The organism is Kineococcus sp. G2, from assembly GCF_037154035.1.
In the GTDB taxonomy this organism is placed as follows: Bacteria; Actinomycetota; Actinomycetes; order Actinomycetales; family Kineococcaceae; genus Kineococcus.
The window spans coordinates 1-56,846 of the sequence record NZ_JBBBEM010000050.1; the positions used below are offsets into that span (position 1 = coordinate 1).

Annotated in this window: 55 protein-coding genes and 2 pseudogenes (1 of these 57 running past the window's edge); 36 read left to right on the forward strand and 21 right to left on the reverse strand. The window is 75.4% G+C overall.

The genetic code is table 11. The features are described from left to right. The first annotated feature begins 104 nt into the window (after positions 1-104). The 3 genes from V9U69_RS08825 to V9U69_RS08835 are packed head-to-tail and all read left to right on the forward strand — an operon-like array spanning position 105 to position 2,824. A complete protein-coding gene (locus V9U69_RS08825) occupies positions 105-2,273 on the forward strand; it encodes a carbon starvation CstA family protein (protein WP_337061256.1) in 2,169 nt (722 codons plus the stop codon). Next, positions 2,270-2,446 carry a CstA-like transporter-associated (seleno)protein gene (locus V9U69_RS08830; RefSeq protein WP_337061257.1) on the forward strand — a complete coding sequence of 59 codons (177 nt, stop codon included), beginning with the start codon at positions 2,270-2,272 and terminating at the stop codon, positions 2,444-2,446. The genes V9U69_RS08825 and V9U69_RS08830 overlap by 4 nt, the downstream gene beginning before the upstream one ends. A gap of 30 nt (positions 2,447-2,476) precedes the next feature. Beyond that, positions 2,477-2,824, forward strand: a complete 348-nt coding sequence (locus V9U69_RS08835; RefSeq protein WP_337061367.1) for a metallopeptidase family protein — start codon at positions 2,477-2,479, stop codon at positions 2,822-2,824. Between the two features lie 42 nt (positions 2,825-2,866). Here V9U69_RS08835 and V9U69_RS08840 read toward each other — a convergent pair whose 3' ends face one another. Then, positions 2,867-5,143 carry an EAL domain-containing protein gene (locus V9U69_RS08840; RefSeq protein WP_337061258.1) on the reverse strand — a complete coding sequence of 759 codons (2,277 nt, stop codon included), beginning with the start codon at positions 5,141-5,143 and terminating at the stop codon, positions 2,867-2,869. A 209-nt stretch (positions 5,144-5,352) separates the two neighbouring features. Here V9U69_RS08840 and V9U69_RS08845 point away from each other — a divergent pair, with 209 nt between their 5' ends. Continuing rightward, complete coding sequence (locus V9U69_RS08845; protein WP_337061259.1) at positions 5,353-5,670, forward strand: tetratricopeptide repeat protein; 318 nt, start codon at positions 5,353-5,355, stop codon at positions 5,668-5,670. A 19-nt stretch (positions 5,671-5,689) separates the two neighbouring features. On the opposite strand, the gene V9U69_RS08850 is transcribed toward V9U69_RS08845, so the two are convergent. The 3 genes from V9U69_RS08850 to V9U69_RS08860 form a co-directional block, all read right to left on the reverse strand. Next, complete coding sequence (locus tag V9U69_RS08850) at positions 5,690-6,430, reverse strand: HAD-IIA family hydrolase (protein ID WP_442907692.1); 741 nt, start codon at positions 6,428-6,430, stop codon at positions 5,690-5,692. Between the two features lie 95 nt (positions 6,431-6,525). Beyond that, positions 6,526-7,212, reverse strand: coding sequence for a deoxyribose-phosphate aldolase (deoC, locus tag V9U69_RS08855; RefSeq protein WP_337061262.1), 687 nt, complete (start codon positions 7,210-7,212; stop codon positions 6,526-6,528). Between the two features lie 27 nt (positions 7,213-7,239). After that, positions 7,240-8,721, reverse strand: a complete 1,482-nt coding sequence (locus V9U69_RS08860; RefSeq protein WP_337061264.1) for a GGDEF domain-containing protein — start codon at positions 8,719-8,721, stop codon at positions 7,240-7,242. Between the two features lie 212 nt (positions 8,722-8,933). On the opposite strand from V9U69_RS08860, the gene V9U69_RS08865 reads away from it, so the two are divergent. Next, complete coding sequence (locus V9U69_RS08865) at positions 8,934-10,325, forward strand: FAD-binding protein (protein WP_442907693.1); 1,392 nt, start codon at positions 8,934-8,936, stop codon at positions 10,323-10,325. Here V9U69_RS08865 and V9U69_RS08870 read toward each other — a convergent pair. Beyond that, complete coding sequence (locus V9U69_RS08870) at positions 10,315-10,440, reverse strand: hypothetical protein (protein ID WP_337061370.1); 126 nt, start codon at positions 10,438-10,440, stop codon at positions 10,315-10,317. The genes V9U69_RS08865 and V9U69_RS08870 overlap by 11 nt on opposite strands. Between V9U69_RS08870 and V9U69_RS08875 the strand changes: the two are divergent. After that, positions 10,394-10,905: pseudogene (locus V9U69_RS08875) on the forward strand (DUF1802 family protein). The gene V9U69_RS08870 and the pseudogene V9U69_RS08875 sit on opposite strands and share 47 nt — an antisense overlap. 1 nt (position 10,906) lies before the next feature. Here the strand turns inward: V9U69_RS08875 and V9U69_RS08880 are convergent. Then, positions 10,907-11,637, reverse strand: a pseudogene (locus V9U69_RS08880) (cation transporter); the annotation flags it as partial. Positions 11,638-11,838: 201 nt separating this feature from the next. Here V9U69_RS08880 and V9U69_RS08885 point away from each other — a divergent pair. Beyond that, positions 11,839-12,267: a nitroreductase family deazaflavin-dependent oxidoreductase gene (locus tag V9U69_RS08885; protein WP_337061267.1), complete on the forward strand. Its 429-nt coding sequence runs from the start codon at positions 11,839-11,841 to the stop codon at positions 12,265-12,267. Between the two features lie 54 nt (positions 12,268-12,321). Here the strand turns inward: V9U69_RS08885 and V9U69_RS08890 are convergent, their stop codons facing one another. The 3 genes from V9U69_RS08890 to V9U69_RS08900 are packed head-to-tail and all read right to left on the reverse strand — an operon-like array spanning position 12,322 to position 14,982. After that, positions 12,322-12,816 (reverse strand): dihydrofolate reductase, encoded by a 495-nt coding sequence (locus tag V9U69_RS08890; protein WP_337061368.1) that lies wholly within the window; start codon positions 12,814-12,816, stop codon positions 12,322-12,324. Between the two features lie 52 nt (positions 12,817-12,868). Continuing rightward, positions 12,869-13,972, reverse strand: a complete 1,104-nt coding sequence (locus V9U69_RS08895; RefSeq protein ID WP_337061268.1) for a Gfo/Idh/MocA family oxidoreductase — start codon at positions 13,970-13,972, stop codon at positions 12,869-12,871. Then, a complete protein-coding gene (locus tag V9U69_RS08900; RefSeq protein ID WP_337061269.1) occupies positions 13,969-14,982 on the reverse strand; it encodes a LacI family DNA-binding transcriptional regulator in 1,014 nt (337 codons plus the stop codon). Before V9U69_RS08900 ends, V9U69_RS08895 begins: the two co-directional genes overlap by 4 nt. A gap of 156 nt (positions 14,983-15,138) precedes the next feature. Here V9U69_RS08900 and V9U69_RS08905 point away from each other — a divergent pair, with 156 nt between their 5' ends. From V9U69_RS08905 to V9U69_RS08940, 8 genes are all read left to right on the forward strand, one after another. Continuing rightward, complete coding sequence (locus V9U69_RS08905; protein ID WP_337061271.1) at positions 15,139-17,091, forward strand: glycoside hydrolase family 127 protein; 1,953 nt, start codon at positions 15,139-15,141, stop codon at positions 17,089-17,091. A gap of 35 nt (positions 17,092-17,126) precedes the next feature. Continuing rightward, the gene (locus tag V9U69_RS08910; protein WP_337061273.1) at positions 17,127-18,440 is read left to right on the forward strand and encodes an ABC transporter substrate-binding protein; all 1,314 of its coding nucleotides are present in this window, start codon (positions 17,127-17,129) and stop codon (positions 18,438-18,440) included. Continuing rightward, positions 18,437-19,393, forward strand: a complete 957-nt coding sequence (locus V9U69_RS08915) for a carbohydrate ABC transporter permease (protein WP_337061275.1) — start codon at positions 18,437-18,439, stop codon at positions 19,391-19,393. Before V9U69_RS08910 ends, V9U69_RS08915 begins: the two co-directional genes overlap by 4 nt. A 10-nt stretch (positions 19,394-19,403) precedes the next feature. Continuing rightward, a complete protein-coding gene (locus V9U69_RS08920; protein ID WP_337061277.1) occupies positions 19,404-20,342 on the forward strand; it encodes a carbohydrate ABC transporter permease in 939 nt (312 codons plus the stop codon). Between the two features lie 156 nt (positions 20,343-20,498). After that, positions 20,499-20,999, forward strand: a complete 501-nt coding sequence (locus tag V9U69_RS08925; RefSeq protein WP_337061279.1) for a SigE family RNA polymerase sigma factor — start codon at positions 20,499-20,501, stop codon at positions 20,997-20,999. After that, on the forward strand, positions 20,996-21,676 hold the full coding sequence (locus V9U69_RS08930; RefSeq protein WP_337061281.1) for a hypothetical protein: 681 nt from the start codon (positions 20,996-20,998) through the stop codon (positions 21,674-21,676). Before V9U69_RS08925 ends, V9U69_RS08930 begins: the two co-directional genes overlap by 4 nt. Before the next feature lie 29 nt (positions 21,677-21,705). Then, a complete protein-coding gene (locus V9U69_RS08935; protein WP_337061282.1) occupies positions 21,706-22,761 on the forward strand; it encodes an amidoligase family protein in 1,056 nt (351 codons plus the stop codon). A gap of 39 nt (positions 22,762-22,800) precedes the next feature. Next, positions 22,801-23,079: a YciI family protein gene (locus tag V9U69_RS08940; RefSeq protein ID WP_337061283.1), complete on the forward strand. Its 279-nt coding sequence runs from the start codon at positions 22,801-22,803 to the stop codon at positions 23,077-23,079. A gap of 20 nt (positions 23,080-23,099) precedes the next feature. Here the strand turns inward: V9U69_RS08940 and V9U69_RS08945 are convergent, their stop codons facing one another. After that, positions 23,100-23,432 (reverse strand): hypothetical protein, encoded by a 333-nt coding sequence (locus V9U69_RS08945; RefSeq protein ID WP_337061284.1) that lies wholly within the window; start codon positions 23,430-23,432, stop codon positions 23,100-23,102. A gap of 729 nt (positions 23,433-24,161) precedes the next feature. Between V9U69_RS08945 and V9U69_RS08950 the strand changes: the two genes are divergently transcribed. Together V9U69_RS08950 and V9U69_RS08955 are read left to right on the forward strand one after the other, a co-directional pair. After that, positions 24,162-24,665, forward strand: a complete 504-nt coding sequence (locus V9U69_RS08950; RefSeq protein WP_337061286.1) for a DUF4383 domain-containing protein — start codon at positions 24,162-24,164, stop codon at positions 24,663-24,665. A 38-nt stretch (positions 24,666-24,703) separates the two neighbouring features. Next, positions 24,704-25,594: a nucleoside hydrolase gene (locus V9U69_RS08955; protein ID WP_337061287.1), complete on the forward strand. Its 891-nt coding sequence runs from the start codon at positions 24,704-24,706 to the stop codon at positions 25,592-25,594. Here V9U69_RS08955 and V9U69_RS08960 read toward each other — a convergent pair. Together V9U69_RS08960 and V9U69_RS08965 are read right to left on the reverse strand one after the other, a co-directional pair. Next, positions 25,581-26,516, reverse strand: coding sequence for a M23 family metallopeptidase (locus tag V9U69_RS08960; RefSeq protein ID WP_337061289.1), 936 nt, complete (start codon positions 26,514-26,516; stop codon positions 25,581-25,583). The genes V9U69_RS08955 and V9U69_RS08960 overlap by 14 nt on opposite strands. 33 nt (positions 26,517-26,549) lie before the next feature. Then, positions 26,550-27,059, reverse strand: a complete 510-nt coding sequence (locus V9U69_RS08965; protein ID WP_337061290.1) for an ArsR/SmtB family transcription factor — start codon at positions 27,057-27,059, stop codon at positions 26,550-26,552. A gap of 156 nt (positions 27,060-27,215) precedes the next feature. On the opposite strand from V9U69_RS08965, the gene V9U69_RS08970 reads away from it, so the two are divergent. Next, positions 27,216-30,131, forward strand: coding sequence for an FAD-binding and (Fe-S)-binding domain-containing protein (locus V9U69_RS08970; RefSeq protein WP_337061369.1), 2,916 nt, complete (start codon positions 27,216-27,218; stop codon positions 30,129-30,131). A gap of 6 nt (positions 30,132-30,137) precedes the next feature. On the opposite strand, the gene V9U69_RS08975 is transcribed toward V9U69_RS08970, so the two are convergent. Continuing rightward, the gene (locus V9U69_RS08975; RefSeq protein WP_337061292.1) at positions 30,138-30,575 is read right to left on the reverse strand and encodes a hypothetical protein; all 438 of its coding nucleotides are present in this window, start codon (positions 30,573-30,575) and stop codon (positions 30,138-30,140) included. A gap of 3 nt (positions 30,576-30,578) precedes the next feature. Here V9U69_RS08975 and V9U69_RS08980 point away from each other — a divergent pair, with 3 nt between their 5' ends. Beyond that, the gene (locus V9U69_RS08980; protein WP_337061294.1) at positions 30,579-31,178 is read left to right on the forward strand and encodes a PadR family transcriptional regulator; all 600 of its coding nucleotides are present in this window, start codon (positions 30,579-30,581) and stop codon (positions 31,176-31,178) included. Next, on the forward strand, positions 31,159-31,809 hold the full coding sequence (locus tag V9U69_RS08985; protein WP_337061295.1) for a response regulator transcription factor: 651 nt from the start codon (positions 31,159-31,161) through the stop codon (positions 31,807-31,809). Before V9U69_RS08980 ends, V9U69_RS08985 begins: the two co-directional genes overlap by 20 nt. Before the next feature lie 13 nt (positions 31,810-31,822). Here V9U69_RS08985 and V9U69_RS08990 read toward each other — a convergent pair whose 3' ends face one another. Both V9U69_RS08990 and V9U69_RS08995 read right to left on the reverse strand, forming a co-directional pair. Next, a complete protein-coding gene (locus V9U69_RS08990) occupies positions 31,823-33,028 on the reverse strand; it encodes a sensor histidine kinase (protein ID WP_337061297.1) in 1,206 nt (401 codons plus the stop codon). Positions 33,029-33,104: 76 nt separating this feature from the next. Then, positions 33,105-33,953, reverse strand: a complete 849-nt coding sequence (locus tag V9U69_RS08995) for an alpha/beta fold hydrolase (RefSeq protein WP_337061299.1) — start codon at positions 33,951-33,953, stop codon at positions 33,105-33,107. Positions 33,954-34,145: 192 nt separating this feature from the next. Between V9U69_RS08995 and V9U69_RS09000 the strand changes: the two genes are divergently transcribed. The 5 genes from V9U69_RS09000 (at position 34,146) to V9U69_RS09020 (ending at position 41,802) form a co-directional block, all read left to right on the forward strand. Then, on the forward strand, positions 34,146-35,396 hold the full coding sequence (locus V9U69_RS09000; RefSeq protein ID WP_337061300.1) for an ROK family transcriptional regulator: 1,251 nt from the start codon (positions 34,146-34,148) through the stop codon (positions 35,394-35,396). A 73-nt stretch (positions 35,397-35,469) separates the two neighbouring features. Then, positions 35,470-36,822, forward strand: a complete 1,353-nt coding sequence (locus tag V9U69_RS09005) for an extracellular solute-binding protein (RefSeq protein WP_337061301.1) — start codon at positions 35,470-35,472, stop codon at positions 36,820-36,822. Further along, complete coding sequence (locus V9U69_RS09010; RefSeq protein WP_432494753.1) at positions 36,819-37,751, forward strand: carbohydrate ABC transporter permease; 933 nt, start codon at positions 36,819-36,821, stop codon at positions 37,749-37,751. Before V9U69_RS09005 ends, V9U69_RS09010 begins: the two co-directional genes overlap by 4 nt. Beyond that, positions 37,751-38,662 carry a carbohydrate ABC transporter permease gene (locus V9U69_RS09015; protein ID WP_337061304.1) on the forward strand — a complete coding sequence of 304 codons (912 nt, stop codon included), beginning with the start codon at positions 37,751-37,753 and terminating at the stop codon, positions 38,660-38,662. The genes V9U69_RS09010 and V9U69_RS09015 overlap by 1 nt, the downstream gene beginning before the upstream one ends. A 107-nt stretch (positions 38,663-38,769) precedes the next feature. Next, a complete protein-coding gene (locus tag V9U69_RS09020) occupies positions 38,770-41,802 on the forward strand; it encodes an alpha-mannosidase (RefSeq protein ID WP_337061305.1) in 3,033 nt (1,010 codons plus the stop codon). A gap of 73 nt (positions 41,803-41,875) precedes the next feature. Here the strand turns inward: V9U69_RS09020 and V9U69_RS09025 are convergent, their stop codons facing one another. Both V9U69_RS09025 and V9U69_RS09030 read right to left on the reverse strand, forming a co-directional pair. Continuing rightward, on the reverse strand, positions 41,876-42,886 hold the full coding sequence (locus V9U69_RS09025; RefSeq protein ID WP_337061306.1) for a TIGR03557 family F420-dependent LLM class oxidoreductase: 1,011 nt from the start codon (positions 42,884-42,886) through the stop codon (positions 41,876-41,878). Further along, positions 42,883-43,449, reverse strand: coding sequence for a type 1 glutamine amidotransferase domain-containing protein (locus tag V9U69_RS09030; RefSeq protein ID WP_337061308.1), 567 nt, complete (start codon positions 43,447-43,449; stop codon positions 42,883-42,885). Before V9U69_RS09030 ends, V9U69_RS09025 begins: the two co-directional genes overlap by 4 nt. 166 nt (positions 43,450-43,615) lie before the next feature. Here V9U69_RS09030 and fbaA point away from each other — a divergent pair, with 166 nt between their 5' ends. After that, positions 43,616-44,638, forward strand: coding sequence for a class II fructose-bisphosphate aldolase (gene fbaA, locus V9U69_RS09035; RefSeq protein ID WP_337061310.1), 1,023 nt, complete (start codon positions 43,616-43,618; stop codon positions 44,636-44,638). A 79-nt stretch (positions 44,639-44,717) separates the two neighbouring features. On the opposite strand, the gene V9U69_RS09040 is transcribed toward fbaA, so the two are convergent. After that, a complete protein-coding gene (locus V9U69_RS09040; RefSeq protein WP_337061312.1) occupies positions 44,718-45,137 on the reverse strand; it encodes an STAS domain-containing protein in 420 nt (139 codons plus the stop codon). A 237-nt stretch (positions 45,138-45,374) separates the two neighbouring features. Between V9U69_RS09040 and V9U69_RS09045 the strand changes: the two genes are divergently transcribed. The 9 genes from V9U69_RS09045 to V9U69_RS09085 all read left to right on the forward strand — a co-directional run bounded on the left by V9U69_RS09045 (position 45,375) and on the right by V9U69_RS09085 (position 53,858). Further along, a complete protein-coding gene (locus tag V9U69_RS09045; RefSeq protein WP_337061314.1) occupies positions 45,375-47,789 on the forward strand; it encodes a SpoIIE family protein phosphatase in 2,415 nt (804 codons plus the stop codon). After that, positions 47,786-48,202, forward strand: a complete 417-nt coding sequence (locus V9U69_RS09050; RefSeq protein ID WP_337061315.1) for a DUF3151 domain-containing protein — start codon at positions 47,786-47,788, stop codon at positions 48,200-48,202. Before V9U69_RS09045 ends, V9U69_RS09050 begins: the two co-directional genes overlap by 4 nt. A 7-nt stretch (positions 48,203-48,209) precedes the next feature. Next, positions 48,210-49,265 carry an NAD(P)/FAD-dependent oxidoreductase gene (locus V9U69_RS09055; RefSeq protein WP_337061316.1) on the forward strand — a complete coding sequence of 352 codons (1,056 nt, stop codon included), beginning with the start codon at positions 48,210-48,212 and terminating at the stop codon, positions 49,263-49,265. A 156-nt stretch (positions 49,266-49,421) separates the two neighbouring features. Next, on the forward strand, positions 49,422-50,708 hold the full coding sequence (locus tag V9U69_RS09060; RefSeq protein ID WP_337061318.1) for an adenylosuccinate synthase: 1,287 nt from the start codon (positions 49,422-49,424) through the stop codon (positions 50,706-50,708). Then, on the forward strand, positions 50,705-51,163 hold the full coding sequence (locus tag V9U69_RS09065) for a GNAT family N-acetyltransferase (protein WP_337061320.1): 459 nt from the start codon (positions 50,705-50,707) through the stop codon (positions 51,161-51,163). Before V9U69_RS09060 ends, V9U69_RS09065 begins: the two co-directional genes overlap by 4 nt. Positions 51,164-51,255: 92 nt before the next feature. Beyond that, positions 51,256-52,452, forward strand: a complete 1,197-nt coding sequence (locus V9U69_RS09070) for an AI-2E family transporter (protein ID WP_337061322.1) — start codon at positions 51,256-51,258, stop codon at positions 52,450-52,452. 56 nt (positions 52,453-52,508) lie between these two features. Beyond that, positions 52,509-52,760: a hypothetical protein gene (locus tag V9U69_RS09075; RefSeq protein WP_337061324.1), complete on the forward strand. Its 252-nt coding sequence runs from the start codon at positions 52,509-52,511 to the stop codon at positions 52,758-52,760. Positions 52,761-52,824: 64 nt separating this feature from the next. Then, the gene (locus tag V9U69_RS09080; protein WP_337061326.1) at positions 52,825-53,217 is read left to right on the forward strand and encodes a hypothetical protein; all 393 of its coding nucleotides are present in this window, start codon (positions 52,825-52,827) and stop codon (positions 53,215-53,217) included. A 26-nt stretch (positions 53,218-53,243) separates the two neighbouring features. Then, complete coding sequence (locus tag V9U69_RS09085) at positions 53,244-53,858, forward strand: hypothetical protein (RefSeq protein WP_337061328.1); 615 nt, start codon at positions 53,244-53,246, stop codon at positions 53,856-53,858. Between the two features lie 3 nt (positions 53,859-53,861). Here V9U69_RS09085 and aroC read toward each other — a convergent pair whose 3' ends face one another. The 3 genes from aroC to V9U69_RS09100 form a co-directional block, all read right to left on the reverse strand. Next, entirely contained in the window at positions 53,862-55,103 is a 1,242-nt protein-coding gene (gene aroC / locus V9U69_RS09090) for a chorismate synthase (RefSeq protein WP_337061330.1), read from the reverse strand. A gap of 54 nt (positions 55,104-55,157) precedes the next feature. Next, positions 55,158-55,643, reverse strand: a complete 486-nt coding sequence (locus tag V9U69_RS09095) for an Lrp/AsnC family transcriptional regulator (protein ID WP_442907689.1) — start codon at positions 55,641-55,643, stop codon at positions 55,158-55,160. 65 nt (positions 55,644-55,708) lie between these two features. Beyond that, the gene (locus V9U69_RS09100) at positions 55,709-56,047 is read right to left on the reverse strand and encodes a bifunctional 3-phenylpropionate/cinnamic acid dioxygenase ferredoxin subunit (RefSeq protein WP_337061332.1); all 339 of its coding nucleotides are present in this window, start codon (positions 56,045-56,047) and stop codon (positions 55,709-55,711) included. Between the two features lie 132 nt (positions 56,048-56,179). Here V9U69_RS09100 and V9U69_RS09105 point away from each other — a divergent pair, with 132 nt between their 5' ends. After that, on the forward strand, positions 56,180-56,846 hold the 5' portion of the coding sequence (locus V9U69_RS09105) for a 3-methyladenine DNA glycosylase (RefSeq protein ID WP_442907690.1). Its footprint extends 230 nt past the window's final position; the window shows 667 of its 897 coding nt (coding positions 1-667); its start codon is at positions 56,180-56,182; its stop codon lies beyond the right edge, outside the window.

Below are 56,846 nucleotides of genomic sequence, written 5' to 3' on the forward strand. Positions count from 1 at the left end.
ACGGAGTGGGGGGTGCGGGGTGGTGGGCGCGCCGAGGTGACAGGACCTGCACCCGCGGTGATGATCGGTCGGCAACCACCCGCACGTCCCGCGAGGAGGCGGTCGTGTCCACCGCTGTGCCCACCCCGAACGGCCCCGGCACCCGCCGGCGCCCCAGCGCGCGCTCGATCGCCGTCTGGACCCTCGTCGCGATCGTCGGCGCCGTCTCCTGGACGGTGCTGGCCCTGGCGCGCGGGGAGTCCGTCAACGCGCTGTGGATCCTGTTCGCCGCGCTCGCCTCCTACGCGATCGCGTACCGGTTCTACGCCCGGTTCATCACCTACCGCGTGCTGCGCGCCGACGACGCGCGCGCCACCCCCGCCGAGCGCCTGCACAACGGCGTCGACTACGAGGTCACCGACCGGCGGGTGCTGTTCGGACACCACTTCGCCGCCATCGCCGGCGCCGGGCCCCTGGTCGGTCCGGTGCTCGCCGCCCAGATGGGCTACCTGCCCGGGACGATCTGGATCGTCGTCGGGGTCATCTTCGCCGGCGCCGTGCAGGACCTCACGGTGCTGTTCTTCTCGATGCGCCGCGACGGCAAGAGCCTGGGGCAGATGGTGCGCGAGGAGATCGGGCCGGTCGGCGGCGCGGCGGCGCTCGTCGCCGTGTTCGCCATCATGATCATCATCCTGGCGGTCCTCGCGCTCATCGTCGTCAACGCCCTCGCCGAGTCCCCGTGGGGCGTCTTCTCCATCGCCCTGACGATCCCCATCGCCCTGTTCATGGGCCTGTACCTGCGCTACCTGCGCCCGGGTCGCGTGCTGGAGGCCACCGGGATCGGCGTCGTGCTGCTGCTGGCCGCCATCGTCGGCGGCGGGTACGTGGAGCAGCTCGGCCTCGCCGACAGCCTGACCCTGAGCAAGGAGACGCTCGTCCTGGCGCTGGTGGCGTACGGGTTCGTCGCCTCGGTGCTGCCGGTGTGGCTGCTGCTGACCCCGCGGGACTACCTGTCGACGTTCATGAAGGTCGGCGTCATCGTGCTGCTGGCGGTCAGCCTGCTGGTGGCCCGCCCCGTCCTCGCCAACGACGCCGTCACGCAGTTCGCCCGCGAGGGCACCGGCCCGGTGTTCGCCGGATCGCTGTTCCCGTTCGTGTTCATCACCATCGCCTGCGGCGCCCTGTCCGGGTTCCACGCGCTCATCGCGTCCGGCACGACGCCGAAGATGGTCGCCAAGGAGCGGCAGGTGCGGCTCATCGGCTACGGCGGGATGCTCATGGAGAGCTTCGTGGCGATCAGCGCGCTCATCGCCGCCTCGGTCATCGACCAGGGCCTGTACTACGCGATGAACGCGCCCGCGGCGGCCACCGGCGGCACCCCCGGCACGGCGGCGCAGTTCGTCACCGCCCTCGGCTTCCCCACCTCGCCGGAGTTCCTGGCCTCGGCCGCGCAGGCGGTGGAGGAGGAGACGCTCGTCTCGCGCACCGGAGGAGCGCCCACCCTGGCGTTCGGCATCTCGCAGGTCTTCCACTCCGCGTTCGGCGGTGGGCTGCAGGCCTTCTGGTACCACTTCGCGATCATGTTCGAGGCGCTGTTCATCCTCACCGCCGTCGACGCCGGCACCCGCGTGGGCCGGTTCATGCTGCAGGACACGGTCGGCAACGTGTGGAAGCGGTTCGGCGACCTGTCGTGGCGCCCCGGGAACCTCATCGCCAGCGCCGTCGTCGTCGCCGCCTGGGGGTACTTCCTCTACGCGGGGGTCACCGACCCCCTGGGCGGCATCAACCAGCTGTTCCCGCTGTTCGGCATCGCCAACCAGCTGCTCGCCGCGATCGCGCTGACGCTGGCGACGACGCTGCTCGTCAAGCACGGCCGCGCCCGCTACGCCTGGGTGACGGCGGTGCCGCTCGCCTGGGACCTCGTGGTGACGATGACGGCGAGCTGGCAGAAGGTGTTCTCGGACAACCCTGCCATCGGCTACTTCGCCCAGGCCGGCGCCTACCGCGAGGCCCTGGACGCCGGTGAGCTGCTGGGGTCGGCGCAGGACGTCGGGCAGATGCAGCAGGTGGTGACGAACTCCACCGTCAACGGCGTCCTGCAGGCCGTGTTCGCGCTGCTGGTGGTCGTGGTGGCCGTCAACGCCGCCGTCGTGGTGGCGCGGGCGCTGCGCGCCGGGTCGCTGCCGACGACGGAGGTGCCGGCGGTGCCGTCCCGGCTGCGCGAGCCCGCGGGGCTGTTCGCCACCGCGGAGGAGAAGCGCGAGGCCGCCGGGCGCGAGGGGGTCCTGCGGTGAGGCGCCTGCTGCGGGGGGTGCGCTGGTACCTGCGGGAGGTGGACGGCCGCTCCCGCTGGGAGCGGTACCTCGCCGAGTGCGCCGCGCACGGGCACCCGCCGCTGACGCGGCGCGAGTTCGAGCGGCGCCGCACCGACGCCCGCGCCGGCGCGGTCTCCTCCCGCTGCTGCTGAGCGCGCTGCGAGACTGCCGGCGTGGTGGACATGGGGCGCGAGGAGTTCGAGGACGCCGTGGCCGACGCCCTCGACGAGATCCCCGCCGAACTGGCGCGGGCCATGGACAACGTCGTCGTCCTCGTCGAGGACGACCCGCCGGAGGGGTTCGAGCCCGACCTGCTGGGCCTGTACGAGGGCACCCCGCTCACCGAGCGCGGCACCTGGTGGGCGGCCGGTGCGCTGCCGGACCGCATCACGGTCTTCCGCCGGCCCACCCTGGCTCTGTGCCGCGACCGCGAGCACGTCGTGCGGGAGGTGCGGGTGACCGTGGTGCACGAGGTGGCCCACCACTTCGGCATCGACGACGCCCGCCTGCACGAGCTCGGCTGGGCCTGACCTCCTCGGCCGCCGGTCAGCCGGGGGTGCCGGCCAGGGACGTCAGGCGGGGGCGTCGGCCAGGGACGTCAGGCGGGCGCCGGCCGCGCGCGCCAGCCCGCGCAGCACGTCGCGCTGCGCGCTCGTCAGCGTGCGCGGGCGCCGGTCCAGCACGCACACCGTGCCCAGCGCCCGGCCCGCGGCGTCGGTGACGGACGCCCCGGCGTAGAAGCGCACCGGCTCGCCGGCGACCACGTACCCCAGGTCGCGGAAGCGGGCGTCCACCGACACGTCGGGCACCTCCACGACGTCACCGCCGACGGCGTGGTGGCACACGCCCTGCTCGCGCGGCAGCCGGTGCGGGTCCACGCCCACGGCCGCCGGCACGTGCTGCTCCTCGTGACCGACGAGCGTGACCATGGCCACGGGGGTGCCGGTGGCGCGCGCGGCCACCGCGGTGAGCTCCTGCAGCACCGGGTCGCCGGCGCCGGCGGCGAGCGCGTGGCGCTCCGCGGAGCGGGCCCGCAGGACCTCCACCTCCGGTGCGGCCGGTGCGTGCGCGGCCGGTGCGGGCGCGAAGTCCAGCGCCGCGACCTCCTCGGCCGGCACCGGGCGGCTGAAGTGGTACCCCTGCAGCAGGTCGTAGCCGAGCTCGGTGAGCAGCCGCCGCGTCGCCTCGTCCTCCACGCCCTCGCCGACGACCTCCAGGTCCAGGTGGTGCGCCAGTTCCAGCACGGCCCGCACGATGGCCTCGTCGCCGCCGCCGCGCAGGGCTCCGGCCACGAAGCGGCGGTCCACCTTCAGCTCGTCCAGCGGCAGGTCCTGCAGCATCGCCAGGCTGGTGTAGCCGGTGCCGAAGTCGTCCAGGGCGATGCGCACGCCCAGCGCCCGCAGCTCCGCCAGCGCCGCCGCGGCGCGCCTGGGCTGGGTGGTGACGGCGGACTCGGTGACCTCCAGCACCAGCAGGTCCGCGGGCACGCCGCTGCGCCGCAGGTGGGTGCGGACCTGCCCGACGAGGCCGTCGTGGGCGACGAGCCGGGCGGAGAGGTTCACCGACACCCGCAGCGGCCGGCCGGAGCGCCACCAGGCGGCGGCCTGGTCCAGGGCCTCGCCCAGCACCCAGTCCGTCAGGGCGACGATCACCGAGGTCCGCTCGGCCTCCGGCAGGAACGCGCCCGGCGGCAGCAGCCCGCGGGTGGGGTGCTGCCAGCGCACGAGCGCCTCCACGCCGCGCACCCGGCGGCTGTGCGCCTCCACCAGCGGCTGGTAGTGCAGCCGCAGCTGCCCCTCGGCGACCGCCGTGCGCAGCTGCGCGTGCAGCTGGACGCCGTCCGCGGTGCGCTCGTCCATCGCCGGCTCCCACGCCAGCGCGGGGCGGTCGGCGCGGCGGGCGGCGTGCAGGGCGGTGTCGGCGCGCTGCATCAGGGTGCCCAGGTCGGTGCCGTGCAGGGGGGCGACGACCACCCCCACGGTGACGTCCACGTCCACCCGGACGCCGGCCACCTCGAAGGGGCCGGTGTCGTGCGCGGCGACGGCGTCGGCGAGCCGCTCGGTCAGCTCCGCGACCGAGCAGCCGCGCAGGGTGGGCGGCAGCCGGGGCAGCCACAGCGCGAAGTCGTCGCCGCCCAGCCGCGCGACGTGCCCGTGCCGCCCCGCCGCGCGCCGGTACGCGTGGGCCACCTGCCGCAGCAGGTCGTCGCCGCCCTCGCGGCCCAGGGCCTGGTTCAGCTCGCCGAAGCGGTCCAGGTCCAGCAGCAGCAGCGCACCGGGGGAACCCTCGTCCACCCCGGCGAGGTCGCGGGCGGCGACCCGCGTCAGGCCGGCCTCGTTGAGCAGGCCGGTGAGGGCGTCGGTGGTGGCCGCCTCGCGGGCGCGGCGGGTCAGGGCGGCGACGATCGCCCCCGTGGAGGCGGCCGTGGTGGCGAGCAGGACGGTCTGCAGCAGCGCCGAGGCCGCCGGTCCCACGGACGCCAGCGCCGCGCCGGACGCGGCCAGCGCCGCCGCGGCGTGCAGGACGGCCCGCACGGGCGTCAGGAACAGCGCCGCGTACACCACGACCCACCCGGCGAAGGCGGCGACGGCGGTGCTGGCCGGGCCGCCGCCGACGGTGTGCACCGCCAGGGCGACGATGACGGTGCCGCCCAGGACGAGCAGCCGCTCGGGCAGCCCCCGCAGGCGGCGTGCACGGCTGACGAGCGCGGACACCACCAGGGCGATCGCGCCCAGCACCGCGGTCGCGGGCCGGTCCACGGCCGCCCACACCGGCCAGGCGGCCACGAGCAGCAGCAGGGCCCCGCCCAGGCCGTAGAACACGGCGAGCGCCACCCGGTTGCTGGTCAACGGCGGGGTCCCCTCGGACGGTGTCGGCGCCGGCGCGCACCGGTGCGCGGCGGCGGCTCCTCCACGGCTCGAAGGGTGCGCGAGGTGCATCGGCGCGCGGCCGGTGCCGCTTGAGCGGGTGGGCCCCGCGGAGTGCACCGGCGGGGGTCGGCGCACGGCGGTGCCGCGCCCGGCGGAATCACCCGGCCGCGCGCACCGTTGCGGAACGGGTGATCGTCGACCTCCTGAGCTTCGAACTGGCCCGCACGGCGTTCGACGAGCGCCGCTTCACCGACGCGGTCTCCTCGCTGGAGCCCCTGCTGGAGCGCAACCCGGACGACCGTTCCCTGCGCGAGCTCCTCGCCCGCTCCTACTTCGGGGCGGCCATGCTCGGCAAGGCGGAGGAGCAGGCGCGGGAGCTGGTGCGCCGCGCCCCCGCCGACGGGTACGCGCACCTGCTGCTGGCGCGCAGCCTGGAGCGGCAGAGCCGCACCGCCGAGGCGCGCGGGCACCGGGTGATGGCCCACGTCCTCGGCGCCGACGGCTGACCCCGCACCGCCGGGGCCCTCAGACCAGGGGCACCAGGTCGCGCACCGAGTCCACGACGCGGTGCGGGCGGAACGGGTAGCGCTCCACCTGCTCGGCGCGGGTGGAACCCGTCAGCACCAGGAAGGTGCGCAGGCCCGCCTCGATGCCGGCGACGACGTCGGTGTCCATGCGGTCGCCGACCATCGCCGTCGTCTCCGAGTGCGCGGAGATCCGGTTCATCGCGGAGCGGAACATCATCGGGTTCGGCTTGCCGACGAAGTAGGGCTCGGCACCGGTGGCGCGCGTGATGAGCGCGGCCACCGAGCCCGTCGCCGGCAGCGGTCCCTCCGCGGAGGGGCCGGTGGCGTCCGGGTTCGTGGCGATGAACCGCGCACCGCCCTCGATGAGCCGGATCGCGCGCGTGATCGCCTCGAAGGAGTACGTGCGGGTCTCGCCGAGCACGACGTAGTCCGGTGCGGTGTCGGTGAGGATGAACCCGGCCTCGTGCAGCGCGGTGGTCAGCCCCGACTCGCCGATGACGTACGCGGAGCCGCGCGGCATCTGCCGGGCGAGGAAGTCGGCGGTGGCCAGCGCCGAGGTCCAGATGGCCTCCTCGGGCACGGTGATGCCGCTGCGCGCCAGCCGGGCGGCCAGGTCGCGCGGGGTGAAGATGGAGTTGTTCGTCAGCACCAGGAACCGCCGGCCGGTGTCGGCCAGGCGCTGCAGGAACTCCGGCGCGCCGGGCAGGGCGCGCTCCTCGTGGACGAGCACCCCGTCCATGTCGGTCAGCCAGCACTCGATGCCCTCGTCGCCGCCGTTCCCGCCGGCGGTCACGTCCTCGCTCACGTCGCCACCCCTCCTCGGTCCGGACCGGTTCAGCCGTCCAGGCCGTCCAGCACGGCGGCCGTGCCGGACAGCCCCAGCCGCGTGGCGCCCGCGTCGAGCATCGCCAGCGCGGTCGTCGTGTCGCGGATGCCGCCGCTGGCCTTCACGCCCAGGCGCCCGCCGACGGTGGCGGCCATGACCTCCACGGCGTGCGCGGTGGCGCCGCCGGTGGCGTGGAAGCCGGTGGAGGTCTTCACGAAGTCGGCGCCGGCGGCCTCCGCGGCGCGGCACACCTCGACGAGGACGTCGTCGGGCAGCGCGGCGGACTCCACGATGACCTTCAGCACGCCGGGGGCGGGCACGGCGGCCCGCACGGCGGCGACGTCGGCGCGCACGGCGTCGAACTCCCCGGCGAGCGCGGCGCCCACGTCGATGACCATGTCGACCTCGTGGGCGCCGTCGCGCACGGCGGCCTCCGCCTCGGCGGCCTTGAGCGAGCTGAGGTGCTTGCCGGAGGGGAACCCGCACACGGTGGCGACCACGAGGCCCTCGACGGCCTCGCCGCGGGCGACGCTGAGCATCGAGGGGGAGACGCAGATCGCGAGCACGCCGAGCTCGCGGGCGTCGGCGCACAGCGCCAGGACGTCGGCGGCGGTGGCCTCGGGCTTGAGGAGCGTGTGGTCGACGAGGCGGGCGACGTCGTGCCGGGTGCGGCCGGCGGGGGTGCTGGTGGTCACGGTCGCGAGTCTGCCACCGGCGCGGTGTCAGTCCGCAGCGGTCCCGGCCCCGGTGGTCCGGGAGCGCAGCTCGGGTGCGACGGCGAGGCGGTCGCGCCCTCCGGTCTTGGCGGCGTACAGGGCCTCGTCGGCGCGGGCCAGCACCGCTGCCGGTTCCTCGGTGCCGTCCCAGCGGGCCACTCCGGCGGAGCAGGTCTGCCCGTGCGGGACGACGGCGCGCAGGGCGTCCAGGCGCCGCAGGGCGCCGTCCTCGTCGGCCGAGGTCAGCAGGACGGCGAACTCCTCCCCGCCCCAGCGGGCCAGGAACCCGTCCGCGCCCAGGGCGTCGCCCCAGGCGGCGGTGGCGGCCTTGAGCAGCTCGTCGCCGGCCTGGTGCCCGCGGGTGTCGTTGTAGGCCTTGAAGCGGTCCAGGTCCAGCAGCGCCACGTACAGCCCCTCGCCGGTGCGGGCGCTGAGGGCGCACGCGCGGGAGAGCTCGTGGTCCCAGGTGCGGCGGTTGGCGGCGCCGGTGAGCGGGTCGGTGCGCGCCAGCGCGGCCAGCTGCACCGCCTGGCTGCGCACCTGCTGCAGCAGGTCCCACACGCGGGCGATCACCAGGGCGATCAGCAGGACCGAGCCGGTCGCCAGCCACGCGGTGGGCGCCTCGCGCCCGGCCAGCGCCAGCCCCACCAGGACGGCGGAGGGCAGCACGGCCGCGACGGCCAGCAGCACCAGGCGCGGGACGGTGAGCCCGCCGCCCTCCAGGGGCTTCTTCTCCGCCAGTTCGGGTGCGGAGGCGCTGCACGCGGCCAGCGCGTAGAGCACGTAGAACGACTGCCACAGCAGGTTCATCCACACCGGGGTGGTGTCGCCGCCCTCGACGAGCTGCAGGACGTTCATGCCGACGTCTGCGGCCAGGGTCGCGGCGGTGCCGCCGGCCAGCAGCCAGAACGCGGTGGTGCGCGCACCGGGTCCGGTGACCATCCGGGCCAGCAGGAAGACCCACACCACGTCCGCCACCGGGTAGGCGGTGCTGACCACCCGCACGAGGGCGCTCTGCGTGCCGTCGGTGGCGATGGGCAGCACGACGAAGACGCCGAAGAGGGTGGCGGCGCTGAGCGTGACGATGCCGGCGTCCAGCAGGCTGCCGAGGTGACCGCTGCCGCCGCGCTGCCGGTTCAGGCCGAGCAACCCGATCGTCACCGGCAGGTACGCCAGCAGGTACAGGGCGTCGGCGGTGGTGGGCCACGCCTCGTTGCCCGTCAGGTCCAGCGCCGCGAACAGCACCTCGCCCACCAGGTACGCCGCCTGCGCCAGCAGCAGCCAGCACCACGGCCGGCGCCGCTGCGGCGGGATCCGCCGCACGGCCACGGCCGTGAGCGCGACGGCGCAGGCGACGGGCAGCAGGTAGACGACGGAGGCCGTGGGGGTGGCCTCGCCGACGAGCACGGTGCTCACCAGCGACAGCGGCAGCGTCGCCACCACGGCGGCGACGGCCAGGAGCGGCCCGCGGGCGGGCGGGCCCTCCACGACGCGCTCCCCGTGCCGTCCCGGGCCGCCCCGGGCCCCGGACCGCACCGGACTGCCCGGCTCCTCCTGGATCACCCCTCCTGGTTCGGCGCGCGCGGTGCCGTCCTGGAGCGCGGGCGGCCCCCGTCACACGAGTGGCGCACCGCCCGGTGGCGTGGGGGGCGGGGGTTAGGCTCGGCCCCGTGGTGAGCATCCCTGGCCTGAAGACCGTGCTGGACCGCCCGGCCGCGTCCGCGGAGGGCCCCTCGCGCGCGCCCGCCCGGCTGACCGGCTGGGGCCGCACCGCGCCGACCACCGCCACGGTGCTGCGCACGGCGGACCTCGACGTGCTGGCCGAGGCGGTGCGCACCGCCGGCCCGCGCGGCGTCATCGCCCGCGGCCTGGGCCGCAGCTACGGCGACCCCGCCCAGAACGCCGGCGGCCTGGTCGTCGACATGACCGCGCTGGACCGCATCCACGACATCGACGTGGACACCGCCGTCGCCGACGTCGACGCCGGGGTGTCGCTGGACAAGCTGCTGCGCGCGGTCGTGCCGCACGGGCTGTGGGTGCCGGTGCTGCCGGGCACCCGCCAGGTCACCGTGGGCGGCGCCATCGGCGCCGACATCCACGGCGGCAACCACCACACCCAGGGCACCTTCACCCGTCACGTGCTCTCCCTGGACCTGCTCACCGCCGACGGCGAGGTCCGCACCCTCACCCCGGACGGCCCGGACCGCGAGCTGTTCCTGGCCACCACCGGCGGCATGGGCCTGACCGGGATCGTGCTGCGCGCGAAGATCCGCCTGGACCGCGTGGAGACGTCGTACTTCATCGCCGACGTCGAGCAGACGCCCGACTTCGACGACATGCTCGAGCGGCTGACGAAGAACGACGAGAACTACACGTACTCCAAGACGTGGTTCGACTCGGTGACCAAGGGGCCCCACATGGGTCGCGGCTTCCTGCTGCGCGGCTCGTCCGCGAAGCTGGACGACCTGCCGGCGAAGCTGCGCAAGGACCCGCTGAAGTTCGACGCCCCGCAGCTGGCGACCTTCCCGGACCTGTTCCCGCCGGGGATGCTGAACCGGCTCACGGCCAAGGCGCTCAACGAGTTCTACTACCGCAAGTCCCACACCCAGCGGGGCGTGGTGCAGAACATCACGCAGTTCTACCACCTGCTCGACCTGTTCGCGGACTGGAACCGGGCCTACGGCCCGCGCGGTTTCCTGCAGTACCAGTTCGTCGTCCCGATGGACCGCACCGACCTGCTCAAGGCGAGCATGGAGGCCATCGTGGAGTCCGGGCACATCTCCGCCCTGAACGTCCTCAAGCGCTTCGGCGAGGGCAACGACGCGCCGTTGTCGTTCCCGCGCAAGGGGTGGACGCTCGCGGTGGACCTGCCGGTGAAGCCGGGCCTGGACGCGCTGTGCGACCGCCTCGACGAGATGGTGCTGGAGGCCGGCGGCCGGTTGTACCTGGCGAAGGACTCGCGCACCACCGCCGACCGGTTCGCGCAGATGTACCCGGAGCTGCCCGCGTGGCGGAAGGTGCGCGACGCGGTGGACCCGGAGCGGAAGTTCGCCTCCGACCAGTCCCGTCGCCTGCAGCTCGTCACCGGCTGATCCGCTCCGGCGTGACCACCACCGCGACCACCACCGCGACCACCCCGGCGCTGAAGGAGTGGGGCGCGGTGGTGCACGCCCTCCTGCGGGGCCGGCAGGCGCTGCTGCTGCGCAAGGGCGGCATCCACGAGAAGCGGTTCACCGTGGGGGCGCCGAGGTTCGTGCTGTTCCCGACGGTGGCGCACAGCCACGCCGAGTCGGTGCGCCCCGAGCACCGGGACCTGCTGCCCCCGGGAGCGACGGCGAGGAGCTGGTGGTGCGCGCCGGGGCGGAGGTCATCGCGGTGGTGCCGGTGGCCCGCCCGGAGCGGGTGGAGGAGCTGGAGGACCTGCACGTGTGGACGAGCGCGTCCGTGCGCTCCTCCCGCGTGGACTTCCGGCCCCGCCACCAGCTGACCGCCCTGGTGGTGCGCGCCGTGGAGCTGCCCGAGCCGGTGCGCCTGGTGCGCCGTCCCGAGCACCGCGGCTGCACCAGCTGGCTCGACCTGGAGGTGCCGTGGCCCGCCGGGACCGGCCGCGTCGTGCACGACGACGCCCACCTCGCCGCGGTGGAGGCGGCCGTGCGCAGCCGCGTCGGCTGAACCGGGCGCCGGGCCGGGTCAGCGACCGCAGCACCCGTCGGTGCAGCCGCCGCCCTCCTGCGGCCCGCTCGCCTCGTCGACGTGCAGAGCGGCACCCGGGGCGCAGCAGCCCTCCCCGCGCCAGGCCTCCAGGCCCTCCTTGACCGCGATGCCGGCGATGACCAGGCCGGCGACCGGGTCGGCCCACGAGAGGCCGAACAGCGCGTTCAGGCCCAGGCCGACCAGCAGCACGGCCGACAGGTACGTGCACAGCAGCGTCTGCTTGGAGTCGGCCACCGCGGTCGCCGATCCCAGTTCGCGCCCGGCGCGGCGCTGCGCGTGCGACAGCAGCGGCATGACCAGCAGGCTCACCGCGGCCAGCACCAGCCCGACGCCCGACGGCTCGGCCTCCCCGTCGCCGAGCAGGGCGCGCACCGACTCGACGCCCACGTAGGCGGCCAGGGCGAAGAAGGAGATCGCGATGACGCGCAGCGCCCGGTGCTCGCGGGCCTCGCGCGCGGCGTGGTCGGGGGCGGAGAACTGCCAGGCGACCGCGGCGGCGGAGGAGACCTCGATCACCGAGTCGAGCCCGAAGCCGATCAGGGCGCTGGACCCGGCTTCCGCGCCGGCGGCCAGGGCGATCACCGCCTCGACGGCGTTGTAGGTGATGGTCGCGGCCACGAGAGCGCGCACCCGGCGGGTCAGCGCGTCGCGGCGCGCGGCGTTCGGGGACGTGCGGGTGGTGGTGGCCATCAGCGGCGGTCCTCCCGGGCGCGGGTCGGGCGGGACGGGGCGTGGCCGGAGCGGGCCGGCACCTCGACGTGGGTGGGCGTCTGCACGATCCCGACGGTACACGTTTCGATGAACTCAACGGGTGCTGAACCACCGCCCCGCTCCCTCCCGGCCCCGCGACCCCGGCCCGCCCGGACGCCCGCGGCGGCGTACGGTCGGCTCGTGACCTCTGCCACTGACCTGCACGGTGACCCGCACGTCGAGCGCTACCTCGAGACGAACGGCGAGGACGGCTACCTCTGGCGCAACGGCACCACCATCCTGATCCTCTTCACGAAGGGCCGGAAGTCCGGCGAGCAGCGCTCGCACGCGCTGATCTTCCGCCAGCACGGCGACGCGTACCTCGTGGTCGCCTCCAAGGGCGGCAGCGACGCCCCGCCCGCCTGGTTCCTGAACCTTCAGGCCGACCCGGACGTGGAGGTGCAGGTGAAGGGCGAGCGCTTCCGCGCCCGTGCCCGCGTCGCCACGCCGGAGGAGAAGCCGCGGATGTGGGCGTCGATGGTGGAGGTCTGGCCGGACTACGAGGACTACCAGCGGCAGACGTCGCGGGAGATCCCCGTCGTCGTCCTCGAACGCACCGGCGACGCCTGACGCGGCGGTTCCGCGCGAGACGGCCCGGGCACCCGCGACGGGTGCCCGGGCCGCTCAGCGCCGCCAGTCGGCGATCGCGTAGCGCAGGCCCGTGCGGGAGGTGGACCAGCCCTCGGCGGGCGCGCGCTCCGCCAGGCGCCACCCGTCGCCGAACGCGGGGGCGCGGGTGTCGCCGTCCACCTCGACGTCCACGGTGGTGACGACCAGCCGCGCCGCGCGCGGCAGCGCCTCCCGGTACACCTGCCCACCGCCCCCGATCCACACGTCCGGGCCGTCGTCGCCGCTCGCACCCACCACGGCGAGCGCCTCCTCCAGGGAGGGCGCGACCTCCGCGCCGGGCAGGTCGAGGCCCGCCCGCCGGCTCAGGACGACGTTGCGCCGGTCCGGCAGCGGCCGGTAGCGCGGCGGCAGCGAGTCCCAGGTGGCCCGGCCCATGACGACGGCCGAACCCCGCGTCAGCGTCGAGAAGTGCGCCAGGTCCTCGGGCAGGTGCCAGGGCATCCCGCCGTCGCGGCCGATGACCCCGTCGCGCGACTGCGCCCACACCATCCCGATCACGCGTGCCCCCGGTGTGTCGTCCCCTGCTGCGGCCGCGACCACCCTAGGGGCGCGCGCCGCCCAGCTCCGCCGCCCACGCCTCGCGCGCCGTCGTCACCGCCCGGCCCGTGGCGGCGGCCTCGGTGATCGCCGCCGCGACGAGCTGGTCCTGCGCCGCCTCGGCCAGCGGGTAGGGGGGCGGGCCCTCGCCGCGCACCCACGCCGCCGTGCGCAGCAGCAGCGTCGCCACCGCGATCTCCTCGTCGGACAGGCGCTCGCCGGGGAAGGGGTTGCGGTGCAGCACCTCCCCGTCGAGGGAGAGGTGGTCCAGGGCGAAGCCCTGCACGTCCTGGTGGATCCCCGTCTGGCGGCGCACGATCGTCGACTCCACCACCGTGCGCTCGTCCACCAGCCGCACCACGCGGTCGTCGACGAGCTCGCCGGAGCTGCCGCGCACCACCAGGCGCCGGGTGCGCAGCGGGTTGCGCGTCTGCGTCTCGGTGAAGTCGTAGAGGCCCCCGCGGCCGTCCCCGGCGTCCAGCACCGCCACCGTCGAGGCCGTCGGGCGCGCGGCGGTGTCGCCGGTCCAGCCGCTGCGGGCCACCGGGTCCACCAGCGGTGCGGTGCGCGTCACCGCGCTCACCCGCAGCGGCTCGGCGCCCAGCCCGGTGAACGCGCGGATGAGGGCGACCGCGTGGTGCAGCTGCGTGGAGGACACCTGCGCGTCGGTGACGGCGCCGATCAGGCCGCGGCGCACCACCGCCAGCCGCGCGGCGTTGCCGGGGTTCAGCGGGTACTGCTCGGCGACCTGCACCCGCCCGCCGGGCCCCACCTCGTCCCACAGCCGCCGCAGCGCGGGCACGTCCGCGCCGGGCGGCGTCTCCGCCAGCACCGCCGCACCCGCCGCCACCAGGTGCGGCACCAGCGTCGCGCCCACCGACGGCGGGGCGGTGCTGACGACGAGCTCCGGCGACGTCGCCAGCAGCGCGGCCGCGTCCCCGACGACCGGCGGGCCGAAGCGGCGGGTCACCTCGCCCGCCGCGTCCGGGCGGCGGGTCAGCACGCCGGTGACGCGCAGGTGCTGCGGCAGCCGGGCCGCCACCCGCAGGAACATGCCTGCGCGGTAGCCGGTGCCGACCAGCGCGAACCGCGCCGGTCCGGCGCTCACACGCCCACCGTGGACTCGCGCACCACCAGCCGCGTCGGCAGCACGCTCGTGCCGGGGGAGGTGCGCCCGGCCACGGCGTCCAGCAGCAGCTCCCCGGCGCGCCGGCCCATCGCCTCCAGTCCCAGCGCGACCGTCGTCAGCGGCGGCCGCGAGGCCAGCGCGATGACGTCCCAGTCGTCGAACCCCACCACGGCCACGTCCTCCGGCACGCGCCGCCCCGCGTCGCGCAGCCCGTCGCACACCCCGCGGGCGATCTGGTCGCTGCCGCAGGTGATCGCGTCCACGTCCGGGTGCCGGCGCAGCAGCAGGTCGGCGGCCAGCCGCCCCCAGCGCTCGCTCCAGTCGCCGTGCATCGGCTCGGCGACGAGGTGCCCGCCGGCCTCGGCGGCGGCGGCCTCGCGGCGCACGACCGCGGCGTGGTGGTCGGCGGGGCCGGTGACGTGCGCGACGCGCTGCCGGCCCAGGTCCAGCACGTGCCGGACGGCGGCGGCGGCACCGCCGGCCTGGTCGACGACGAGGCTGGTGTCGGCCGGGTCCTGCGAGGGGGTGAAGGCGTACACGACCGGGACGTGGCCGGGGGCGGCGATCGGCGGGCGGGGCTCGGTGCGCCGTCCGGTGACGATGATGCCGTCGACGCGGCGGGCCAGCAGGGTGCGCAGGTGGTGCTGCTCGCGCAGGGGGTCGTCGCGGCTGTCGCACAGCAGCACGACCATCTCCCCGGCGCCCAGGGTGTTCTCCGCCCCCAGCATCACGGGGATGGAGAAGCGGCCGAAGCTGTCGGTGGTGATCAGCCCCACCGTGTAGCTGCGCCCGGAGGACAGCCCGCGGCCCAGCGAGTCGGGGGTGAAGCCGAGCTGCTCGGCGGCGCGCCGGACGCGCTCGCGCGTCTCCGCGCGCAGCTGGCCGGTGCCGTTGAGGGCCTTGGAGGCCGTGCCGGGGGAGACGCCCGCCAGGGCGGCGACGTCCACGATGCGCGGCGGCGCCCCCGCCGGAACGCTCGTTTCCGTCATGCCGCGCCTCCTCGTCCTCGACGGGCGACGTCCGTGGCCCGGGGACCCACGACTGTACCTCCCTTGACGGTGCTCACCGGGGGTCGTAGCGTGCGCGGCAGAAAACGTGTTCCGCAGTTTCCTCCGGAAGCTGCGGACCGACTCGACGGAGAGCTGATGACCACGACCGCGCCCGACCCCCGCACCACCACCCAGGCGCCCGTCGCCCCGGCCGCACCCACCGCGGACGCCGCGGTCGCGCTGCACCCGGTCCCCTCGGGCCGTGCCCGCATCACCGGCGGCTTCTGGCACGAGCGCCAGGACGCCAACCGCCGCCAGGCCATCCGCACCGGCTACGAGAAGCTCGAGACCGCCGGCAACCTGCAGAACCTGCGCATCGCCGCCGGCACCGCCACCGGCGAGGTGCGCGGGCCGATCTTCATGGACTCCGACGTCTACAAGTGGCTCGAGGCCGCCGGGTGGGAGTACGGGCGCGAGCCCGACGAGGAGGTCCTCGGCTGGATCCGCGAGATCACCGAGATCGTCGCCGCCGCTCAGGCCGAGGACGGCTACCTCGACTCCGTGCAGCAGGTCCGCGGGAACGGCGCGCGCTACGTCGACCTGCCCTGGAGCCACGAGCACTACTGCGCCGGGCACCTCTTCCAGGCCGCCGTCGCCGTCCACCGCACCACCGGCGAGACCGGCCTGCTCGACGTCGCCGTCAAGCTGGCCGACCACCTCGTCGCCACCTTCGGCCCGGGGAAGACCGAGGAGGTCGACGGGCACCCGGTCGTCGAGATGGGCCTGGTGGAGCTGTACCGGGAGACCGGGAACCGCGCCTACCTGGACCTCGCGCAGTGGTTCGTCGACGCCCGCGGCCACGGCATCATCGAGAAGCACGGCAAGGAACCCACCTACTTCTCCGACCGCGTGCCGGTGCGCGAGGCGACCAGTCCCGAGGGGCACGCCGTGCGCGCGGTGTACCTGACGGCCGGTGCCGCCGACGTGGCCGCCGAGACCGGCGACGCCGAACTGCTGACCGCGCTGGTGCGGCAGTGGGAGGGCATGCTCTCCTCCAAGACGTACGTCACCGGCGGCATCGGGGCGCGCTGGGACTTCGAGCAGTTCGGCGACCACTACGAGCTCTCGCCCGACCGCGCCTACGCCGAGAGCTGCGCCGCCATCGGCAGCGTGCAGTGGTCCTGGCGGATGCTGCTGGCCACCGGCGAGACCCGCTACGCCGACCTCGTCGAGCGCACCCTGTACAACGCGTTCCTGCCCGGCGTCTCGCTGGCCGGCACCGAGTACTTCTACGTCAACCCGCTGCAGATGCGCGCCGGCGCCCACACCGACGAGGAGCGCAGCGCCGCGCACGGGCGCCGCCCGTGGTTCGACTGCGCCTGCTGCCCGCCGAACATCATGCGCACCCTGTCCAGCCTGGACGCCTACCTGGCGACCACCTCCGCCGACGGCGTCCAGCTGCACCAGTTCGCCACCGGCACCGTGCGCGCCGACGCGGCCGGCGGCGTGGAGCTGGCCGTCAGCACCGACTACCCGTGGGACGGCACCGTCCGCGTGGAGGTCCGCGAACCCGGCGAGGGGGAGTGGGAGCTCGCGCTGCGCGTGCCCGGCTGGGCTGAGGGCGCCACCGCCACCGTCGCCGGTCAGGACGTCGAGGCCACCGCCGGCGAGCACCTGCGCGTGCGCCGCACCTGGTCCGCCGGGGACGTCGTCGAGCTGGTGCTGCCCATGGGCGTGCGCGTGGTGGAGGCCGACCCGCGCGTGGACGCCGTGCGCGGCGCCGTCGCCGTCGAGCGCGGCCCCCTCGTGTACTGCGTCGAGCAGCCCGACCTGCCCGCCGACCTCGTCGCCGACGACGTGCGGGTGCGCGTGGCCGAGCTGCGCGGGGCCCGCGCCGAGCACCGCCCCGACCTGCTCGGTGGCGTGTCCGTGCTGCAGCTGCCCGTGCACCGCGCGCTCGGCGCGGCCAGCGGGCCGCTGTACCGGCCGGCCGGCGACGAGGCGCCCGAGCAGGCCGCCCCCGGGACCGTGGAGGTCCCGGCGATCCCCTACTACGCCTGGGCCAACCGCGAGGTCGGGCCCATGCGCGTCTGGCTGCCGCGGGCCTGAACCGGCCTCGCCCACCCGAGAGACGGAGGACAGCGATGGTGCTTCCCCGCAGGAACGTCCTGGGCCTGGGAGGGCTGGCGGCGCTGAGCGCGCTGCTGCCCTCCTGCGCCTCCACCCTGCCCGAACCCGACGTCACCGCCGCCGGGTTCGGGCAGGACGCCACCGGCACCGTCCGGCTGTGGTGCCGGGCGGCCACCGTCGGCGGCGTCCGGCAGACGGTCGACGCCTTCAACGCCTCCCAGGACCGGGTGCGGGTGGAGGTGACACCCGTCCTGGACGGGCAGTACGTCACCAAGCTCGCCACCGCGATCCGCGGCGGCAACGTCCCGGACATCGTCGACATCGACGACATCAACTCGATGCTCTTCATCTACCGGGACACCTTCACCGACCTCACCCCCCTGGTGGAGCAGCTCGACTTCGCCGACGAGCTCAACCCCGGCCAGCTGGGGCTGGCCACCCGCGACGGCCGCCGCTACGGGGTCCCGTACATCGCCGACAACTCCATGCTCTTCTGCAACACGGAACTGCTGGAGCGCGCCGGCGTGGACGTCGAGACCGCCACCGCGGACCTGGACGGGATGCTCACCGCCGCCCGGGCGGTGGGGGAGCTGGGCGACGGCTCGTACGGGCTGTCCATCGACGGCAACGCCGCGGGCATCCTCGGCTTCGTCGTCCAGCCGAACGTGTGGGCCGCCGGGGAGCGGAACATCGTCGGCGAGGTCGGCGACCAGCGCGGGAACATCGCCGGCAACGACGCCGTCCGGCGCACCTTCGAGTTCTACCGGACGCTCTGGGAGGAGGGTCTGATGCCGCAGGCCAACTTCTCCGGGGACGGCGCCCGGTGGGGCGCCCCGTTCACCGAGGGGACGACGGCGCTGTTCCCCGCCAACTACGCCGTGGCGGTCCTGAACGCACCCCCGGAGCTGCAGGCCAAGACCGGGGTGAGGCTCCTGCCCGGACCCGACGGCGGGCGCGCCACCTTCGCCGGCGGCGACAACCTCTGCATCCCGCGCGGGGCGTCCAACGCCTCCGGGGCGTGGCAGTTCGCCCGGTTCGCGCTGGACCTGCCGCAGCAGACCAACCTGCCCGCCGGCGGCTACATCCCGGTGCGCTCGGACGCCGCGACGGAGGAGTACCGCGAGAAGTACCCCCTGGCCGTGGCACCCCTGGAGCAGATCGAGGAGGCGTACGCACCCGTGACCCTCGCCTACAACCTGCTGTTCAACCAGCAGGACTCACCCTGGATCGCCGCGTTCCGGCAGGCCGTCTTCGACGGTGACGTCGACGGCGCCCTGGTCACCGGCCAGGAGGGCTTCGACCGCATCCTCGAGCAGGCGCAGCTGTGAGCGCCGTCGCGGACCGCGCCGCGTCGCGGACCCCCCGGCTCACCCGGGGCGGACGCCCCGCCGCGAGGGCCGGCAGCAGCGGGAACTCCCTCACCCACCCCACCCGCACCGGGCTGCTGCTGGTGCTGCCGGCGCTGGCCTTCGTCGTCGTCTTCGTCCTGGTGCCGCTGGTCTTCGCGGTCTACATGTCGCTGACGAACTGGCCGCTCATCGGCTCCTACGACTTCATCGGCTTCGGCAACTACGCCGGGGTGGCCCAGGACCCGGTCTTCTGGAAGTCGGTCGGGTACACCGTCCTCTACACGGCGATCGTCACGCTGCCGATCCTCCTGATCGGCTACGTCCTGGCCGTGCTGGTGCGTTCCAACCGCCGCGGCTCCACCCTGTTCCGGACGGTCTTCTTCCTGCCCTACGTCATCGGCCTGACCACCCTGAGCTTCCTGCTCGTGCTGGAGGCCCAGCCCAGCTCGGGTGCGGTGAACATCGTGCTGGAGGGGCTCGGGATCACCGACGGCACGACCGCCTGGCTGGCCGACGGCCCGCTGGCCACCGGCCTGATCTGCGTGATGATCGTCTGGGCGGTGTCGGGGCTGACGATGGTGCTCCTCATGGGCGGCATGCAGGGCATCCCCCGCGAGGTCTACGAGTCCGCGGAGATGGACGGCGCGAGCTGGTGGCAGCGCGAGCGCAGCATCACCATCCCGATGCTCCGCAAGACGATCGCGATGAGCCTGGTCATCTCCGTCATCGGCTCGCTGCTGGCGTTCACCCAGTTCTACGTCCTCACCCGGGGCGGCCCGGGAACGGACACCCAGACGGTGGTCATGTACATCTACCAGCGCGGTTTCGTGCAGCTCCAGCTCGGTGCCGCCTCCGCCCTGTCGGTCGTGCTCGTGGTCGTCATCGGCCTCGTCACCGCCGCCCAGTTCCGCCTGCTGCGCGAGAAGGACTGAGGGAGCCGTCGTGTCCACCACCGCACCCACCACCGTCGCCACCGCCCCGGCGAGCGCCCCGCAGCGCCGCACCCGGAACCGCCCCGCCCAGGGGCCGGAGCGCACCCGGGCGGAGAGCCGCACCAAGGTCACCCTGTACGCCGTCGGCGGGGTCCTGGCGGCGCTGGTCTTCCTCGTCCCGCTGGTGTGGTCCGTGCTGCGGTCCTTCCAGCCCAACGACGCCATCGTCTCCACCACGCCCACCTGGGAGCAGCTGACCTCCTTCACCGGGGAGAACTTCCGGGCCCTGTTCAACGGCGACGCCGACATCCTGCGATCCGTCGGCAACAGCCTCGTGGTGTCGATCTCCACGGCCCTGCTGACGGCGGTGCTGGCCACGCTGGCCGGCTACGGGTTCGGGCGGTTCGGCTTCCGCGGCCGCAACGCCCTCTTCGGCCTGGTCGTGGTGACGATGATGGTGCCCTTCCAGGCGATCATCACGCCGCTGTACCTGCAGATGAACGCCATGGGCCTGACCGACTCCCGGCTCGGGCTGGTGCTGTTCTACTCCACCGTCAACCTGCCGTTCGGCGTGTTCGTCATGCGCAACGCGTTCGAGTCGATCCCCGCGGAGATCGAGGACTCCGCGCACGTGGACGGCGCCGGCACGATGCGCACGCTGACCTCGGTGCTGCGACCGATGCTCGTGCCGGGCATCGCCACCAGCGCCCTGTACGCCTTCCTGGCCTCGTGGACGGAGTTCCTGGGAGCCCTGACGTTCCTCACCGACGACCGCAAGTACACCCTGCCGCTGTCGCTGGTGAACCTGCAGTCCGGCGCCTACGGGGCGATCAACTTCGGTTACCTCGTGGCCGGTGCGGTCGTGGCGATGATCCCCTGCGTGATCCTCTACGTCGCCCTGCAGCGCTTCTACGTCGCGGGCCTCGCCTCCGGCGCCGTCAAGGGCTGACCCCGCCCCTCTCCCCACCTCCACCCCCCACCCCCGCGGTGATCAAGGAAGTTGCACCTTCCTTGATCACCGCGGGGGTGGGGGATTTCGTCGTGGGTGGGGCAACCTGGCGGGGGGCTGCGGCGTCTTGAAGGGCAGTCGTCGTGAGGAGGGGCCGTGGAGGGCTCGTTCGAGGAGTTCGTCGCCGCGGGCGGCGGCAGGCTCCTGCGCACCGCGCTGCTGCTCACCTGCGACCGGGCGGCGGCCGAGGACCTGGTGCAGGACGTCCTGGAGCGCGCGTACGTGCGCTGGCGCTCCATCGAGGACCCGCACGCGTACACCCGCACGGCGATGAGCCGTGCCGTCACCGACCGGTGGCGGCGGGTGGCCCGGCGCCCGCGGGAGGTGGAGCTGCAGGGCTGGCACGGGCGGGCCGTCCCCGATGGCGCGGCCGACCGCGCCGTGCGCGCGGACGTCGTGGACCACCTGCGCAAGCTGCCGCCGCGGCAGCGGGCCGTCATCGTGCTGCGCTACTTCGAGGACTGGTCCGAGGAGCGCATCGCGGAGGAGCTGGACGTCTCGCGCGGCACCGTCAAGAGCCAGGCCTCCAAGGGCCTGGCCAGGTTGCGCGAGCTCATGGGTGCAGACGAGGACGAGGAGGCGATGAGCCGGTGGTGAACGAGGTCGAGGAACGGCTGCGGCGCGAGATGGCGGCCGCGGTGCAGGGCGTGGAGGCGCCGGTGTGGCTGCCGGCCGCGGCGCGCAAGGGGGGCCGCCGGCGGGCGAACCGGCGTCGCGCGCTGCTGGCGGCCCCCGCCACGGCAGCGGCGGTGGGCGCCGTCGGGGTGGCCTCCTGGGGCGGCTGGCTCCGCACGGGGGAGACGTCGGTGGTCGCGCCCGCGTCCTCGGGGGCGCTGGCACCGCAGCCCGACGTGCGGACCGAGGCCGGTCCCACCGCCGGGCCCGGCGGGCAGGAGGACCTGCAGGAGGCGGCGCGCGCGGCGGTGGCGCAGGCCGAGGCCCTCGAGGCCTACTTCGCGGCCGGCTATGACTACGACGACGCCGTGGAGCTGGGGCGGCTGTGGAACGTCGAGCCCGGTGAGGCCAAGTCGACCGCGGGGGCGCACCTGCTGGCCGGTGAGGACCTGCCGTTCGAACCCGTCGAGCAGCCCGTCGAGCAGCCGCCCGCGCCGGCGGACGACCGCGCCCCGCAGCGCGAGGCGTTCTTCGCCGCCGGGTACACGTACGACGACGCCGTCGAGCTCGCCCGGGCGTGGAACGTGGATCCCTGGGAGGCGAAGGCGCTGGCCGGGGAGCGCCTGCTGGCCGGTGAGACGCTGCCGGTGCAGCCCTGACCCCGGGGAGCACCCCGCGCGGTGAGCCGGTGCTGCGCCGGCGCACCGGCGTGGAGGTGGAGCTGCTCGCCCCGCGCGGGTCCAGCCGCCGGCACCTCGCCGAGGAGCTGGCCCGCCGCTGCGGCGGCTCGGTGCGGGCGGTGTTCCACGCCGACAGCGAGACGTCGGCGACGGCGGGCGTCGAGAGGTTCTGGCACCTGACACCGGGGTTCGAGGTCCTCGGTGCCGACGGCGCGCTGCGGTGCCGCCTGGTGGACGACACCACGATCACGGCGGACCTGGACCCCTCCGCCGCGCCGCGGCCGGGCTGGTACCGGGTGCTCACCGACGACGCGCGCCTGCTGCGCCTCGTCGCCGCGCACACCGACCCGGCGGAGGGGATCGGGTCGGTGCTGGAGCCGGTGGCGCGGTTGTTCGGCACGCGGGTGGCCGCGGTGGGCGCGGTGTTCCGCGTCGACGACGGCGCGGGGGCGAGCGTGGCGATGGCGGCGCCCCTGCCGGGGGAGCGGGAACGCCCCTGCGAGGTGATCACGCCGCCGCTGGAGCGCGACCACCTGGCCGCGCTGGAGGCGCTGCTGGCGCCGGCGCGCGAGGCGGGGTTCACGGTGCCCGCCGAGGCGGCGGTCCACCTGCACCTGGACGCCGTCCCGTTCCGCGACGTCGAGGCGTTCCGGGGGGTGCTGCGGTTGTTCGGTCCGTGGCGCGAGGGCCTGCGTGCGCTACTGGGCACCAACCCGGCGTGCCGGCGGCTGGGGCCGCCGCCGGCAGCGCTGGTGGCGCTGGGTGAGCGCCGCTGGGACGGTTGGGGGGAGCTGCACGCGGCCGCGGCGGCCACCGCGCCCTCGAAGTTCTGCGACGTCAACCTCACCCACGTCCTGGGGACGCGCCCCGGGCCACCGACCCTGGAGGTGCGGGTGCTGCCGGGGTGCGCCGACGGCCGCGCGATCGTCGCGCGGGCCGCCCTGGTGGAGGCGCTGCTGGAGCGGTTCTGCTCCGGCGACCCCCTCCCGGCGGTCCCCGGTGACGCCGCGGCGGCCGCGGACGCGCTGCGGACCCTGGCCGGCCCGGTTCCGGCGCACGGGTAACGTCCTGGGCGACAGCCGCCGCCGCAGGAGGGGAACCCCGTGCCGTACTTCGTCGCCACCTACGCCTACACGCCCGACACCGCCCTGCGCGACGAGGTGCGCCCCGTGCACCGCGAGTGGCTCGCCGGGCTGGGCGAGCGCCTGGTGCTGTCCGGGCCCACCGACGCCGACGGCGCCGTCCTGGTGTTCGAGGCTCCCGACGCGGCCGCCGTGGAGGCGCTGCTGGAGCAGGACCCGTTCACCGTGCGCGGGATCGTCGCCGAGCGCCGTGTCGTCGGCTGGAACCCGATCCTGGGGCGCCTCGCCGGTTCCCTCTGACCGGGGGAGGGGACCCGGCGTCAGCGGCGCGCGGACGCGTGCAGCTGCCGCACCACGTCGGCGACGTCGGGTTCCTCCACGGACAGGTCGCGCACGTCCGCCAGCCGGGAGACGCCCGCCAGCACCTCGGCCGCGGTGGTGGCCGCCGGGCCGAACGCGAGGCGCTGGCGCAGGCCGTCGGCCTCGACGGCCACGAGGTCGGCGCCGGGCACCCGCAGCGGCGGGACCGGTTCGCGCAGGTCCACCACGAGGACGCGCCGGGTGCCGACCCGGCGGGCCCGGCCCGGCAGGTCGCCGTCGTGGGCCAGGCGCCCGGAGTCCACGACGAGGACCCGGTCGCACAGCCGCTGCACGTCGCCCGTGTCGTGGGTGGTGAGCAGCAGCGTGGTGCCGTGCGCGGCGCGCTCGGCGCGCAGGAACCTCCACAGCAGCAGCGCCGCCGCAGGTGAAGGAGTTCGCGGCCTCGCGGCCCTCCAGGAGCCAGGACTGCAGCGCCCCGGCGGTGACGAACAGCGCGCAGAACACCGCCGTGCCGCCCAGCACGGAACCGCCGAGCAGCACCAGCGCCGTCGCACCCGTCACGACGCCGGTGAGCACGTCCGCCGGTGCCTGCAGCACGGACGGGAACGGGGTGGCGGCGGCCAGCGCGGCCAGCCGCGGCGGGAACCACAGCCTGCGCGGCAGCGGCTGGAACGCGGCGCGCCCCAGGTCGTCGGCCCAGTCGGCCACCTGGGGGTCGACCGGGCGCGCCAGGTCGACGGCGACGTCGCCGGTGCGAACCCGCCGGGCCAGGCGGTCGTCGGCGAACACCGACACCGGCGCCGGCGGCGGTGGCGGTGGCGGCCCGGTAGGCGGAGTACCGGCGGAACCCCGCGACCACCGGGGCGGGGTAGGCGGTCACCGGCACGAGCGACGACCCCAACGCCGGCGCCGGGTCCGCGAGGGGGAGCGGCGGGCCGCGCGCGACGCGGTTCGCCTTGCCGCCCGGCCCGCAGTGCCTACCGTGGAGGGGGACGGGCCGTACCCGCGTGCCCGCCGAGCCCGCCGTGCGGGTCTCGTCCTCGTCCCAGGAGGGGTTCCCCGTGAGCAGCACCCGCGCCTCGACGTCCTCGCGCCTGTCCGTGCAGCGCTCCCCGGTCCAGCTGACGTCCCTCCTCGTCGGGATCGCGTTCCTCGTCGTCGGCGTCCTCGGGTTCGTCCCCGGGATCACCACCGACTACGGGCAGCTGAGCTGGGCGGGCCCGGACTCGCACGCCCACCTGCTGGGCGTCTTCCAGGTCTCCGTCCTGCACAACGTCCTGCACCTGCTGTTCGGCGTCGCCGGCGTGGTGCTGTCCCGCGGGGCGAACGCGGCGAAGGCGTACCTGCTCCTCGGTGGCGTCGCCTACCTGGGCCTGTGGGTGTACGGCCTCGTCGTCGCCCAGGACGTGCAGGCGAACTTCGTGCCGCTGAACACCGCCGACGACTGGCTGCACCTGGGCCTGGGGGCCGGGATGCTCCTGCTGGGCCTGCTCATGCCGCGCCGCAGCTCGACGGGCACGGCGGAGACGTACGCGCGGTCCACCGCCGGCGGCGACGTGCAGTGATCCGGCGCTGAGCCGGCACCGGACCTGAGGAGTTCCGCGTGGCCAGGACACCGCGGACCGTCCGCCTCGTCGTGGACACCGACGCCGCGAACGAGGCCGACGACCAGTACGCCGTCGTCCACGCGCTGCTGTCCGAGACGCTCGACGTGCGCGGGATCGTGCCGGCCCACTTCGGGGACGCGCGCTCGGCGACGAGCATGGCCGACAGCCGTGCCGAGGTGGACCTGCTGCTGGAGCTGCTCGGCCGCACCGGGTCCGTGCCGGTGGCCGACGGGGCACCGCGCGCGCTGCCGGACGAGCGCACCCCCGTGGACAGTCCCGGCGCGCGGCTCATCGTCTCCGAGGCCCTGGCCGACGACGAGCGCCCGCTGTTCGTCACCTCGCTCGGGCCGCTGACCGACATGGCCTCGGCGCTGCTGCTGGAACCGCGGATCGCGGAACGGGACCTCACGGTCGTCTGGATCGGCGGTCCGTCCTACGGCGGGATCTGGGACGGGCCGAAGCCGGAGTTCAACCTGAGCAACGACGTGCACGCCGCGAACGTCGTGTTCGGCAGCGGGGTCGAGCTGTGGCAGGTGCCGCGGTCGGTGTACACGCGCGTCGGCGTCGGGTACGCCGAGCTCGAGGAGCGCGTGGCCCCCTGCGGGCGCATCGGCCGGTACCTCGTGGACCAGCTCGTCGCGTGGAACGACGAGCACCACCCCCGGGCCATCGAGCACCGCTCCCTGGGGGACTCGCCCGCGATCGGTGCCGTGCTGAACCCGCAGGGCGCGGTGTGGCGCCGCCGGGCCGCTCCCCGCTTCCTCGACGGTCGCACGATGGCCGAGGGGCCGGACCCGGAGCGCACGGTCCTGGTGTGCGAGGAGTTCGACACCCGGTACCTGCTGGAGGACCTCTTCGCCAAGCTGCGCCGGGCTACCGCGGGCTGACGTCCCCGGTCACCGCGCTGAACCGCTGGCCCCGCCCGGGCACCACCCCGCGCCCGTCGTCCTGGCCGGCGCCGCCCTCGGGCGCCTCCAGCACGGTGCCGGTGAACGCGAACGGGATCCCCGCGGCCAGCGCGGGGCTCGGCCGGTCCATGAGCTGCAGGTGCAGGTGGGGTTCGCTGGAGTTCCCCGAGTTCCCGCACTCGCCGAGCACGTCCCCGGCCGCGACGACGTCACCGGGGCGCACCCGCAGCGACCCGCGGCGCAGGTGCGCGTAGCAGGCGAAGCTGCCGTCGCCGTGGTCCACGACGACGTGGTTGCCGACGACGAGCCGCCAGCTGACCAGGTCGCGCAGCGCCCCCTCGGCGAGCAGGTACGGCAGCGCCAGCCAGCTGTTGCGGGAGCGGTGGTCGCGGGCCCGGCCGGAGGCGCGCACCACCCGCCCGCCGGCCCCGGCGAGGACCGGCTGACCGAACGCGGGGAACCGCTGCGGCGGCAGGAGACCACCGCCGACGCTGAACGGCGGCCGGGAACCGTCGGCCGGGTCGGCGAGCAGGTCGACGGCGTAGGTCTGCCCGTAGCCGTGGGTGCCGTGGCTGGGCACGCGGTCGGCGGGCGTGGACAGCGCCTGCCAGCGCCCGGTGACGACCGGGCCGATCAGCCGCGCGGGCGGCCGGGGGCCGCCCCCGAACACCGTCAGCACCACCACGAGGACGACGAGCACGACCAGGGCGGGCGCCACGAGCGGCTCCAGCGCCCGCGGCACCCCCGGCCCGGGCAGCACCTCCAGCGCCACCAGCACGACGACGAGCAGGCACAGCCCGCGGTTCGCGGTGCCGCGCAGCCGGGCCAGCGCCCGCACCCGCCCGGGCAGCGCGGGAGCGGAGCCGGTGGTGCGCAGCGGGGGAGGGGTTCGAGGGCTCACGTCGGCCTCCGTGCAGGGGTCGGGGGTTCGGGTCTAGCGCTCGGCGGCCAGCAGCAGCACGAGCAGGGGCACCACGCGCGGGGCGGGCACCTCGTAGCGGCCGCGGCCGGTGCTGCGCAGCCAGCCGGCGGCGACGAGCTGGCGCAGGTGGTGGTGCAGCTGCCCGGTGGTGCCCACGCCCTCCAGGCGCGACAGCTCCCCGGTGGAGGTGGTGCCGCGCACGACGTGCTGCACCAGCAGCAGCCGCACGGGGTGGGCCAGGGCGTCCAGGGCGCCGGCGCGCGCCGACCAGTCGGCCTCCAGCAGCGCCTCGGTCGTCGAGCCCTGCTGCCACTCGTACGTCAGGTCGCCCGGCAGCCGCACCGTGCCGGTCATCAGCACGCCGCCGTCCTCGCCGACCCGTCCGCGCAGGCCCTCCAGGGCCCAGAACCGCTCGTCGCCCAGGCCCGCCCGCGCGCCGCCGGCACCCGCGCGCAGCAGCGCGAGGACCTCGTCGAGCTTGTCGGAGACGGTCGGTTCCTGTTCCTCCGCGAACCCGGTCACACGCCGAAAGTACGGATCTACGACGCTATCCGTCAAGCGCTGCCAGAACTTCCGGGAGCGAAGTACGTCCAGACGTACTTCTGGGTGTGGTGGTGAGCACACCGGTGGGCGACGGCCGGGAACGTCTCCGCGAGGCGGCACACTGGTGCCGTGACGATGACCGACCCCGCGCCGGTGACCGGCGCCGCCCCGGCACCCGCCGCCGACGACGCGGCCGCCGCCCGGCTCGTGGACCGCCTCGCCGCCGCGCTCGGCACCCCCGCCGGTTCCGGCGTGGTGGACGCCTCCACGCGCCGACGTGCCGAGTACACCTCCGACGCCTCGAACTACCGCGTGGTGCCGCAGGTCGTCGTCTTCCCGCGCTCGGTCGAGGACGTCGAGGCCGTCTTCGCCCTCTGCCGCGAGCTGGGCGTGCCGTTCACCAGCCGGGGGGCCGGCACCTCCGTGGCCGGCAACGCGGTGGGCACCGGCGTCGTCCTGGACTTCTCCCGCCACCTGAACCGCGTCCTGGAGATCGACGCGGAGAGCGGCACGGCGCTCATCGAGCCGGGCGTCATCCTCGACGACCTGCAGCGCGAGGCCGCCCCGCACGGGCTGCGCTTCGGCCCGGACCCGTCCACCCACGCCCGCTGCACCGTCGGCGGCATGATCGGCAACGACGCCTGCGGGTCGCACGCCCTCGCCTACGGCCGCACCAGCCACAACGTGCTGGCGCTGGAGGTCCTCGACGGTCACGGGCGCCGGTTCTGGACGGACGAGCCGCCCGCGGACCTGCTGGGCGAGCTGGAGGCGGTCGCCTCCCGGCACCTGGCCACGATCCGCACCGGGTTCGGCACCTTCGGCCGGCAGGTGTCCGGGTACGCGCTGGAGCACCTGCTGCCGGAGACCGGCGGCCCGCGCGGCACCGCCCTGGCCCGCCTCCTCACCGGTTCCGAGGGCACCCTGGCGACGATCCTGCGCGCGCGCGTCCGGCTCGTGCGGCAGTCGCCGTCCACGACCTTCGTCGTCCTCGGCTACCGCTCCATGCACGAGGCCGCCGACGCCACCCCCGCCCTGCTGACCCACCGCCCCCTGGCCGTGGAGGGCATCGACCGCCGCCTGGCCGACGCCGTGGTGCGCCGCGGCGGCTCCGTCGACGGGCTGCCCACCGGCGACGGCTGGCTGTTCGTGGAGATGGGCGGGGACACCCCCGAGGAGTCCCTGGCCGCCGCCCGCGCGATGGTCGCCGACTCCGCCGCGCTGGACTCCGTCGTCATCCCCACCGCCGCCGACGCCCGCAAGCTGTGGCGCATCCGCGAGGACGGCGCCGGCCTGGCCGGGCGCTCCCCGGAGGGTCAGCCCGCCTGGCCCGGTTGGGAGGACGCCGCCGTCCCGCCGGAGAAGCTTGGCACCTACCTGCGCGAGTTCGACGCCCTCATGGCCTCGCACGGCGTCGACGGTCTCGCCTACGGCCACTTCGGCGACGGCTGCATCCACGTGCGCATCGACTTCCCCCTCTACGACGGCGACGGCGCGCAGCGCACGAAGGCGTTCCTCGAGGACGCCGCGCGGTTGGTCGCGAAGCACGGTGGTTCGCTGTCCGGTGAGCACGGCGACGGCCGCGCCCGCGGTGCCCTGCTGCCCCTGATGTACGACGCGGACTCCATCGCCGCGTTCGAGGAGGTCAAGCGCGCCTTCGACCCCGCGGACCTGCTCAACCCCGGTGTCCTCGTGCGGCCTGCGCCGCTCGACGCGGACCTGCGCGTGCCCGCCGCCCGCCCCGCCCACGCCCTGGGCATGCCGCTGAAGTTCGCGTACTCCCACGACGGCGGCGACCTCACCCGCGCCGTGCACCGCTGCGTCGGCGTGGGCAAGTGCCGCGCCGACTCCGGCGGCGTCATGTGCCCCAGCTTCCTGGCCACCGGCGACGAGAAGGACTCCACGCGCGGGCGCGCCCGCCTGCTGCAGGAGATGGTCAACGGCACCCTCGTCACCGACGGCTGGCGCGCGCAGGAGGTCCACGACGTCCTCGACCTGTGCCTGTCCTGCAAGGGGTGCACCGCCGACTGCCCCGCGGGCGTGGACATGCCCACGTACAAGGCGGAGTTCCTCGACAAGCACTACGCCGGGCGGCTGCGCCCGATGAACCACTACCTGCTCGGCTGGCTGCCGCGCTGGTCGAGGCTGGCCACGCTGCACCGGTTCGAGACGAAGCTCGTCAACGCGCTCACCGGGGTGCCCGCGCTGGCGGCGCTCGCCAAGCGCGTCGGCGGCATCGCGCAGGAGCGGCCGCTGCCGAAGTTCGCCGAGCAGACGTTCCGCGCCTGGTTCCGCCGCAGGCCCGTGCGCACGGGCGGCCAGCCCGTCGTGCTGTGGGTGGACTCCTTCACCGAGCACTTCTCGCCGGAGGTCGGCCGGGCCGCGGTGACGCTGCTGGAGCACCTGGGTTTCGAGGTGTCCATCACCACCGAGAAGGTCTGCTGCGGGCTGACGTGGGTGTCCACCGGTCAGCTCGACGGCGCGAAGAAGCAGTTGCGCGCCTCCCTGGACGCGTTGAACGCCCCGGGCCTGCCCGCCGACGCGCCCGTCGTCGGGCTCGAGCCGTCCTGCACGGCGCTGCTGCGCGAGGACGCCGCGGAACTGCTGCCGGACGACCCGCGCGCCCGCGCCCTGGGGTCGCGGGTGAAGACGCTCGCCGAGCTCATCGCCGAGCAGCGCCCCGACTGGGTGCCGCCGCGCCTGGACCCGGACGGGGACGTGCGGGCCGTCGTGCAGCCGCACTGCCACCAGCACGCCGTCATGGGTTTCGCGCCCGACGCCGCGCTGCTCGCCAAGGCGGGCGTGGACGCGCAGGTCCTGTCCGGCTGCTGCGGCCTGGCGGGGAACTTCGGCGCCGAGGACGGGCACTACGACGTCTCGGTGAAGGTGGCCGAGCACGCCCTGCTGCCGGCGCTGCGCGGCATCGAGCAGGACCCGGGCGCGGTGGTCGTCGCCGACGGGTACTCCTGCCGCACCCAGTCCGACAACCTCGCCGGGGTGCGGCCCAAGCACCTGGCGGAACTGCTCGTCGAGGCGCTGCAGCGGCAGGGCTGAGGTTCCTCAGCGGGGCGCCGTCGTCCTGGCCCGCCACAGCAGCACGGCCAGGGCGGCGGCCACGGGCGTCCACAGCGCCCGCTCGACCCCGGAGGGCGAGGCGAGGTTCAGCGCCGTGCCCACGACCATCAGGCCGGCTGCGCCGGTGAGGACCCGGCGCCGCGCGCGCTCGGGGACGAGCCCCGAGCCGGCCGTCGCGGCCAGCAGCGCGTAGGCGATCGCGGAGCCCGCGCTGGCCGCGCGCAGCCCGGGCGGCAGGACGCCGGGGTTCGTCCCGCCCCAGGCGGCGGCCCCCCACGGTGCGCCCGCGGCGAGCGCGACCTGGAACGCGGCCACGCCGCCGCACAGGGCGCAGGCGGCGACGGCCGAGCGGCCGGGACGGGGGAGCGGGGGGGCGGAGAACGACATATCTGGAAGATAGAGGTATCTGGTAGATATGCTCAAGGGGTGGCGAGAACCCCGCAGACGCAGCTGGCCGTGCTCGGCGCCCTGTCGATCGAGCCCATGACGGGCTACCGGCTGCGCGCCGAGATCGTCCAGACGCTCGGCCACTTCTGGCAGGAGAGCTTCGGGCAGGTCTACCCGGCGCTGTCCGCCCTCGAGGAGGAGGGCCTGGTCGAGCGCGAACGCGGAGGGGAGCGGGCGACCGGCCGGTCCGGCAACGTCTTCCACCTCACCGCGGCCGGCCGGGAGCGGCTGCGCGAACTCCTCGCCGCACCCTTCTCCCAGCCCTCCCCGCGCGACCCGCTCCTGCTGCGCCTGTTCTTCGGCCACCACGTCGAGCCCGCGCTCGTGCGCACCTGGCTCACCGAGGCCCTGACCGGGGCGGAGCGGGCCTGCGAGCGCTACGACGAGCTGTGCGCCGAGATCGAGCGGGAACCGGACTTCGCCACCCGCGGGGTGTTCCGCCTGCTGACCGTCTCGGCCGGCCGGCACACCGCCCGGGCGCGGGCGGACTGGGCGCGCGAGGCGCTGGAACTGCTGGAGGGCGTCGCGACCGACGGGCGAGCAGGGGTGGGGGGCCGGCGTGCGGATCGTCATCGCTGAGGACGACGCGCTGCTGCGCGAGGGGCTGGCGCTCCTGCTGCGCGCGGAGGCCCTCGACGTGGTGGCCACCGCGGGCACCGCCGCGCAGTTCCTGGCGGCCGTCGACGAGCACCGCCCCGAGGTGGCCGTCGTCGACGTGCGCATGCCCCCCACCTTCACCGACGAGGGGGTCCTCGCCGCCGTCGAGGCGCGGCGCCGCCACCCCGGCCTGGCGGTGCTGGTGCTGTCCGCCCACGTCGAGCAGGCCTTCGCGACCGAGCTGCTGGCCGGCGGTGCGGGCGGGCTGGGGTACCTGCTCAAGGAGCGCGTCGGCCACGTCCGGGAGTTCCTCGACGCCCTGCAGCGGGTGGCGGCGGGGGGCACGGCCGTCGACCCGGAGGTCGTCGCCCAGCTGCTGACCCGCGTGCACGGCGACCGGGGCCTGGACCGGCTGACCCCGCGGGAGCGGGAGGTGCTGGCCCTGATGGCGGAGGGGCTGGGCAACGGAGCGATCGCCCGGCGGCTGGTCGTCACCGAGGGAGCCGTCCACAAGCACGTCCGCGCCATCTTCGCCAAGCTGGACCTGGCGCCCACCGACGACAGCGACCGGCGCGTCACCGCCGTGCTGCGCTACCTGGAGCGGCCGGGCTGAGCGCGGCGGCGCGTCACGCCCACGTCGGCAGGGTGACGCGGACGGTGGTGGGGCCCCCGGGCGGGCTGTGCAGCGACATCGTGCCGTCCAGGGCCTCCACGCGGCGCCGGACGCCGTCCAGCCCGGTGCCCGCGCGCTCGTCGGCGCCCCCCGCGCCGTCGTCGTGGACCTCCACCACCAGCCGCCCCGCGTCGGCGCGCAGGTGCACCCGCACCCGCGCGGCCCGGCTGTGCTTGGCGGTGTTCGTCAGCGCCTCGGCCACGGTGAAGTAGGCGGCCGAGGCCACGGCGGCCGCCACGGGGGGCAGCGGCTCCTCCCGCACGCTGCACGGGACGGGGCTGTGCGCCGCCAGTCCGGCCACGGAACCGGCGAGCCCCCGGTCGGCCAGGGCCGGCGGGTAGATGCTGCGCACCACGCCCCGCAGGTCCGCCAGCGCCTCCTCGGCGGCGGTGCGCGCCGCCAGGACCACGGGCAGCGCCGCGACCGGGTCGCGCTCGAGGGCGCGCTCGGCGATGCCCAGGTGCATCGCCACGGCCACGATCCGGTTCTGGACGCCGTCGTGCAGGTCGCGCTCGATGCGCCGCAGCTCCGCGGCGTGGGCGTCGACGGCCGCGGCCCTGGTGGCGGTGACCTGCGCCAGCCGCTGCGCCAGCGCCGTGGGCGGCGGCGCCAGGCGGGCCGAGCTCAGGCGCAGGTACCCGCGCGCCAGGAGCGGGACGACGAGGACGCCGGCGGCGGCGTACCCGGCGGCGATCAGCACCGTCAGCCCCGCCTGCCCCCACGAGGCCACCGGCGTGTTCAGCGTGGAGACGGTGCCCGGGAACAGCGGCCACGCGGCCGCCAGGGCGAGGTTCTGCACGAGCCCGATCGGTGCGCTCAGGGCGGCGACCCCGGCCAGCGTGCCGACGGTGGCGTGCAGCACCAGCCAGCCGAGGTCGCGGCGCACCGCGGGGACCGGCAGCGCGCCGGCGAGCGCGCCGTGCGCCGGCGGCGGGTGCCCCAGGTGGCGGCCGGTGCGCCGCCGCTCGAACTCGGCCAGCGCGCCGACCGCGCGCAGCAGGCGCGGCACCAGGGGCCAGGTGACGACCAGGGCCGCGCAGACGGCCAGCGCCACCAGCAGGGCACCGGCCGCCAGCGCGGTGCCGGTGCCGTCCACGAGGAACCGGAAGCCGCGCAGGTGCCCCTGCCAGCGGCCGGTCGCGGTCAGCGCGTCGTCCACGCCGGCATGGTCCCGGCCCCGTCGCGGCGTTGTCGAGCCACCGCGACGGAGCACGGCGAGGACACCCGCGCGCCGCTCAGGCGGCCGGCGCCGGCTCGCCCAGGAACTCCAGCAGCGCCTCGGTCACCTCCCGGTGGTGGGTCCACAGCAGCCCGTGCGGAGCGCCCTCGACCTCCACGTACGTCGCCGAGGGCAGCTGCCGCAGCGTCTGGCGCGCGGTGGCGTCGATCGGCAGGATCCGGTCCTCGGTGCCGTGCAGGACCAGCACCGGCACGTCGAACTTCAGCAGGTCCTCGCGGAAGTCGGTGAGCCACGTCGGCACGCACGCGGAGGCGGCGTGCGGCGAGGACGAGGCCGCCACCGCCCAGCTGGCGTCCACCGCGGCCTGGCTGATCCGCTCGCCCAGCGTCCGGTCGAGGTTGTAGAAGTCGGCGAAGAAGGCCTCGAAGTACGCGTACCGGTCGGCGGTCACGGCGTCCAGGACGCCCTCGAAGACCGCCCCGTCCACCCCGGTGGGGTTGTCGTCGGTCCTCAGCAGGAACGGCTGCAGCGAGGCCAGCAGCGCGACCTTCGCCACCCGCTCGGAGCCGTACCGCCCCAGGTAGCGCGTCACCTCACCGGAACCCATGGAGAAACCCACGAGCACGACGTCGCGCAGGTCCAGGGCGGTCAGCAGCGCGTCCAGGTCGGCGGCGAAGGTGTCGTAGTCGTAACCGGTGGTGGGCCGGCTGGAGCGGCCGAAACCGCGCCGGTCGTACGTGATGACCCGGTAACCGGCTTCCAGCAGCGCAGGCTGCTGCTTCTCCCAGGAGTCCCCGTCCAGGGGGTAGCCGTGGATGAGCACGACGGGCTGACCGGTGCCGTGGTCCTCGTGGTGCAGCTCGACCGGGGCGCTGTTCTCGGTGCCGACGGTGGTGGTGGGCACGGGGCATCGTTCCTCTCGTCAGTGGTTCCGGGGCGCTCGGCGTCCGCGGTGCCACAGACGCTAGGCGGGGCCGAGGGAGCGGTCGATGGCGCTGGCTCCCGCACCGGGGGTACAGCCTGCTGCACCAGACGGCGCTGCCCGCCCGCCGTGCGGGCGCGCTCGGCCGGCCGCCGGCCGTGGCACCCTGACGCGGTGGCAGCACCTCCCCGTCCCGCCGCGGTGCGCCGCGGATCGAACCTGCCCCGCGTCGGGGACTACAACCGGGTCGTCGTCCTGGACGCCGTGCGCCGGCACGCCGAGGGGCTCAGCCGCGTGGAGCTCGCCGCCCTGACCGGCCTGTCGGCGCAGACGGTCTCCAACATCTGCCGGCACCTGCTGGAGCAGGGGCTCGTCGTGGAGGCCGGCAAGCAGGGCGGGGGGCCGGGCAAACCCCGCACGATGCTGCAGCTGGCGCCGTCGGGCCGCTACGCCGTCGGAGTGCACCTGGACCCGGTCGTGCTGACCACCGTGGTGCTGGACCTGCGCGGCGGGGTGGTCGCCCGCTCCGACGCCCCGCTGGCGCCGGAGGCCCCGCCCGAGGAGACGCTGGCGCTGGTCGCGGCGGAGGTCGCGGCCACCGTGGCGGCCTCCGGGGTGCCGGCCGAGCGCCTCGCGGGCCTGGGTGTCGCGGTGCCCGGCCCCGTCGACGGGCCGGCCGGGGACGTGGTGGGCGCCCCGAACCTGCCCGGGTGGGCGCGCGTGCCGGTGCGCCGGGTCCTGGCCGAGGCCACCGGGCTGCCCGTCCTGCTCGACAAGGACGTCGTCGCCGCCGCCGTCGCCGAGATGTGGGCCGGCGGCGCGGGGCCGACGAGCAGCTTCGCGTTCTTCTACCTCGGCACCGGGATCGGCACCGGGCTGGTGCTGCGCGGGGAGGTGCTGCGCGGGTCCTCGGGCAACGCCGGCGAGGTCGGTCACCTGGCCGCGGACGGCGTGGGGCCGGTGTGCGAGTGCGGGCAGCGCGGCTGCCTGGGCGAGCGCAACGCGACGCGCTCGCTGGTGCTGCAGGCGCAGGCGGCCGGGCTGGGGCCGTGGCCGCTGGACGACGAGCTCGGCGTCGACCGTGCCCTGGGGGAGGTGTGCCGGCTCGCCGACGTGGGGGTGCCCGCGGCCGTCGCGGTCGTCGACGGCGCGGCCGCCCGCGTCGCGCGCGCGGTCTCGGGGGTGCAGAACCTCCTGGACCTGGACCTCGTCGTCTTCGGCGGGCCGCTGTGGCCGCGGCTGGAACGGCGCTTCCTGGAGGTGGTGCCCCCGCTGGTGCGGGCGCGGGAGGTGGCTGCACCGCTGCACGCGGTGCAGCTGCGCGGCACCCGGGTGGGGCGGGACGTGGCCGCCGTGGGCGCCGCCTGCCTGGTGCTCGACGACGCGTTCAGCCCCCGTTCCTCGGTGTTGCTCGTCAACCCTTGACGAGAGCAAGTCCAATTGATTTACATACTCCGTGACGGGTCGACGGCGACCCCGTGGCACGTGGAGGAGCACCATGGCGCGCAGACGGCACTTCCTCGCGACGGCCGCGGCCGCGACCCTCGCACTGACGGCGTGCGGGGGAGCGAGCAGCGGCGGTGACGACGACGGCACCATCCGGGTCGCCTACCAGCGGACGGCCCAGTTCACCCAGCTCGAGGACGTCCTCGAGAAGGCCAAGACCGAGTACGAGGCGGCGAACGAGGGCAGGACCGTCGAGCTGGTCCCCATCGAGGCCGAGCAGGACCAGTACTTCACCAAGCTGGCCCTGATGAACCGCTCGCCGTCCACGGCGCCCGACGTCATCTACGAGGACAGCTTCCAGGTCCGCTCCGACGCCGCCGCCGGTTACCTGGCGCCCATCGACGACATGCTCGCCGAGTGGGAGGACTGGCCGCAGTTCGACGAGACCGCCAAGCAGGCGGGCCTGGGCGACGACGGCAAGACCTACGGGGTCTCCATGGGCACCGACACCCGCGGCATCTACTTCAACGAGCAGATCTTCGCGCAGGCCGGGCTGCCCACCGACTGGCAGCCCACCACGTGGGACGACGTGCTGGCCGCCGCCCGCACCGTGAAGGAGCGCGTGCCCGGCGTCATCCCCCTGAACGTCTACGCCGGCCGCGCCGCGGGCGAGGCGACGTCCATGCAGGGCTTCGAGATGCTGCTGTACGGCACCGGTGACGAGCTCTACGACGCCGACACCCAGAAGTGGATCACCGGTTCCCAGGGGTTCCGCGACGCGCTCGGCTTCTACGACACCGTGTACTCCGAGGGTCTGGGGCCCGACACCTCCCTCATGCTCGACGCGGCCCTCGGCGCCCGCATCAGCACCGAACTGCTCCCGCAGGGGAAGCTCGCCATGGCCATCGACGGTTCCTGGCTGCCCGGCGCCTGGATCTCCGGGGAGAACGAGTGGCCGGAGTGGGAGCAGACGATGGGCATCGCCGCCATGCCCACGCAGAACGGCCAGGACCCCGGCCGCACCTCGATGTCCGGCGGCTGGCTCCTGTCGGTGGGCTCGACGGCCGCCGACCCCCAGGCGGCGTTCGACTTCATCACGGTCGCCCTCAACCGGGAGAACGCCCTGAAGTACGACACCGAGAACAGCCAGATCGCGGTGCGCAAGGACGTCGCCCAGGACCCGGAGTACCTGGCGTACAACCCGTCCTTCGAGTTCTTCTCCTCGCTCGTCCCGGTGACGAACTTCCGCCCCGCCACCCCGGACTACTCGCAGATCTCCGCGAACATCCAGGTGGCCGCCGAGGCCGTCGCCACGGGCAGCCAGAGCCCGGAGGAGGCCGCCCAGGCCTACGACGAGGGGCTCGTCGGCATCGTCGGCGAGGACCGCACCCAGGCCGCGGGCTGACCGTGACGACCGCCGTCACCACCCACGGCCCGCGCCGGGCGGAGCGGACCCCCGCCCGGCGCGGGTCCGGCACGATCGTCAAGCTGGCACCCCTGCTGCCGGCCTGCGCGCTCATGCTGGTGTTCCTCGCCGGGCCCATCGCCTACGCGCTGTACGGCTCGCTGACGAACACCGCCCTCAGCGGCTACCGCGCCGCGGACCCGCAGTTCGTCGGCCTGGACAACTACGCGCAGCTCCTGTCCAGCGGGGAGTTCTGGCAGTCCGCGTGGCTGACGCTGTTCTTCGTGATCGCCTCCGCGGTGGTCGGCCAGAACGTCCTCGGCATGGCCGTCGCCCTGCTGCTGCGCGTCGCCCTCGGCCCGCTGCGCTCGTTCGTCAGCGCCCTCGTGGTGACCGCCTGGGTGCTGCCGGAGATCGTCGCCGCCTTCGCGCTGTACGCGTTCTTCTCCACCGACGGCACCCTCAACGCCGTCCTGGGGGCGGTCGGCGCCGGGGACACCGCCTGGCTGGTCACGTTCCCGATGATGGCCGTCGTCCTGGCCAACGTCTGGCGCGGCACGGCCTTCTCGATGATGGTCTACGGCGCGGCGCTGTCGGAGGTCCCGCCCGACGTCACCGAGGCGGCGTCCCTGGACGGCGCCAGCGGCGCCCAGCGCTTCTTCCGCATCACCCTGCCGATGATCCGCCGGTCGATCTCCACGAACCTCATGCTCACCACCCTGCAGACCCTGGGGGTCTTCACCCTCATCTGGGTCATGACCGGGGGAGGGCCCGGCACGCAGAGCTCCACGCTGCCGGTGCTCGCCTTCCAGGAGGCGTTCAAGTTCGCCCAGGTCGGCTACGGCACCGCCATCGCCGTGGTGACCCTGGTCGTCGGCGCCGTGTTCGCCGCCGTGTACGTCCGCGTGCTCAAGCCGGAGGTGGACTGATGGCCGGCGCGGGAGCGACCACCCGGCCCGACGCGGTGCTCGCGGTGCCACCGGCGGCGCCGGTGCGCCCCGGCCTGCACGTCACCTCGCCGCAGCGGCGGGGAGCGAGCGTCGCCGCGAACCTTGCGCTGCTCCTCGTGGGCGTCGTCTTCCTGGTGCCGCTGGCCTGGATCGTGCTGGCCTCGGTGGACCCCGACGCCACCGTGTCGGTGTCCCTGCCGGGCGCCCCCACGCTGGAGAACTTCCGAGACGTCCTGACGTACGAGCTGACGCTGCTGCCGCTGTGGAACTCCCTGGTCGTCTCCGGCGGCGCGGCGCTCGTCACGGTCGCCGTGGCGACCCTGGCGGCCTACCCGCTGTCGCGCTACCGCATGCGCTTCAACCGCTCGTTCCTCTACGCCATCCTCTTCGGCAGCTGCCTGCCCATCACGGCGATCATGGTGCCGGTGTACGCGCTGTTCGTCGCGCTGGGGCTGCTGGACTCGCTGACCGGCACCGTCCTCTTCCTCGCCGCCACCTCGCTGCCGATGGCGGTGTGGATGCTGAAGAACTTCATGGACAGCGTCCCCGTGTCGCTGGAGGAGGCGGCCTGGGTGGACGGTGCCAGCGCCATGACCGCGCTGCGCCGCATCGTCGTGCCGCTCATGCGCCCGGGGATCGCCGTGGTGTTCATCTTCGTGTTCACCCAGGCGTGGGGGAACTTCTTCGTCCCGTTCGTGCTGCTGCTCGACCCCGCCCGCCAGCCCGCCGCGGTGTCGATCTACACGTTCTTCGGCACCAACGGCGCCGTCGCCTACGGTCAGCTCGCCGCGTTCTCCCTCCTCTACGCCACACCCGTGCTGGTCCTGTACCTCGTCGTCCAGCGCCTCGCCGGCGGCTCGTTCGCCCTGGCGGGCTCCGTCAAGGGCTGACAGGCTCGAACGGCCGCCCGCCGACCCGACCGCGGTCCCAGTCCGCGCCCCCACCCGCGCCCCCACCCGCCTCCGCCCCACCACGCCCCCGCCCCAGGAGCCGCCCCGTGCACCTCAACCCCGCCCTCGTCGAGATGCGCGTCGAGCGCTTCGTGCGCGAGCGCCTCGAGCCCGCCACGTACCGCCGGCGCGTCCCGCTGGAGGTCGCGGCGTGGGTGGCGCCGGGTGAGCCCGTGCCGTTCGCCGAGGCGGCGGCCGCGGCGTACGAGCCGTTCGCGGTGGGCACCGCGTGGGGACGGCCCTGGGGCACCACGTGGTTCCGGCTGACCGGTCGCGCCCCGGAGGGCTTCGGCGGCGACGGCACCCGCGCCGAGGTCGTCGTGGACCTCGGCTACTCCGACGTGCAGCCGGGGTTCCAGGCCGAGGCGACGGCGTACCGCCCGGACGGCACGGTCCTCAAGGGCCTGCACCCGCGCAACCGGTACCTGCCGCTGGCCGCGGTGACGGGCCCGGACGGTGCGGTGGAGGTCCTGCTGGAGGCGTCCTCGAACCCGGACGTCTCCGGCGACGGTGTGTTCGCCACCCCCACCCGGCTGGGGGACCCCGCCACGGCGGGCACGGACCCGCTGTACCGGTTCGCGGGCGCGGACCTCGCCGAGCTCGACGTGCAGGTGTGGGAGCTGCAGCAGGACGTCTGGACGCTGCGCGGGCTGCTGGCCCAGCTGCCGGAGGCGTCCACGCGCCGCGCCGAGGTGCTGCGCGCCCTGGACGACGCGGTCGACGCCGTCGACCCGTGGGACGTGGCCGGCACCGCGTCCGCCGGCCGGGCCGCGCTGGCCGGCGTGCTGGCGCAGCCCGCGTCGGCCAGCGCGCACCGCGTCACCGCCGTCGGGCACGCCCACATCGACTCCGCGTGGCTGTGGCCGACGCGGGAGACGGCGCGCAAGTGCGCGCGCACGTTCTCCAACGTGCTGGCGCTGATGGACGAGGACCCGGACCTGGTGTTCGCCTGCTCCTCGGCGCAGCAGTACGCGTGGGTCCGCGACGCCCAGCCGGACCTGTTCGAGCGGATCAAGAAGCGCGTCGCCGAGGGCCGCTTCGTGCCCGTGGGCGGCATGTGGGTCGAGTCCGACACCAACATGCCCGGCGGGGAGGCGCTGGCTCGCCAGTTCGTCGTGGGCAAGCGGTTCTTCGCCGAGGAGCTCGGCGTCGAGCCGCTGGACGTGTGGCTGCCGGACTCCTTCGGGTACACCGCCGCCCTGCCGCAGATCGCCGTCGCCGCCGGCGCCCGATGGTTCCTCACCCAGAAGCCGTCGTGGAACGAGGTGAACCGGATGCCGCACCACACGTTCGCGTGGGAGGGCGTCGACGGCACCCGCATCTTCACCCACTTCCCGCCCGCGGACACCTACAACTCCGACCTGGGCGGGGAGGACCTGGCCCGCGCCGAGCGTCAGTTCGCCGAGAAGGGCCGGGCGCGCCGCTCGCTGCTGCCCTTCGGGTACGGCGACGGCGGTGGCGGCCCCACCCGCGAGATGCTCGCCGCCGCGGCGCGCACCCGCTCGCTGGAGGGTTCACCGGTCGTGGAGCTCGCCGGCCCGCACGACTTCTTCCGGCAGGCGCAGGCGGAGTACCCCGACCCGCCGGTGTGGAGCGGGGAGATCTACCTGGAGTTCCACCGCGGCACCTACACCTCCCAGGCGCGCACCAAGCGCGGCAACCGCCGCAGCGAGCACCTGCTGCGCGAGGCCGAGCTGTGGGCGGCCGCCGCGGCCGTGCAGCGCGGTGCGGACTACCCGCACGAGGCGCTGGAGCGGCTGTGGCGGGTGGTGCTGCTGCAGCAGTTCCACGACATCCTGCCCGGGTCCTCCATCGCGTGGGTGCACCGGGAGGCCGAGGCCCGCTACGCCGAGGTGGCGGCCGAGCTGGAGGAGCTCATCGGTGCGTCCCTGGGTGTCCTGGCGGGCGACGGTGAGGAGGCGGTGGCGTTCAACGCCTCACCGTTCGCGCGGCAGGACGTCGCCGCCCTGGGGTCGGGGTTCCCGCGGCCGGGCGCGGGTGCGCGCGCGTCGGCGTCCGCGGGCGGGTTCGTGCTGGAGAACGAGCGGGTCCGCGTCGTCGTCGACCGCGACGGGCTGATGTCCTCGGTGCTGGACCTCGCCGCGGGCCGGGAGGTGCTGGCCCCCGGTGCCCGGGGCGCTCTGCTGCAGCTGCACCGGGACACCCCCACGCAGTGGGACGCCTGGGACGTCGACGAGCACTACCGCCGGCACACCACCGACCTCACCGCCGCGGAGTCCGTCGAGCTGGTGGAGGAGTCCGCCGAGCGCGTCGCCGTCCGCGTCGTGCGCCGGTTCGGGGACTCCCGGGTGGAGCAGGTCCTCTCCGTCGCGGCGGGGTCCGCGGCCGTCGAGCTGTCCTTCGACGTCGACTGGCACGAGCGGCAGAAGCTCCTCAAGCTCGCCTTCCCGCTGGACGTGCACGCCGACCGCGCCGCCTCCGAGATCCAGTTCGGGCACGTCCTGCGCCCCACGCACGCGAACACCTCCTGGGACGCGGCGCGGTTCGAGACGTGCGCGCACCGGTGGGTGCACGTGGGGGAGAACGGCTACGGCGTGGCCGTCGCCAACGACTCCACCTACGGCCACGACACCGGCCGCACCACCCGTCCCGACGGGGGCACCACCACGACCGTGCGCCTGTCGCTGCTGCGCGCGCCGCTGTTCCCCGACCCGGACGCCGACCAGGGTCGGCACGTCCTGCGCACCTCGCTGCTCGTGGGCGCGGGGATCCCCGACGCCGTGCGCGAGGGGTACCGGCTGAACCTGCCGCTGCGCGAGGTGCGCGGTGCCGGGCCGGTGGAGCCGCTGCTCGCGGTGGAGGGCGACGGCGTGGTCGTGGAGGCGGTCAAGCTCGCCGAGGACCGCAGCGGTGACGTCGTCGTCCGGTTCTACGAGGCGCACGGCGGGCGGGCGCGGGCGACGGTGCGTCCCTCGTTCCCCGCGGCCTCGGTGACCGAGACGGACCTGCTGGAGCGGGACGTCGAGCAGCCGCGCGCCCTGCGCGAGGCCCGACCGGACGCCGCCGTCCTCGAGCTGCGCCCGTTCCAGATCACCACCCTGCGCTGGCGCCGCGCCTGACCCCGCCTCCCCGCCCCCACCCCTTCGGTGATCAAGGAAGTTGCAACTTCCTTGATCACCGAAGGGAGAGGGGTCAGCTGGGGGAGGGGTCCTGGGAGCCGGCCGCCTCACGCAGGGCGGGCAGGATCTCCGACTCCGCCACGCGCAGGAAGTCCCCCTGGTGCTCACCGCCGATCTGCACCAGGGCGAGGTCCGTGAACCCCGCCTCGAAGAACGCCGACGCCGCCTCCACGACCGCCCCGACGTCGTTCCCGCAGGGGATCTGCTCCGCCACGTCCTCCGGCCGCACGAACTGGCTGGCCCCGGAGAAGCCCGCGGGTGTCGGCAGGTCGGCGTTCACCTTCCAGCCGCCGGCGAACCAGCGGAACTGCTCGTGCGCGCGGGCCACCGCGGCGTCGCGGTCCGCGTCCCAGGAGACCGGCAGCTGCCCGATGCGGCGCGTGGTGGCCGCCTGCGCGCCGTCGCGCGCCGCATCCCACATCCGGCCCAGCGAGGCGTCCGGCTCCACGGCGACCATGTGGTCCGCCAGCGGGGCGAACCGCGAGCACGACTTCTCGCCCGAGACGCCCACCGCGATCGGCACGCGCTGCTCCGGGCGGTCCCACAACCGCGCCGAGTCGACCCGGAAGTGCTCGCCCGCGTAGCTGAGCAGCTCCCCGTCGAACAGCGAGGAGATGATCTCCAGCGCCTCCACCAGCATGTCGTGCCGGTCGTCCACGGCCGGCCAGCCGTGCCCGACGACGTGCTCGTTGAGGTTCTCCCCGGCCCCCAGGCCGAGGGTGAAGCGGCCCTCCGACAGCAGCGCCGTCGTCGCCGCCTTCTGCGCCACCACCGCCGGGTGGTACCGCATCGTCGGGCACGTCACGTACGTCATCAGCTCCACGCGGGAGGTGACCTGGGTGACGGCGCCCAGCACGCTCCACGCGTACGGGGCGTGCCCCTGGGACGTCAGCCACGGCGAGTAGTGGTCGGAGAAGACCAGCAGGTCGAAACCCGCCTCCTCCGCGGCCGCGGCGTCGCGCACCAGCCATCGGGGGTCGGACTGCTCCGACAGGCACGTGTAGCCGATGCGGACCTCGCTCACGACGACACCCCCGCCACGTGCTCCAGCAGCGTCTTCGAGAACGCCTCCAGGTCGTCCGGCTTGCGGCTGGTGATCAGCGGGCCGGGGCCGGAGGTGTCCACGACCACCTGCTCGTCCACCCACTCCGCGCCCGCGTTGCGCAGGTCCGTCTGCAAGCTCGGCCACGACGTCATCCGCCGCCCGCGCACCGCGTCGGCCTCCACCAGCGTCCACGGCGCGTGGCAGATCGCCGCGATCGGCTTGCTGGACGCGGCGAACTGGCCCACGAACGCCACCGCCTCGCGGCTGGTGCGCAGCGCGTCCGGGTTCGCCACCCCGCCGGGCAGCACCAGCGCGTCGTAGTCGCCCACGGTGGCGTCGTAGACGACGACGTCCACGTCGAAGGTGTCCGCCTCGTCCAGGTGCTCGAACGCCTGCACCTGCCCCGGCTTCGTGGAGATCAGCACCGGCTGCCCGCCGGCCTCCTGCACGGCCTTCCACGGCTGCGTCAGCTCCGCCTGCTCGATGCCCTCCGTGGCCACCAGGAACGCGACCTTCTTCCCCTGCAGCTGCCTCTCGCTCATGTCCCCACGCTGGCACCGCCGCGCGGCCCCGGCACCTCGGGACGCTCCGCCGACGGACCCGCGGCGGGCTCGGCCGGGTGACGCACGCCTCCGCGACGCACCTGCCCCGGCCCGGCCCCCTCGTGGAAGGATCGGGGCGCCAGAGCCGCAACGACGAGGAGTCGCCATGCCCATCGCCACCCCGGACGTCTACGCCGAGATGCTCGACCGCGCGAAGGCCGGGTCCTTCGCCTACCCGGCCATCAACGTCTCCTCCTCGCTGACGCTGAACGCGGCCATCCGCGGCTTCGCCGAGGCCGAGAGCGACGGGATCGTGCAGGTCTCCACCGGCGGCGCCGAGTTCCTCTCCGGCACCACCGTGAAGGACATGGTCCTGGGCGCGCAGGCGCTGGCCGAGTACGCCCACCACGTCGCCAAGGCGTACGACGTCAACATCGCCCTGCACACCGACCACTGCCCGAAGGACAAGCTCGACGGCTTCGTGCGCCCCCTGCTGGCCATCTCGCAGGAGCGCGTCGACGCCGGCCGCGAGCCGCTGTTCCAGTCCCACATGTGGGACGGCTCGGCCGTGCCCCTGGACGAGAACCTGCGGATCGCCGAGGAGCTCCTCGCCGAGGCCGCCGCCGCCAAGATCGTCCTCGAGGTCGAGATCGGTGTCGTGGGCGGCGAGGAGGACGGCGTCGCCAACGAGATCAACGACAAGCTCTACACCACCGTCGAGGACGCCATGGCCACCGTGCGCGCCCTCGGCACCGGTGAGAAGGGCCGCTACCTCACCGCCCTCACCTTCGGCAACGTCCACGGCGTCTACAAGCCCGGCGGCGTCAAGCTGCGCCCGGAGATCCTCAAGGAGATCCAGGACCAGGTCGGCGCCGAGGTCGGCAAGGAGAAGCCGTTCGACCTCGTCTTCCACGGCGGCTCCGGCTCCCTCGCCGAGGAGATCGCCGCCGCCGTCGACCACGGCGTCGTGAAGATGAACGTCGACACCGACACCCAGTACGCCTTCACGCGCCCGGTCGTCGACCACTTCTTCCGCAACTACGACGGCGTCCTGAAGGTCGACGGCGAGGTCGGCAACAAGAAGACGTACGACCCCCGCACCTGGGGCAAGAGCGCCGAGACGGGCATGGCGGCGCGCGTCGTCGAGGCCGCGCAGTCCCTGCGCAGCGCCGGGCGCCGCCTGAAGTGACACCCCGGACGGCCCGGGCCCCGCGGGGTCCGGGCCGTCCGCGCGTCGTCCTGCGGTCGCGCCCGGGTGGGCGGCGGCGTCAGGCCGGCTCGGGCCCGTCGTCGTAGGCGTCGGCGCCGGTGACCGGGCGCGGCTCCTCGTCGACGACGTCGAGCAGCTGCACGATGTTGGTGGTCTCGATGAGGAACTTCACCACCGCGGGCGGGCGGATCAGCGTCACGCGCCGGCCGCGCGAGCGCGAGGCCAGGCGGGCCAGGAACGCCAGCCCCGTGGAGTCCATGAACGTGACGTGGTGCGCGTCCACCTGCAGGGGGCGCCCGGAGGACAGGGCGTCCTCCGCGGCCTCGAGGAGGTCCGGGCCCAGCTCGGCGTCGATCTCGCCGGTCAGCACGACGCGCGTGGCGCGCGGCTCGTACAGCACGTGCACCGACCCGGGGTCGACCGAGCGGACCTCGGGCACGCGGGACGTCTCGCCCGGGGGTGTCGCGTCGTTCGTCATCGTCCCTCCGCAGTGCCGCGTTCTGCACCGTGCCCGGTTGCTGCAGGCAGCGAGTGTCCGGCGCGGCTCGTCGCCGCACAGTAGGTCACGACGGCGCACCCGCGCGACGTGCACCCGCCCGGTGGAACCGGACACCTTCGGCGCGCGGGCCGTCGAGGCCCCCTGCATGCTAGCGACCGAGGTCGAGGTCGCCGTCGCGCACCTGCGACGCACCACCGCACTCGAGGAGCCCCACGGATGCCCGGCAGCCGACCGCAGCCCCTGCTGCTGAGCGCCGACCCCGCCGCGGTGCTGCTGCTGGACCTGCCCGCGGACGGTGCCGGCCCGGCCGCCGTCGCCGCCGCCGACGACGGCGCCACCCGCCTGGCGGCCGCCGCCCCGGCGGGGGGACCGCCCGCGGACCTGCCGGCGTTCTGCCGCGCCGCCGGGCTGCCCGACGGCGTGGCCCGGCGCGCGCTGGACGGCCGGGTGCCCGGCGAGCTCGTCGCCGGCCGCTGGTGGCTCACGGTGGCGCCCGTGGCGGCCGGGCGGGCGCTGCTGGCGCTGCACGAGGCCACGGCGGCCGCCGGTGGCTCCGGTGCCGGCCCGGAGCCCGTCGCGGCGACCGCGGGTTCCGCGCTGACCGCCGTGCCCGCCCGGGACGCGACGGGGGACGCGGCCGGGGACGCGGCCGGGGTCGTGGAGTGGGCCGACGCCGGCTGGAGCAGGGTGACCGGCGTCCCCGGTGCCGACGTGGTGGGCCGGGACTGCTCCCGGCTGCTGCTGGCGGTCGGCGAGACCCCGCTCGCCCTGCGCGAGGCGACCCGCGCCGGTGAACCCGCCGACGCGACCCTGCTGGGCGAGCGCCCCGACGGCACCCGCTTCCTGCACCGGGTGCGCGTGACGCCGCTGCGCGACCGCGCCGGCGCGGTGCGGCACGTCGTGAGCTGGCACGAGGACGTCACCGCCCACCCCGGCACCCCGCCGTCCGCCCCGCCCGCCCCGCCGCCCGGCGTCCTGCGCGAGCTGGAGGCCCTCGGCGGGCCGCTGCCGAACCGCCGGGCGCTCGCCGACGCGCTGGACGCCGCGGTGCGGGCGCTGGTGCGCGAGGTGGTGCCGGCTGCCCTGGTGGCGCTCGTGGACGACGGCCCGGCGCGCGCCGCGGGTGGTGGCGCGCGGGTCGTCGCCGCCGCGGGCGAGCCGTTCGAGGGCCTGGTGGGGCGGGTGTGGCGGCGCCCGCCCGGCGCCCGCGCCGACGACCCGCTGCTGCACCCGCCGGCGCCCGGCGGCCCGGCGCTGCTCGCCCTGGGCGGGCGGGACCCCGCCACCCCCTCCGGCTGGCTCGCGCGGCTGACGCGGGCGGCGGGCCCCGGCGTGCGGGCGGTGCCGCTGCCCGGCCACGGGCACGTCCCGGGGTGGTTGGTCGTCCTTCCCGGTGGGGCCGGCCCGGCGGACGAGGCCGTCCTGCGCACCGCCGCCCTGCGCACCGGGCTGGCGGTGGAGAACGCGAGACTGCGCGCACGGGAGCACGAGTTGTCGGAGACGCTGCAGCGCAGCATGTTGCCGGAGGACACCGCGGTGGACGGGCTGGACGTCTGGGCGTTCTACGCGCCCAACGCCGACCACGCGCAGGTGGGCGGCGACTGGTACGACGTGCTCCCGGCCCCCGACGGCAGCGTCGGCGTCGTCATCGGCGACGTCGTCGGCCACGACGTGGAGGCCGTCGCCGCCATGGGTCAGATGCGCTCGGTGGTGCGCTCGGCCGCGCAGGAGCTGGACGACCCCGGCAGCGTCCTGATGCGCGTGGACCAGCTCGCGGCCGGCGTGAGCGTGCCCCGCATGGCGAGCCTGGTGTACGCCGCGCTGCAGCGCCTCGACGACGGCGGCTGGGAGGTGGCGTGGAGCAGCGCCGGGCACCTGCCGCCGCTGCTGCGTCGCGCCGACGCAGGCGGCGGCCCCGTCGTGGAGGTCCTCAACGACGCCACCGGCACCCTCGTCGGTCTGGGGGAGCGCCCCCGGCCCACCCGCGAGCGGGCCCTGCGCCCCGGCGACGTCCTCGTCTTCTACACCGACGGGCTCATCGAGGCCCGGCACCGGCCCATGCGCGACGGCATGGAGGTGCTCGTGGAGGTGCTCGCCGGCACCCGCGCCGGCGACGCCGCCGGGGTGGGTGAGGAGCTGCTGCAGGGGCTCGGGGAGTCCCCCGAGGACGACACCGCGATCGTGGTGGTGCGCGTGCCGGAGGAGGACGAGGGGACGCCGCAGCGGGTGGCGGACACGCCGCGCCGCCGCCGCTGGCAGCTGCCGTCGGAGCCGTCGTCGGTGGGCAAGGCCCGCCACGCCACCCTGCGCGCCTGCGCGGTGTGGGGCCTGGGCGTGGGCCCGCAGGCGGAGATCGTCGTCTCCGAGCTGGTCGCCAACGCCGTCCTGCACGGGTGGGGTCCGGTGGGGCTGCGGCTGTTCGACCTGCCCGGCGCCCTGCGCGTGGAGGTCGAGGACGACAGCCCCGAGCAGCCGCGCGTGGTGGACGCGCGACCCGACGGCAGCGGCGGTCACGGCATGCGCGTGGTCGCCACCCTGGGCCGGTGGGGCACCACCCCCACCCGGCGCGGCAAGATCGTCTGGGTGGAGATCCCCACCACCGCACCCGCCCCGCGAGAGGAGCACCCGTGAGCACCGGCACCAACCTGCTGGGCGGCCCGCCGCCCACCCACCTGCCCGCGCACCCGGAGGTCGACGCCGCCCTGGCGGCCGGCACCGGCGCCGAGGGCGTGGCGGCCGCCCACCCGGCGGCCTCGCTGCCGTGGGCGCTGCTGGCCGAGGCCGCCCTGGGCGAGGGCCGGGCCGTGACCGCCTACGCCTTCGCCCGCACCGGCTACCACCGCGGGCTGGACGCCCTGCGCCGCGCCGGCTGGCGCGGCCACGGGCCGGTGCCGTGGTCCCACGAGCCCAACCGAGGCTTCCTGCGCGCCCTCGCCGCGCTGCAGCGCGCCGCCGAGGCGATCGGGGAGGCGCCCGAGGCGCAGCGCTGCCGCGAGTTCCTGCGCGACTGCGACCCCGCGGCGCCCGCCGAACTGCTGCCGTGAGGCTCCCGTGAGCGCCCAGCGCCCACCCGTGGTCGTGGTGGGCGCGGGCATCGCCGGGGCCGCGTGCGCGCGGGCGCTCACCGACGCCGGCGTGCCGGTGCGGGTCCTGGACCGCGGCCGCCGCCCCGGCGGGCGGATGAGCGGGCGCCGCGTGGAGACGTCCGCGGGCGTGCGCGTCGCGGACCTGGGCGCCTCCTACTTCACCGTCCCCGGGGACGGCTCGCCGGACGACCCGGGCGGCGCCTTCGCCGCGCAGGTCGCCGACTGGGAGGCCCGCGGCCTGGCGCACCGCTGGACCGACACCCTCGCCGTCGTCACCGGCCGCGCCGCCGACGGGGCGCGCGTGGACGGCACCACCTCCACCGGCCCGTGGCGCTGGGGCGCCCGCGCGGGGCTGCGCAGCCTCGTCGACGACCTCCTCGCCCCGCCGGGCCGCCCCGAGGTGCGGGTGGAGGGCTCCACCGACGTCGAGGCCGTCGAGGCCGGTCCCGCCGGGCCGTCCGTGGACGGGCAGCCGGCCGCCGCCGTCGTGCTCGCGATGCCCGACCCGCAGGCGGCCGACCTGCTGCCGCGCATGGTCGCCACCCGCCTGGACGTCTCCGCGCGCTGGAACTACCGGCCCGCGATCGCCGTCTACGCGGCCTGGCCGCAGCGCTGGTGGCCCGGCTTCGACGCCGCGTTCGTCAACGACAGCGACCTGCTGACGTTCCTCGCCGACGACGGCGCCCGCCGCGGCGACGGCGCACCCGTGCTCGTCGCGCACACCGCGCCGGACGTCTCCGCCGAGCACCTCGACGACCCCGCCGCCGTCGTGGCGGGCGTCGTCGCCGAGCTCGGGCCGCTGCTGACCGGGCGGCCCACACCGGTGCCGTCGTGGAACCGCGCGCACCGCTGGTCCCTGGCGCAGCCGCTGCGCCAGCACCCCGACGACCTCTTCGGCCTGGACGCGGCCACCGGGATCGCGGTGTGCGGGGACTCGTGGGGACGCACCTCGAAGGTGAGCACGGCGTGGGTCTCCGGCACCGCGCTGGGCCGCCGGCTCGGCGAGCAGCTCGCCGGCTGAGCACCCGCGTCGGCCCCGGCCCGCCGGTGGCGCTCGCGGGCCGCGGCGGGAGCCGGGCCGGTAGGATCTGCGCGGTCTGCGCCGACCTCCGCCGGGGGTCCGTGGGGGCCTCGTGCACGCAGGACCGCGCAACCACCAGGAAAGACAGGGGATGTCATGCCCGCGATCGTGCTCATCGGCGCCCAGTGGGGGGACGAGGGCAAGGGCAAGGCCACCGACGCGCTCGGTGCCCGCGTCGACTACGTCGTGAAGTTCAACGGCGGCAACAACGCCGGGCACACGGTCGTCGTCGGCGACGAGAAGTACGCCCTGCACCTGCTGCCCTCCGGCATCCTCACCCCCGGTGTGACGCCCGTCATCGGCAACGGCGTCGTGGTGGACCCGGGCGTGCTGTTCGAGGAGATCGACGCCCTCACCGCCCGCGGCGTGGACTGCACGAAGCTGCTGGTGTCCGCCTCCGCGCACGTCATCGCGCCCTACCACCGCTCGCTGGACCAGGTCACCGAGCGGTTCCTCGGCAAGCGCAAGATCGGCACCACCGGGCGCGGCATCGGCCCCGCCTACGCGGACAAGATCAACCGCGTGGGCGTGCGCGTCCAGGACCTGTTCGACGAGAGCATCCTGCGGCAGAAGGTCGAGGGCGCCCTCGACCAGAAGAACCACCTGCTGGTGAAGGTCTACAACCGCCGCGCCGTCTCCGTCGACGAGACCGTCGAGACGCTGCTGTCGTACGCCGAGCGGCTGCGCCCCATGGTCCGCGACGTCGGCCTGGAGCTGACGCGCGCGCTGGACCGCGACGACATCGTCCTGTTCGAGGGCGGGCAGGCCACGATGCTCGACATCGACCACGGCACCTACCCGTTCGTGACCTCCTCGAACGCCACCGCCGCGGGTGCCTGCACCGGTACCGGTGTGCCGCCGAACCGCATCGACCGCATCATCGCCGTCGTCAAGGCCTACACCACGCGCGTGGGCGAGGGCCCCTTCCCCACGGAGCTGCTGGACGCCGACGGCGAGAAGCTGCGCCGCGACGGCGGCGAGTACGGCACCACCACCGGCCGTCCCCGCCGCACCGGCTGGTACGACGCGCTCGTGGCCCGCTACACCGCGCGCGTCAACGGCGTCACCGACTTCGTGCTCACCAAGCTGGACACCCTCACCGGCTGGGAACGCATCCCGGTGTGCGTGGCGTACGACGTCGACGGCGTCCGGCACGACGAGATCCCCATGTCGCAGAGCGACTTCCACCACGCGAAGCCGGTCTACGAGTTCTTCGACGGCTGGACCGAGGACATCTCCGGCGCCCGGTCGGTCAACGACCTGCCGAAGAACGCGCAGCGCTACGTCGAGGCGCTGGAGGAGCTGTCCGGCGCCCGCATCTCCGCGGTCGGCGTCGGCCCCGACCGCGAGCAGACCGTCGTGCGCCACGACCTGCTCGGGTGAACGCCGGCGGTCTGCCGCTGTACGAGGCGGCGCTGGACGACGTGCCACCGCGCGTGCTGTACGAGCTGCTGAAGCTGCGCGTCGACGTGTTCGTCGTCGAGCAGGAGTGCGCCTACCCCGAGCTCGACGGGCGCGACCTGGAACCGGACGCGCTGCTGCTGTGGGCGCAGGACGCCGCCGGTCGCGTCGCCGCCACCCTGCGGCTGCTGCGCGAGGCGGACGGCAGCGCGCGCATCGGCCGCGTCGCCACCGCCCGCGAGGCCCGCGGGCGGGGCGTCGCGGCCGACCTGGTGACCAGGGCGCTGGAGCTGGCCGGGGACGTCGAGGTCGTCCTGGGGGCCCAGGCCCACCTGGAGCACTGGTACGGCCGGTTCGGCTTCGCCGTGGACGGCCCCGGCTACGACGAGGACGGCATCGCGCACGTGCCGATGCGGCGCCCGGCCCCTCGGGGCTGACCGCCGCCGGCCCGGGTCCGGTCGGGTCGTGGCCGGCGGGTTCCTCCGCCAGGATCGTCGCGCCCGACGTCCCCGCCCGACAGGTGCCCGACATGCCCACCGACGACACCGCCCCGCCCCCCGCCGAGCCCGCCGCCCGCGACGCGACGGCCCCGCCGCGGGCGGTGCCGCTGCTGGTCGGGCTCGCCGCCGCGGTCGTCGTCGTGGCCGGCCTGCGCTCGTTCTCCGCGACGATCGGCCCGGCGGTCCTGGCGCTCGTCCTCGTCCTCGTCGTGCACCCCGTGGAGCCGTGGCTGCGCCGGCGCGGCGTGTACGGCTGGGTCAGCACCCTGGTCGTGCTGGTGGTGCTGTACGCCCTCGTGCTCGGCATGGCCGCGGCCCTCGGGTGGTCCGTGGTGCGCCTCGCCCTGCTCCTGCCCCGGTACACGAACCGGTACTACGAGCTGCAGGGGCAGGCGCTGGACCTGCTGAACCGCCTCGGCGTCGGCCAGTCGCAGATCACGCAGGTGGTGGCGAGCATCGACCCCTCCCGCTTCGTCGGCTGGGCGCAGAGCGTGCTGGAGCAGCTCGTGGCCGCCGCCACCGCGTTCACGTTCCTGCTCTTCCTGCTGTTCTTCCTGGCGCTGGACGCCGCCGTCTTCCCCAAGCTGCTGGCGCAGGCCAGCTGGTGGCGCCCGCGGATGGTGGGGGCGCTGACCGCGTTCGCCGCCGGCACCCGGCGCTACCTGCTGGTGGCCACGGTGTTCGGCGTGGTGGTGGCGGTGATCGACATCGGCATCCTCTACTGGCTGGCGGTGCCGCTGCCGCTGGTGTGGGGGCTGCTGGCGTTCCTGACGAACTACATCGCCAACGTCGGCTTCTTCCTCGGCCTGGTGCCGCCCGCGCTGCTCGCCCTGCTCGACAGCGGCCCGCGCGACGCCCTGCTCGTCGTCGTGCTCTACACGGTCGTCAACGTCACGATCCAGGGCCTGCTGCAACCGAAGATCGTCGGCAACGCCGTCGGGCTGTCGGCGACCCTGACCTTCCTGTCCGTGATCTTCTGGGGGTGGGCCCTGGGCAGCCTCGGCGCGATCCTGGCGGTGCCGCTGAGCCTGCTGGTGCGCACGGTCCTCGTGGACGCCGACCCGTCGGCGCGCTGGCTGCTGCCGCTCGTCAGCGGCAACCCGCGCGGGGTCCGGCGGCAGGGCGTGCGCCTGGGCCGCACCGGGGCGGTCGGCGCCACCGTGGCGCCCCCGCCCGGCTCGGAGACCCCGCCCCCGCCGCCCCCGCCGGAGGACCGGGAGGAGTGAGCCGCACCCCGGCGTGCCCCGCGGAGGCCCTCCCGGCGGCCGGGTTAGGGTTCCGCGTGACTTCCGCGCCGCACCACCGCACCACCTGGGCCCGGGTGCTCACCCACCGCGATCCGGCCGACGGCTGCGTCGCCGAGCTGGCGCGCTGGACCACCCCGGAGGTGGTCGCCGAGGTCCTCGCCGACCACGGCCGGGGCTTGACCGCGCAGCTGGACGCCCTGCCCACCGAGCGCGACTGGGTCAGCGAGTGCGGGGGCCTGCCCGGTGCGGTGCTCGTGCTCGCGGAGGTCGACGCCTCGCGCCGCTGACGCGGCACCCCGGTGGCGCAACCCGGGGTTGACGAGGTTCGCAACCCCGGGTTGACTCGTCGTCGTGGAACTCCTGTCGCACGACGTGCCGGACTGGACTCGGGTGCTCGCGCACCGAGCCCCCGGCGACGACGCCGCGGAGCGCCTGGCGCGCTGGACCACCCCCCGCACGGTCGCCGACGTGCTCGCCGACTCCGGCCGCGGCCTGCTCGCCCAGCTCGCCGGCGAGACCACCGACCGCGACTGGGTGGACGAGTGCGGCGGCCTGCTGGGCGCGGTCGTCGTGCTGGCGGAGGTCGACGCCGCCGCCTCCGCGCTGCGCTCGGCCGTCGCCCGCGCCCGCGCGCAGGCCCTCGCCGAACTGCTCCTCGACCACAGCCTCGTCGATCTCGCCGCCGCCCTCGGCGTCAGCCGGCAGGCGCTGCACAAGAGCGTCAAGGGGGTCCGGGGACTGTGAACCGCCGGACGCGCGAGGAAGAGGCCGTGGACGCGCACGCGCGGGAACGGGCCGGGACGCACCCGCTGCGGCAGCCGGGTGCCGGGCGGCGCCTGTACGCGGCCGGGCTCTCGCTGCAGCTGGTGGGGTTGCTGGGGGCCTTCACGGCCCTCGTGGGCACCGCGCTCAGCGGCCAGGACGTGCTGCCGCTCGCGGCCTCCTTCGCGCCGCTCGCCGGGTCGCTGCTGCTGGTGACCGGCCAGCGGCTGTGCGCCCGCGCCTGGTGGCACGTGCCGCTGCGCTCGCCGGACGCAGCGCCGGACGCCGTGGAGCTCGCCTTCTGGAGCGTCGTCGCGCTCGCCCTCGTCGTGGTGGCCGTCGTGGTGGCCGTCGTCCCCGCCGAGCCCGACGCGTTCGACCTCTGGCTGCTCGTGGCGCTGTCCTGCCTGCTCGCCCTGCTGCCGGAGACGCAGCGGCCCGGGCCCGAACCGCCCCCGGTGCAGGCGTGGCACACCCTGCCCCTGGCGGTCGCCGCCGTCGCGGTGCTGGTGGTCGGGGCGGTGACCGGGCTGCTCACCGCGGTGGCCGTCGCCGTGGTGCTCGCCGTGCTGGCAGCGGGCCTGGTGGCGCAGCGCGCGTGGCTGCGCCACCGGTACCGCTGAGCCTCAGCCCTCCGTGGGGGCGGTGCGGATCGCCAGGCCGTCCAGGTAGCTCGCCACGTTCGCGCGGACCTGCTCGACGTTGTCGCCGCCGAACTTCTCCAGCAGGGCGTCCGCCAGCACCAGCGCCACCATCGCCTCCGCCACCACGCCGGCCGCCGGCACCGCGCACGCGTCGGAGCGCTGCGCGATGGCCTGCGCCGCGCCGCCGGAGGCGGTGTCCACCGTGTCCAGCGCGCGCGGCACGGTGGAGATCGGCTTCATCGCCGCCCGCACGCGCAGCACCTCGCCGTTGCTCATGCCGCCCTCGACACCGCCGGCGCGGTCCGTGCGCCGGCGCACCGTCATGCCCTCACGGCCCTCGCCGCCGTCGGTGCGCTCGATCTCGTCGTGCGCGGCGGACCCGCGGCGGCGGGCGGTCTCGAAGCCGTCGCCGACCTCCACGCCCTTGATGGCCTGGATCCCCATGAGGGCAGCCGCCAGGCGCGCGTCCAGCTTGCGGTCCCAGTGCACGTACGAGCCCAGCCCCGGCGGAAGGCCGTGCACGACGACCTCCACGACGCCGCCGAGGGTGTCGCCGGAGGAGTGCGCGTCGTCGATCTCGGCGACCATGCGCGCGCTGGTGGCCGGGTCGGCGCAGCGCACGGGATCGGCGTCGACGCGCTCGCGCTCGCCGCGGCCGGGCACCGTGCCCGCCGGCACCTCGACGGTGCCGATGGACACCACGTGCGAGACGAGGTCCACGCCGGCGGCCTGCGCGAGGAACGCGCGCGCCACCTCGCCGAGGGCCACGCGGGTGGCGGTCTCCCGCGCCGAGGCCCGCTCCAGCACGGGGCGCGCGTCGTCGAAGCCGTACTTCTGCATGCCCGTCAGGTCCGCGTGGCCGGGGCGCGGGCGCGTCAGCGGCGCCGAGCGACCGCGCGCCGGCAACCGGCCGGGCTCGTCGTAGCGGCGGCCGTCGGCGTCGGCCGGGTCCGCGGCCATGACCTCCTGCCAGCGCGGCCACTCCGAGTTGCCGATGCGCAGCGCCACCGGACCGCCCTGGGTGCGGCCGTGGCGGATGCCGCCGATGACCTCCAGCTCGTCCTGCTCGAAGCTCATGCGCGCCCCGCGCCCGTGCCCCAGGCGCCGGCGCGCCAGGGCGGCGCGGATGTCGGCGCTGGACACCTCCACGCCCGCCGGCAGCCCCTCGAGGATGCCCGCGAGCGCCGGACCGTGGGATTCGCCTGCCGTCAGCCACCGCAACACGCGCCCGATTCTGCCGCACGCGCGCGGTCCTCCCGTCCGCGCGGGCGCCGGACGTCAGTCGACGAGCTCGGTGAGCAGCGGGTCGATCCGGTACGGCACCAGCTCGCGCATCGCCAGGGAGGTGCGGGTGCGCACCACGCCGGGGATGGCGAGCACGTCCTGGCCCACCCGGTACAGGTCGTCGGCGTCGCGGGCGACGACCCGGCACATCAGGTCCCCGTCGCCGGTGATGCCGTGCACCTCCAGGACCTCCGGCGTCTCGCGCAGCCGGCGCAGGGTGTCGTCCTGCTGGCCCTGCACGATCTCGACCATGACGAACGCGGAGATGGAGAACCCCAGCGCCGCGGGGGACAGGCGCCGCGAGAAGCGGTGCAGCACCCCGTCGGACTCCAGGCGCTCCAGGTGCGCCTGCACCGTGCCGCGGGCCAGGCCGAGCTGGCGCGACAGGCCCAGGACGGTCGCGCGGGGGTCTTCGTCCAGCGCGAGCAGGATCCGGGCGTCGATGGTGTCGAGGCGGCGCACCGGGACATCTTCGCGCATCGGACGGGCGTGCGAGTGTGCATCGTGCTCAGCGGCCCGTGGGGTCGCTGTGCACCTGGTCGGTGTCAGCCGCGGGGGGTGCCCACGTGCACCAGGACCCGCCCGTCGGCGACCTCCACGCGGTGCGTGCGCACCGGGCGCGTGGCCGGCGGTCCGGAGGGGGCGCCGGTGCGCAGGTCGAACGCGGAGGCGTGCCGGGGGCACTCCACGGCGCAGTCCTCCACCCACCCGTCGGCCAGCGACTCGGCGGCGTGGGAGCAGGTGTCGTCGATGGCGTACAGCTCGCCGTCCACGTTGAACACCGAGACGGGGTCCGTCACGCCGGGGCCGTCGTAGCGCACGACGCCGCCGTCGGGCAGCGCCTCCAGCGGGCACACGTCGACCGGGGCGGGGGTGTCGGGCACGGGGGACCTCCTGGTGCGGGTGCGGGTGCGGGCCAGTGTGCCGGACGCGCCCGGCGCGGCTTCCGGGTGGACCCGCGCACCCCGCCCGGGCGAGGCGCGCGCTGCGCGGGCGCGGTGCGCACCGTCGGTACGGTGGACCCGGTGGAGGCGGATGCGGTGCTCACCGGTCACCGGGTGCTGGAGCGGGAGGCGTGGACCGCGCTGGAGGCCGCGCACGCCCAGCGGGCGCGGGCCCTGACCGGGGCCGCCGCCGAGCGCCGACGCCGCGGCGAGGCGCACCCGGTGGAGGACTTCCTGTTCACCTACTACTCGTGGGCGCCGGGCAGGCTGCTGCGCTGGCACCCCGGGGTGGGCGTGGAGCTGCTGGACGCCGGCGAGCGGGCGGGGTGGGCGCACTACGCGAGCACCGGGCGCGGTGCGGTGGTGGACGCCGCGTCGCTGCGCGCGCAGCGCGAGCCGACGGTGCGCCTGGCGCGCGACGTGCTGGCCGCCACCCGCACCCGCCCGGCCCAGCTGGGCTGCTTCGGGCTGCACGAGTGGGCGATGGTGCACCGCACCTCGCCGGAGCAGGTGCGGCACGCGGGCCTGCCGCTGCGGCTCGGGCACGCCGGCACCGACGCGGTGGTGGAGTCGCACCGGATCCGGTGCAGCCACTACGACGCGTTCCGGTTCTTCACCCCCAGCGCGGTGCCGCGCAACGAGCTGCGGCCCACCCGCCAGGGGCAGGCGGCGCAGGAGCAGCCGGGGTGCCTGCACGCGACGATGGACTGCTACCGGTGGGCGATGAAGCTCTCACCGG

Excerpts from the sequence above, each read along its gene's own strand:
- V9U69_RS09015 (WP_337061304.1), top strand. The coding sequence starts at position 37,751 with ATGGCCGGCGCGGGAGCGACCACCCGGCCCGACGCGGTGCTCGCGGTG.
- V9U69_RS08890 (WP_337061368.1), bottom strand. The coding sequence starts at position 12,816 with ATGGTGTGGGCGCAGTCGCGCGACGGGGTCATCGGCCGCGACGGCGGG.
- V9U69_RS09045 (WP_337061314.1), top strand. The coding sequence starts at position 45,375 with ATGCCCGGCAGCCGACCGCAGCCCCTGCTGCTGAGCGCCGACCCCGCC.
- V9U69_RS09095 (WP_442907689.1), bottom strand. The coding sequence starts at position 55,643 with ATGCGCGAAGATGTCCCGGTGCGCCGCCTCGACACCATCGACGCCCGG.
- V9U69_RS08850 (WP_442907692.1), bottom strand. The coding sequence starts at position 6,430 with ATGGACGGGGTGCTCGTCCACGAGGAGCGCGCCCTGCCCGGCGCGCCG.
- V9U69_RS08900 (WP_337061269.1), bottom strand. The coding sequence starts at position 14,982 with ATGACGGAAACGAGCGTTCCGGCGGGGGCGCCGCCGCGCATCGTGGAC.
- V9U69_RS09005 (WP_337061301.1), top strand. The coding sequence starts at position 35,470 with ATGGCGCGCAGACGGCACTTCCTCGCGACGGCCGCGGCCGCGACCCTC.
- V9U69_RS09060 (WP_337061318.1), top strand. The coding sequence starts at position 49,422 with ATGCCCGCGATCGTGCTCATCGGCGCCCAGTGGGGGGACGAGGGCAAG.
- V9U69_RS09030 (WP_337061308.1), bottom strand. The coding sequence starts at position 43,449 with ATGAGCGAGAGGCAGCTGCAGGGGAAGAAGGTCGCGTTCCTGGTGGCC.
- V9U69_RS08970 (WP_337061369.1), top strand. The coding sequence starts at position 27,216 with ATGACCGACCCCGCGCCGGTGACCGGCGCCGCCCCGGCACCCGCCGCC.
- V9U69_RS08835 (WP_337061367.1), top strand. The coding sequence starts at position 2,477 with ATGGGGCGCGAGGAGTTCGAGGACGCCGTGGCCGACGCCCTCGACGAG.
- V9U69_RS08905 (WP_337061271.1), top strand. The coding sequence starts at position 15,139 with ATGACCACGACCGCGCCCGACCCCCGCACCACCACCCAGGCGCCCGTC.
- V9U69_RS09040 (WP_337061312.1), bottom strand. The coding sequence starts at position 45,137 with ATGACGAACGACGCGACACCCCCGGGCGAGACGTCCCGCGTGCCCGAG.
- V9U69_RS09070 (WP_337061322.1), top strand. The coding sequence starts at position 51,256 with ATGCCCACCGACGACACCGCCCCGCCCCCCGCCGAGCCCGCCGCCCGC.
- fbaA (WP_337061310.1), top strand. The coding sequence starts at position 43,616 with ATGCCCATCGCCACCCCGGACGTCTACGCCGAGATGCTCGACCGCGCG.
- V9U69_RS08910 (WP_337061273.1), top strand. The coding sequence starts at position 17,127 with ATGGTGCTTCCCCGCAGGAACGTCCTGGGCCTGGGAGGGCTGGCGGCG.